The sequence below is a fragment of the Enterovibrio sp. FF113 genome, assembly GCF_041439165.1.
Taxonomy (GTDB): Bacteria; Pseudomonadota; Gammaproteobacteria; order Enterobacterales; family Vibrionaceae; genus Enterovibrio; species Enterovibrio norvegicus_A.
This window is the reverse complement of record NZ_JBGONO010000029.1, coordinates 1-57,671: the sequence shown is the minus strand read 5'-3', so window position 1 is coordinate 57,671 and position 57,671 is coordinate 1. Positions and strand designations below refer to the sequence as shown.

At 46.0% G+C, this 57,671-nt stretch carries 51 protein-coding genes (1 of these 51 running past the window's edge); 42 read left to right on the top strand and 9 right to left on the bottom strand.

Annotated features, from left to right (window positions below; translation table 11 throughout):
- Positions 1-709, bottom strand: partial view of a TrkH family potassium uptake protein gene (locus tag ACED36_RS19510; RefSeq protein WP_016961772.1) — the 5' portion only. The gene continues 749 nt to the left of window position 1, outside the view; the window shows 709 of its 1,458 coding nt (coding positions 1-709); it begins with the start codon at positions 707-709; its stop codon lies off the left edge, out of view.
- Positions 710-752: 43 nt separating this feature from the next.
- On the bottom strand, positions 753-1,379 hold the full coding sequence (locus ACED36_RS19505) for a YigZ family protein (RefSeq protein ID WP_016961773.1): 627 nt from the start codon (positions 1,377-1,379) through the stop codon (positions 753-755).
- Between the two features lie 260 nt (positions 1,380-1,639).
- Here ACED36_RS19505 and fadB point away from each other — a divergent pair, with 260 nt between their 5' ends.
- The 17 genes from fadB (at position 1,640) to ACED36_RS19420 (ending at position 24,087) form a co-directional block, all read left to right on the top strand.
- On the top strand, positions 1,640-3,805 hold the full coding sequence (gene fadB / locus ACED36_RS19500; protein ID WP_371733721.1) for a fatty acid oxidation complex subunit alpha FadB: 2,166 nt from the start codon (positions 1,640-1,642) through the stop codon (positions 3,803-3,805).
- Between the two features lie 32 nt (positions 3,806-3,837).
- Positions 3,838-5,001 carry an acetyl-CoA C-acyltransferase FadA gene (gene fadA / locus ACED36_RS19495; protein WP_371733720.1) on the top strand — a complete coding sequence of 388 codons (1,164 nt, stop codon included), beginning with the start codon at positions 3,838-3,840 and terminating at the stop codon, positions 4,999-5,001.
- A gap of 196 nt (positions 5,002-5,197) precedes the next feature.
- Positions 5,198-6,178: an MDR family oxidoreductase gene (locus tag ACED36_RS19490; protein WP_016961776.1), complete on the top strand. Its 981-nt coding sequence runs from the start codon at positions 5,198-5,200 to the stop codon at positions 6,176-6,178.
- Between the two features lie 506 nt (positions 6,179-6,684).
- Positions 6,685-7,995 (top strand): nucleotide sugar dehydrogenase, encoded by a 1,311-nt coding sequence (locus ACED36_RS19485; RefSeq protein ID WP_371733719.1) that lies wholly within the window; start codon positions 6,685-6,687, stop codon positions 7,993-7,995.
- A gap of 8 nt (positions 7,996-8,003) precedes the next feature.
- The gene (locus ACED36_RS19480) at positions 8,004-9,476 is read left to right on the top strand and encodes a glycosyltransferase family 2 protein (protein WP_371733718.1); all 1,473 of its coding nucleotides are present in this window, start codon (positions 8,004-8,006) and stop codon (positions 9,474-9,476) included.
- 52 nt (positions 9,477-9,528) lie between these two features.
- Entirely contained in the window at positions 9,529-10,683 is a 1,155-nt protein-coding gene (locus ACED36_RS19475; protein WP_016961779.1) for an HlyD family efflux transporter periplasmic adaptor subunit, read from the top strand.
- 2 nt (positions 10,684-10,685) lie between these two features.
- Positions 10,686-12,020, top strand: coding sequence for a sel1 repeat family protein (locus tag ACED36_RS19470; RefSeq protein ID WP_016961780.1), 1,335 nt, complete (start codon positions 10,686-10,688; stop codon positions 12,018-12,020).
- Complete coding sequence (locus ACED36_RS19465) at positions 12,017-13,351, top strand: alginate export family protein (RefSeq protein WP_371733717.1); 1,335 nt, start codon at positions 12,017-12,019, stop codon at positions 13,349-13,351. The genes ACED36_RS19470 and ACED36_RS19465 overlap by 4 nt, the downstream gene beginning before the upstream one ends.
- Positions 13,352-13,359: 8 nt before the next feature.
- Positions 13,360-14,874 (top strand): right-handed parallel beta-helix repeat-containing protein, encoded by a 1,515-nt coding sequence (locus ACED36_RS19460; protein WP_016961782.1) that lies wholly within the window; start codon positions 13,360-13,362, stop codon positions 14,872-14,874.
- 264 nt (positions 14,875-15,138) lie between these two features.
- Entirely contained in the window at positions 15,139-16,296 is a 1,158-nt protein-coding gene (locus ACED36_RS19455; protein WP_241823359.1) for an MBOAT family protein, read from the top strand.
- 9 nt (positions 16,297-16,305) lie between these two features.
- Complete coding sequence (locus ACED36_RS19450) at positions 16,306-17,364, top strand: hypothetical protein (RefSeq protein ID WP_371733716.1); 1,059 nt, start codon at positions 16,306-16,308, stop codon at positions 17,362-17,364.
- On the top strand, positions 17,364-17,984 hold the full coding sequence (locus ACED36_RS19445; RefSeq protein WP_371733715.1) for an alginate O-acetyltransferase AlgF: 621 nt from the start codon (positions 17,364-17,366) through the stop codon (positions 17,982-17,984). The genes ACED36_RS19450 and ACED36_RS19445 overlap by 1 nt, the downstream gene beginning before the upstream one ends.
- A 2-nt stretch (positions 17,985-17,986) precedes the next feature.
- A complete protein-coding gene (locus tag ACED36_RS19440) occupies positions 17,987-19,342 on the top strand; it encodes an alginate biosynthesis protein AlgX (RefSeq protein WP_371733714.1) in 1,356 nt (451 codons plus the stop codon).
- A gap of 2 nt (positions 19,343-19,344) precedes the next feature.
- Positions 19,345-20,442 carry an alginate lyase family protein gene (locus ACED36_RS19435; protein WP_371733713.1) on the top strand — a complete coding sequence of 366 codons (1,098 nt, stop codon included), beginning with the start codon at positions 19,345-19,347 and terminating at the stop codon, positions 20,440-20,442.
- 10 nt (positions 20,443-20,452) lie between these two features.
- A complete protein-coding gene (locus ACED36_RS19430) occupies positions 20,453-21,925 on the top strand; it encodes a mannose-1-phosphate guanylyltransferase/mannose-6-phosphate isomerase (RefSeq protein ID WP_371733712.1) in 1,473 nt (490 codons plus the stop codon).
- Positions 21,926-21,950: 25 nt separating this feature from the next.
- Positions 21,951-23,318 carry a phosphomannomutase CpsG gene (locus ACED36_RS19425; RefSeq protein ID WP_371733711.1) on the top strand — a complete coding sequence of 456 codons (1,368 nt, stop codon included), beginning with the start codon at positions 21,951-21,953 and terminating at the stop codon, positions 23,316-23,318.
- A 127-nt stretch (positions 23,319-23,445) separates the two neighbouring features.
- Positions 23,446-24,087 carry a LuxR C-terminal-related transcriptional regulator gene (locus ACED36_RS19420; protein WP_371733710.1) on the top strand — a complete coding sequence of 214 codons (642 nt, stop codon included), beginning with the start codon at positions 23,446-23,448 and terminating at the stop codon, positions 24,085-24,087.
- Positions 24,088-24,096: 9 nt separating this feature from the next.
- On the opposite strand, the gene ACED36_RS19415 is transcribed toward ACED36_RS19420, so the two are convergent.
- Positions 24,097-25,038: a LysR family transcriptional regulator gene (locus ACED36_RS19415; protein ID WP_371733709.1), complete on the bottom strand. Its 942-nt coding sequence runs from the start codon at positions 25,036-25,038 to the stop codon at positions 24,097-24,099.
- 396 nt (positions 25,039-25,434) lie between these two features.
- Between ACED36_RS19415 and tusA the strand changes: the two genes are divergently transcribed.
- Entirely contained in the window at positions 25,435-25,680 is a 246-nt protein-coding gene (gene tusA, locus ACED36_RS19410) for a sulfurtransferase TusA (RefSeq protein ID WP_026024078.1), read from the top strand.
- 57 nt (positions 25,681-25,737) lie between these two features.
- Here tusA and ACED36_RS19405 read toward each other — a convergent pair whose 3' ends face one another.
- Positions 25,738-26,001 (bottom strand): hypothetical protein, encoded by a 264-nt coding sequence (locus ACED36_RS19405; protein WP_017005042.1) that lies wholly within the window; start codon positions 25,999-26,001, stop codon positions 25,738-25,740.
- 98 nt (positions 26,002-26,099) lie between these two features.
- Positions 26,100-26,657, bottom strand: coding sequence for a TMEM165/GDT1 family protein (locus tag ACED36_RS19400; RefSeq protein ID WP_371733708.1), 558 nt, complete (start codon positions 26,655-26,657; stop codon positions 26,100-26,102).
- A 364-nt stretch (positions 26,658-27,021) separates the two neighbouring features.
- On the opposite strand from ACED36_RS19400, the gene glyQ reads away from it, so the two are divergent.
- The 3 genes from glyQ (at position 27,022) to ACED36_RS19385 (ending at position 31,559) form a co-directional block, all read left to right on the top strand.
- Positions 27,022-27,939 carry a glycine--tRNA ligase subunit alpha gene (gene glyQ, locus ACED36_RS19395; protein ID WP_016961795.1) on the top strand — a complete coding sequence of 306 codons (918 nt, stop codon included), beginning with the start codon at positions 27,022-27,024 and terminating at the stop codon, positions 27,937-27,939.
- A 1-nt stretch (position 27,940) separates the two neighbouring features.
- Positions 27,941-30,022: a glycine--tRNA ligase subunit beta gene (gene glyS, locus ACED36_RS19390; RefSeq protein WP_371733707.1), complete on the top strand. Its 2,082-nt coding sequence runs from the start codon at positions 27,941-27,943 to the stop codon at positions 30,020-30,022.
- Between the two features lie 286 nt (positions 30,023-30,308).
- The gene (locus ACED36_RS19385; RefSeq protein WP_026024208.1) at positions 30,309-31,559 is read left to right on the top strand and encodes a valine--pyruvate transaminase; all 1,251 of its coding nucleotides are present in this window, start codon (positions 30,309-30,311) and stop codon (positions 31,557-31,559) included.
- Between the two features lie 381 nt (positions 31,560-31,940).
- Here the strand turns inward: ACED36_RS19385 and gyrB are convergent, their stop codons facing one another.
- Genes gyrB through dnaA form a run of 4 tightly spaced genes read right to left on the bottom strand, consistent with a single transcriptional unit; the run spans position 31,941 to position 37,952 of the window.
- On the bottom strand, positions 31,941-34,358 hold the full coding sequence (gyrB, locus tag ACED36_RS19380) for a DNA topoisomerase (ATP-hydrolyzing) subunit B (RefSeq protein WP_026024207.1): 2,418 nt from the start codon (positions 34,356-34,358) through the stop codon (positions 31,941-31,943).
- 19 nt (positions 34,359-34,377) lie between these two features.
- Positions 34,378-35,460 carry a DNA replication/repair protein RecF gene (gene recF / locus ACED36_RS19375; RefSeq protein ID WP_017006058.1) on the bottom strand — a complete coding sequence of 361 codons (1,083 nt, stop codon included), beginning with the start codon at positions 35,458-35,460 and terminating at the stop codon, positions 34,378-34,380.
- Position 35,461: 1 nt separating this feature from the next.
- Positions 35,462-36,562, bottom strand: coding sequence for a DNA polymerase III subunit beta (dnaN, locus tag ACED36_RS19370; RefSeq protein WP_371733706.1), 1,101 nt, complete (start codon positions 36,560-36,562; stop codon positions 35,462-35,464).
- 1 nt (position 36,563) lies between these two features.
- Positions 36,564-37,952 (bottom strand): chromosomal replication initiator protein DnaA, encoded by a 1,389-nt coding sequence (gene dnaA / locus ACED36_RS19365; RefSeq protein ID WP_016961801.1) that lies wholly within the window; start codon positions 37,950-37,952, stop codon positions 36,564-36,566.
- Positions 37,953-38,491: 539 nt separating this feature from the next.
- On the opposite strand from dnaA, the gene rpmH reads away from it, so the two are divergent.
- The 21 genes from rpmH (at position 38,492) to glmU (ending at position 57,493) form a co-directional block, all read left to right on the top strand.
- Positions 38,492-38,626, top strand: a complete 135-nt coding sequence (gene rpmH, locus ACED36_RS19360; RefSeq protein ID WP_002540783.1) for a 50S ribosomal protein L34 — start codon at positions 38,492-38,494, stop codon at positions 38,624-38,626.
- Positions 38,627-38,639: 13 nt separating this feature from the next.
- The gene (gene rnpA / locus ACED36_RS19355; RefSeq protein WP_026024076.1) at positions 38,640-38,999 is read left to right on the top strand and encodes a ribonuclease P protein component; all 360 of its coding nucleotides are present in this window, start codon (positions 38,640-38,642) and stop codon (positions 38,997-38,999) included.
- Entirely contained in the window at positions 38,963-39,223 is a 261-nt protein-coding gene (gene yidD / locus ACED36_RS19350; RefSeq protein ID WP_083248064.1) for a membrane protein insertion efficiency factor YidD, read from the top strand. The genes rnpA and yidD overlap by 37 nt, the downstream gene beginning before the upstream one ends.
- A gap of 2 nt (positions 39,224-39,225) precedes the next feature.
- The gene (gene yidC, locus ACED36_RS19345; protein WP_016961803.1) at positions 39,226-40,845 is read left to right on the top strand and encodes a membrane protein insertase YidC; all 1,620 of its coding nucleotides are present in this window, start codon (positions 39,226-39,228) and stop codon (positions 40,843-40,845) included.
- A 186-nt stretch (positions 40,846-41,031) separates the two neighbouring features.
- Positions 41,032-42,396, top strand: coding sequence for a tRNA uridine-5-carboxymethylaminomethyl(34) synthesis GTPase MnmE (gene mnmE / locus ACED36_RS19340; protein WP_016961804.1), 1,365 nt, complete (start codon positions 41,032-41,034; stop codon positions 42,394-42,396).
- A 101-nt stretch (positions 42,397-42,497) separates the two neighbouring features.
- The gene (locus ACED36_RS19335) at positions 42,498-43,625 is read left to right on the top strand and encodes a GGDEF domain-containing protein (protein WP_241823360.1); all 1,128 of its coding nucleotides are present in this window, start codon (positions 42,498-42,500) and stop codon (positions 43,623-43,625) included.
- A 67-nt stretch (positions 43,626-43,692) separates the two neighbouring features.
- Positions 43,693-44,139, top strand: coding sequence for an FMN-binding protein MioC (gene mioC, locus ACED36_RS19330; protein ID WP_016961806.1), 447 nt, complete (start codon positions 43,693-43,695; stop codon positions 44,137-44,139).
- Positions 44,140-44,557: 418 nt separating this feature from the next.
- Positions 44,558-46,447, top strand: coding sequence for a tRNA uridine-5-carboxymethylaminomethyl(34) synthesis enzyme MnmG (gene mnmG, locus ACED36_RS19325; protein WP_016961807.1), 1,890 nt, complete (start codon positions 44,558-44,560; stop codon positions 46,445-46,447).
- Positions 46,448-46,453: 6 nt separating this feature from the next.
- Positions 46,454-47,068, top strand: a complete 615-nt coding sequence (rsmG, locus tag ACED36_RS19320; protein WP_016961808.1) for a 16S rRNA (guanine(527)-N(7))-methyltransferase RsmG — start codon at positions 46,454-46,456, stop codon at positions 47,066-47,068.
- Positions 47,069-47,090: 22 nt separating this feature from the next.
- Positions 47,091-47,891: a ParA family protein gene (locus ACED36_RS19315; RefSeq protein WP_016961809.1), complete on the top strand. Its 801-nt coding sequence runs from the start codon at positions 47,091-47,093 to the stop codon at positions 47,889-47,891.
- A gap of 9 nt (positions 47,892-47,900) precedes the next feature.
- The gene (locus tag ACED36_RS19310) at positions 47,901-48,794 is read left to right on the top strand and encodes a ParB/RepB/Spo0J family partition protein (protein WP_016961810.1); all 894 of its coding nucleotides are present in this window, start codon (positions 47,901-47,903) and stop codon (positions 48,792-48,794) included.
- 179 nt (positions 48,795-48,973) lie between these two features.
- On the top strand, positions 48,974-49,363 hold the full coding sequence (locus tag ACED36_RS19305) for a F0F1 ATP synthase subunit I (protein WP_016961811.1): 390 nt from the start codon (positions 48,974-48,976) through the stop codon (positions 49,361-49,363).
- An 8-nt stretch (positions 49,364-49,371) separates the two neighbouring features.
- Positions 49,372-50,181, top strand: a complete 810-nt coding sequence (gene atpB / locus ACED36_RS19300) for a F0F1 ATP synthase subunit A (RefSeq protein WP_016961812.1) — start codon at positions 49,372-49,374, stop codon at positions 50,179-50,181.
- 68 nt (positions 50,182-50,249) lie between these two features.
- A complete protein-coding gene (gene atpE / locus ACED36_RS19295; RefSeq protein WP_005372317.1) occupies positions 50,250-50,507 on the top strand; it encodes a F0F1 ATP synthase subunit C in 258 nt (85 codons plus the stop codon).
- A 47-nt stretch (positions 50,508-50,554) separates the two neighbouring features.
- Positions 50,555-51,025 (top strand): F0F1 ATP synthase subunit B, encoded by a 471-nt coding sequence (gene atpF, locus ACED36_RS19290; protein ID WP_016961813.1) that lies wholly within the window; start codon positions 50,555-50,557, stop codon positions 51,023-51,025.
- 15 nt (positions 51,026-51,040) lie between these two features.
- Complete coding sequence (gene atpH / locus ACED36_RS19285) at positions 51,041-51,574, top strand: F0F1 ATP synthase subunit delta (protein ID WP_016961814.1); 534 nt, start codon at positions 51,041-51,043, stop codon at positions 51,572-51,574.
- A 16-nt stretch (positions 51,575-51,590) separates the two neighbouring features.
- Positions 51,591-53,132: a F0F1 ATP synthase subunit alpha gene (gene atpA / locus ACED36_RS19280; RefSeq protein WP_016961815.1), complete on the top strand. Its 1,542-nt coding sequence runs from the start codon at positions 51,591-51,593 to the stop codon at positions 53,130-53,132.
- A 46-nt stretch (positions 53,133-53,178) separates the two neighbouring features.
- Positions 53,179-54,045 carry a F0F1 ATP synthase subunit gamma gene (gene atpG, locus ACED36_RS19275; RefSeq protein WP_016961816.1) on the top strand — a complete coding sequence of 289 codons (867 nt, stop codon included), beginning with the start codon at positions 53,179-53,181 and terminating at the stop codon, positions 54,043-54,045.
- Positions 54,046-54,081: 36 nt separating this feature from the next.
- Positions 54,082-55,485 carry a F0F1 ATP synthase subunit beta gene (atpD, locus tag ACED36_RS19270; RefSeq protein ID WP_016961817.1) on the top strand — a complete coding sequence of 468 codons (1,404 nt, stop codon included), beginning with the start codon at positions 54,082-54,084 and terminating at the stop codon, positions 55,483-55,485.
- Between the two features lie 18 nt (positions 55,486-55,503).
- Positions 55,504-55,926, top strand: a complete 423-nt coding sequence (locus ACED36_RS19265) for a F0F1 ATP synthase subunit epsilon (protein ID WP_016961818.1) — start codon at positions 55,504-55,506, stop codon at positions 55,924-55,926.
- 205 nt (positions 55,927-56,131) lie between these two features.
- Entirely contained in the window at positions 56,132-57,493 is a 1,362-nt protein-coding gene (glmU, locus tag ACED36_RS19260) for a bifunctional UDP-N-acetylglucosamine diphosphorylase/glucosamine-1-phosphate N-acetyltransferase GlmU (RefSeq protein ID WP_016961819.1), read from the top strand.
- Positions 57,494-57,671 lie beyond the last annotated feature (178 nt).

Sequence of the window (57,671 nt, the reverse complement as noted above, 5' to 3'; positions counted from 1 at the left end):
CTGAGCTATTGAAGTAGCCCATACTCGCATCGTGTGTTGAGAAACCGCCAATAGCCACCGTCGAGAAACTATGACTAATGGCATCAAATACCGACATACCGGCCAACCAATAGGCCGCAGCACACGATATCGTGAGCGCCAGATAGATATACCAGAGCGCCTTTGCTGTTTCAGCGATACGCGGCGTCATTTTACTGTCTTTAACTGGCCCAGGAATTTCAGCCCGATAAAGCTGCATGCCACCAATACCCAGCACAGGCAAAATAGCCACTGCCAGCACAATGATACCCATACCACCAAACCATTGCAGAAGCTGACGATAAAAGAGTACAGCTTTTGGCAAATCATCAAGGCCGACAATGACCGTCGCCCCCGTGGTTGTCAGTCCTGAGAAGGATTCAAAGAAAGCATCGGTCACAGACATATTGGGCTGCTCAGAGAGCATAAAGGGAATGGAACCCGCACTACCGATAACTGTCCAGAATAGAACAACAATAAGAAAGCCATCTCGAGCTTTTAGTTCATGCCGATAGCCTCTGTTTGGAAACCACAGCGAACCACCACCAGCAAGAAGTAGGAAGAAAGTGAGAACAAAAGGAAAACCTTCGCCATCACGATAGATAAATGCCACCACTGCTGGCGCCAGCATGGTGATACTAAATAGTGCCAGGAGAAGCCCGACGATTCGGATAATTGAACGAAATTGCATAGCCTAAGAGGGCTCAATCCTTGTATTCAGGTGTAGACCTGAATCATGAGTTATTATTTAGCCCGGCCACACTTACCTGACCACGAGTACGATTTACAATCTCACTCGCCATCTGATCGGCACTCCGTGCATCCACTTCCACTGTCATCAACACATTATGGCTGAATTCAGTACTAACCTGAACCGCGTTATGGGATGCCAATATAGATTCAATCAAGGCAATGTGAGTGTATTCACAGCTTAGTGTGAACTGAACCGTAATTGCCTTTTCATTTGTTGTCAGTATTGCGAGGGCTTGTTGAACCCCTCCGCCGTACGCTTTAACCAGCCCACCAGTACCTAACCTGATCCCACCATAATAGCGCGTAACCACTGCGGTGATCTCGCCAACTCCACTTCCTGTGAGCTGTGCAAGGATAGGTTTCCCCGCCGTTCCAGAGGGTTCACCATCATCACTAAACCCCCAACACATCGAATCTTCAGGACGACTTGCGACAAACGCCCAGCAGTTATGACGCGCATCGCCATGTTTGGCTTTAATTTCTGCCACAAAGGATTTTGCACTTTCAATGCCCGAGGTATGTGCAAGATAAGTGATAAAGCGGCTTTTTTTTATTTCCTCTTCCGACACCACCGCACTCGCAGGGATCAGATAAGGGGTGATATTCATTTCAAAGACCTATCATTGAAAAGGCGCGGGATTTTAACACAGTAACGTCCTTTCATTGCTAACTGCTTTTGTAGGACACCATACCCTCTCACGCGAGATGAGATATAGATCAAACACAAAATTCAAACAATCGTTTAACATTTTATTTGCCTTTTCGATTGGTGCGGCTCAGACTAGTGAAAGCTGGTCTTACCAGATCGAATCCCTACTTAACGGTAAACCAAATACCAGACGCAGAGCTGGCAATACGGAGATAGAACATGATTTACCAAGGTGACACTCTGTCCGTACGCTATCTGGAAGATGGCATCGCGGAACTCAACCTCGACGCACCAGGTTCCGTCAATAAGTTTGATCGTGCGACGCTAAAAAGCCTAGCGGATGCACTAAGCGCACTCGAATCAGAAACAGATGTACGTGGTCTTTTGCTGACATCCGCCAAGTCGACCTTCGTTGTCGGTGCAGACATCACTGAGTTCTTGGACATGTTTTCAAGCCCTGACGAAGATCTAGCACAATGGATTGCTGATGCAAACAGTGTCTTCTCAAGAATCGAAGATCTTCCCTTCCCGACCGTTTCTGTTATCGCCGGTTTTGCACTTGGCGGCGGTTGTGAATGTATCTTGTCGACAGATTTCCGTATCGCCGATACCACGGCGTGTATTGGTCTGCCTGAAACCAAGCTAGGCATCATCCCAGGATTTGGTGGCACCGTTCGTATGCCACGCCTCGTTGGTGCCGATACCGCCATGGAACTCATCACGGCAGGTAAAGAAAGCAAAGCCCCTGCTGCTCTCAAACTAGGCTTGGTTGATGCAGTCACCGCACCTGATGATTTACGTGATGCAGCTATACGACTCATTACACAAGCCATTGACGGCAAGCTCGATTGGGAAAAACGCCGCGAACAGAAAAAAGCGCCGCTTCAGCTTAACAAAATGGAAGCAACCATGAGCTTCACCATGGCGAAAGGTATGGTGGCGCGAGTTGCAGGCGCGCATTATCCCGCCCCAATGGCCGCCGTCCTTGCGATAGAAGAAGCATCCCGCGCAAATCGCGACGAAGCGCTACTGATTGAAAGCAAACACTTCGTCAAACTCGTAAAAGGTCCTGTAACCCAAGCTTTGGTTGGCCTGTTCCTTAACGACCAATTCCTAAAGTCTAAAGCCAAAAAAGCGGCGAAAGAAGGGAAAGAGACTCATCACGCCGCCGTATTGGGCGCGGGCATCATGGGTGGCGGCATTGCTTACCAATCCGCAAGTCGTGGCGTTCCGGTATTGATGAAAGACATTAGTCAATCATCGCTGGAGATGGGCATGAAGGAAGCCTCAAAACTACTCAACAAACAGCTAGAGCGTGGCCGTATTAATGGTTCAAAAATGGCAGACGTTCTTGCTTCTATTACGCCTAGCCTGCATTACGCGGGTATTGAGCAAGCTGACGTCATCGTAGAAGCTGTGGTCGAAAACCCGACAATCAAAGCCGCCGTCTTAAGTGAAGTTGAAAGCTTGATCAGCGAAGATGCCGTACTCACGTCGAACACCTCTACCATTCCTATCGATTTGCTCGCCAAATCGTTAAAGCGTCCAGAGAACTTCTGCGGTATGCACTTCTTCAACCCCGTTCACCGCATGCCGTTGGTCGAAGTGATTCGCGGGAAAGACACGTCAGACGAAACCGTTTCTCGCGTTGTTGCTTACGCTGCCAAAATGGGCAAGAGCCCAGTCGTTGTTAACGATTGTCCGGGCTTCTTCGTCAACCGTGTACTGTTTCCGTACTTTGCCGGTTTTAGCTTATTGCTTCGTGATGGCGCTGACTTCACCAAGATAGATAAAGTGATGGAGAAGAAATTCGGTTGGCCAATGGGACCGGCATACCTGTTGGATGTGGTAGGCATTGATACCGCTCACCATGCCCAAGCGGTAATGGCAGAGGGTTTCCCAACGCGTATGGCGAAAGATTATCGCGACGGCGTTGACGTCATGTTCGAGCAACAACGTTTTGGGCAGAAAAACGGATTGGGTTTCTATCAATACTCGATAGATCGAAAAGGTAAACCAAAGAAAGACGTGGACGCGGAAGTATCGCCGTTGCTGTCTACCGTGGTTGGCAAAAACACAGATTATAGCGATGAAGAAATCATCAATCGCATGATGGTGCCCATGATCAATGAAGTCGTTCGCTGCCTAGAAGAAGGTATCATTGCCACTCCACAAGAAGCAGATATGGCACTGGTCTATGGCTTAGGTTTCCCTCCATTCCGTGGTGGTGTTTTCCGCTATCTGGATACGATTGGATTGGCAAATTACGTCGCAATGGCAGACAAACTGGCAGACCTTGGTCCGGCCTATGAAATACCACAAGGCCTTCGCGATAAAGCGACCCAAGGCGAAGGGTATTACGATGCCCAACGACAGTCAGCCTAACCCATACGGATCAAGATTAAGAGGGAAACACCATGAAAAACGTCGTGATTGTCGATTGTATTCGAACCCCAATGGGTCGCTCAAAAGGCGGCGCATACCGTAATGTTCGTGCGGAAGATTTATCTGCGCACCTAATGCAATCTCTTCTAGCCCGAAACCCACAACTCGACCCCACCGAGATTGAAGACATCTATTGGGGTTGTGTGCAACAAACCCTAGAGCAAGGTTTCAACATTGCTCGAAATGCTGCGCTGCTGGCAGGCATTCCGCATTCGGTTGCCGCAACAACCGTCAATCGTCTTTGTGGTTCATCCATGCAAGCCCTGCATGATGCCACACGTGCCATCATGGTCGGTGATGCCAATGTTTGCTTGATTGGTGGTGTTGAACATATGGGTCATGTCCCAATGACCCACGGTGTTGATTTCCATCCAGGGATGTCAAAGTCCGTTGCCAAAGCCGCAGGCATGATGGGTTTGACTGCAGAAATGCTTGGCCGCATTCATGGCATTAGCCGCGAGCAGCAAGATGCGTTCGCCGCACGTTCACATCGACGTGCTTATGCAGCCACACTCGAAGGCCGCTTTAAAAATGAAATCATGCCGACCGAAGGCCATGATGACAAAGGCGGTTTGATTCTGATGGAAAACGACGAAGTTATCCGCCCTGAGACCACGGTTGAAACCCTTTCGGGTCTGCGCCCAGTGTTTGATCCGGTAAATGGTACCGTCACAGCAGGTACATCTTCGGCTCTATCAGACGGCGCTGCCGCCATGTTGGTGATGAGCGAAGAGAGAGCCAAGGCACTCGGTTTGCCAATTCGTGCACGTATTCGCTCAATGGCAGTCGCTGGTTGCGATCCGTCTATCATGGGATACGGTCCTGTTCCTGCTAGCCACAAAGCATTAAAGCGTGCTGGTGTAACCATTGACGATATCGGCATGGTTGAACTAAACGAAGCCTTTGCTGCGCAATCATTGCCATGTGCCAAAGATCTCGGCCTACTCGACAAGGTCGATGAGAAAGTGAACCTCAATGGCGGTGCCATTGCGCTCGGTCACCCGCTCGGCTGCTCTGGGGCGCGGATCTCGACTACGCTTATCAATCTAATGGAACACAATGATGTAGAAATGGGCCTTGCGACCATGTGCATCGGTTTGGGTCAAGGCATCGCGACTGTTTTCGAACGCGTCTAAACGCCACCCTCACCAAACACAAAAAGCCGGGGAAATTTCTCCGGCTTTTCTATTTCTCATTCGGTCTTTTTGTTATATATGCACTGAACGCATAAATAAGATGAGTTAGTTTCATTATTTTCATGGCCTATTTGGTTCTACACTGTAGGCATATTGATAACCTTCTATTTTTCTTCCCCTTTCCGGAGGACTCGCCATGTTTAAGGCACTTGTACTAGAGCAAGCAGACAAAGTTACCACCGCATCGATTCAACAACTTGATGTCAGTCAACTACCTGAAGGCGACGTGCTTATCGACGTCGACTATTCATCGCTGAACTACAAAGATGGCCTTGCGATCACAGGTAAAGGGCGAATCGTCCGCGATTTCCCTATGGTGCCAGGCGTTGATCTAACCGGCACTGTTGCCGAATCATCAGACACTCGCTATACCGTCGGTCAAAAAGTCGTTCTCACCGGATGGGGTGTAGGTGAAGGCCATTGGGGCGGAATGGCGCAGAAAGCGCGTTTAAATGCTGATTGGTTGGTGCCTCTTCCAGAAGCATTGTCTGGCGATCAAGCCATGAAAATTGGTACAGCAGGCCTTACTGCCATGTTGTGTGTTCAAGCCCTTCAAGATGCCGGTATTACACCTGAAAAAGGTGAGATATTGGTAACTGGCGCAAGTGGTGGCGTAGGCTCAGTTGCTGTTACTCTGCTTGGCGTACTTGGTTATCAAGTAGCGGCAGTAACAGGTCGTGCTAGTGAAAACGGTGAGTGGCTGAAATCACTAGGTGCATCACGCATTGCAGAACGCAGTGAGTTTGATGAACCAGCTCGTCCGCTGGAAAAACAACTATGGGCAGGTGCCATTGATACCGTCGGAAGCAAGATGCTGGCAAAAGTATTGGCGCAAACTCACTATGACGGCGCTGTTGCAGCTTGTGGTTTGGCAGGCGGCTTCGATCTCCCTACAACCGTGATGCCATTCATTCTACGTGGTGTAAAACTGTTGGGTGTGGACTCGGTTAACGCACCATATGAGCGTCGCCAAAAAGCATGGAAGCGCATCGCCGAATTGCTTCCAGCAAGTTATTACGACCAAGGCTGCCGCGAAATTTCACTCGAAGAAGTTGCAGAGGCAGCAGAAGCGATCACCCTCGGTCAGATCACCGGACGCGTCGTGATTAAGCTTTAAAGCTATATCACCATGATTTTAGAGCGAGCAAGTCTCGCTCTTTTAATACCTTTCAGATATTTGCCTAGTACTTCAGCACCCATTTTATTGACACTTTCATTTATAACCAACAACAACACTAGAACATCCGGCACTTTCTTAATGTAATATTATTCATACGTTCATATATATTCTCGGCACACCTCCAAGAAAACTCACCCACCATTCAAACACACTACAACTTTACTACGCCACACAAAATAAAAGGTTAATTTACCTGCAGCCTATTGAAGATAAGAATTTATAAATAAAAAAGCATAAAAATCAAACAGTAAGATATAAATAACAAGCATCACCTCCAAGAAACGCATCAATTCAAGTATCACCACGCCTCCCTTAAAACAAAAAAGTCATTACTTTGTCGTATTACGACAATTATTTGACTCATATAGAATCCTACGCCAACAAGAGCTCTTAATTATCATTATAAGAACTCGTATTTTTATTATTTTCAGGGATGAAAAAGAATGAACATTAGTATTTTTGGCATGGGCTATGTGGGAGCGGTTTGCTCTGCATGCTTAGCAAAACGTGGGAATAAAATTGTAGGTGTCGATATTTCGCAGCAAAAGGTATCAATGATTGCCAGTGGAAAATCACCAATCGTTGAGGAAGGTTTGAATGAACTTCTTTCAGATGGGGTTAAGAAAGGCTTCATTTCAGCAACAACGGATTACCGCGATGCCATAAAAAACACCGATATTTCCATGGTCTGTGTTCCAACGCCAAGCATGAAAAACGGTAACCTAAATACAGATTTTATTGCTGAAGTTTGCCAAGAAATTGGCTCAGCGATCAAAGATAAAGACACACGTCATACTGTGATTATTCGAAGTACTGTATTGCCGGGAACTGTTGCTGAGATTGTCATTCCAGCTCTTGAAAAATACTCAGGCAAAACCGCAGGTAAAGATTTCGGCGTTGGCGTAAACCCAGAGTTTCTTCGCGAAAGCACGGCAATCTTCGATTATGACAACCCTCCTATGACCGTTGTTGGTGTATACGATGAGACAACGGGACAAATCTTGGAAGAGCTTTACAGCGATCTCGACGCTCCGTTTATTTGTGAAGACATCTCTGTAGCAGAAATGATCAAATATAGCTGTAACGTTTGGCATGCTCTAAAAGTTAGTTTTGCAAACGAAATTGGCAGCATTGCCAAATCTGTCAACGTTGACGGTCGCCGCGTTATGAACGTGGTATGTGAAGATAAGAAACTTAATCTTTCGAGCTATTACATGAAGCCTGGCTTTGCTTTCGGTGGATCTTGCCTGCCAAAAGACGTCAGAGCACTTAGCTATCGCGCTAAACAACTTGATGTTGAAACGCCTGTTATTTCGTCCATTATGCAAAGTAATGACGCACATATTGAACGCGCTTTTAACTTAGTAGAAAACACGAAAGCCAAGAAAGTCGCCATGCTTGGGTTGAGCTTTAAAGCTGGTACAGATGATCTTCGTGAAAGCCCATTTGTTATCCTCGCCGAAAAACTAATTGGTAAAGGTTACGACCTCTCAATTTTAGATAGAAATGTAAAATATGCATCAGTTCATGGTTCTAACAAAGAATACATAAACAATCATATCCCGCATATTTCGTCACTTTTAGAAGATGCTCCGGTAGCAGCTATCACAGAAGCCGAGCTAGTGTTGCTATGTAACGGAGATGAAGCCCACAAAAGCATCCTCAGCGATCTATCACCTTCAACCAAGGTTATAGACCTTCACGGCTTTATGGCCGAAGCCTCTGACGAGCAACATCAAGGGATCTGTTGGTAATATCTCAGATGAAGATAATCAAAGATCTTACAGGCTGGCTATTTCTATTTTCATTTATATTGGGGCTAGCCAGCCTCATGCCTTCTTCTATTTTTGATACTGAGCATCAAGACTTCTTGCTCTTTATTGGAGCAATAGGCATTTGGCGCTATAGCATTGGTTTTATCCATTTCATTCGTGGGTGGATATTTCTATATCTCGTTTTTCCTATTCAGCGTCGCAAGGCAAAAAAGTCTCTATCGAACAGCCCTCCTTCACATATTTATTTGATGGTGACAAGCTTTCGAATTGACGCACTAACGACAGCAAAAGTATATCGGTCGATCATCGAAGAAGCGATTGCATCTAAACACCCCACAACCATTGTTGCCTCAATTGTCGAACAATCTGATGAGCAAATAATGACGGCGCTCTGGGAAGATCTTTCCCCGCCCAAAGATCGTGTTTCTCTAAGAATGGTCAGAATACCTGGAACAGGAAAGCGTGATGGTTTGGCGCATGGGTTCAGAGCGATCTCTCGTGATATTCCAGACGAAACAGCGCTAGTCGCAGTCGTTGATGGAGATACCATTTTACAACCAGGTTGTGTAAAGAAATCAATTGGTTACTTTACCCTCTACCCCAATGTCGGCGCTTTAACAACCAACGAAGTTTGCGAAGTCGAAGGCTCCTATTGGATGAGTCAGTGGCATAAACTTCGCTTTGCGCAACGTCATATTTCTATGTGCTCTATGGCGTTATCTAAGCGTGTTCTGACTATGACTGGGCGAATGTCCATGTTCAGAGCAAGCGTAGTGACATCGCACCATTTTATTGATGATGTTGAAAATGATCACCTCAAACACTGGCGCCTAGGTACGTTCAAATTCCTGACAGGTGATGATAAATCAAGTTGGTTTAGCTTAATGAAACAAGGCTGGGACACCTACTACGTTCCAGACGCAATCATTGAGACGGTTGAGCACCCACCGAACAAGAGTTTCATCAAATCAGCAAAGCAGTTGATGTTTCGCTGGTACGGCAACAACTTGAGACAAAACACTCGGGCAACTTCATTAGGTGCAAAACGGTTGGGGCTATTCACCTACTACGTTGTTTTGGACCAGCGTATTTCAATGTGGACAAGTATTTTGGGATTAAGTGCATCAATTTATGCGGCGTTTAAATACCACATTGGCTACCTCTTTATCTACATCCTGTGGATCGCAATCACACGCACGTTTATCACGCTGCTATTGCTAACGTCAGGACACAAGATAGGACCAAGCTACCCCATGATGTTGTATTTCAACCAAATCTTCGGGTCAATAATCAAAATATACGTTGTTTTCAGACTACATCGCCAATCATGGACCCGACAAAATACAGCCATAAATCAAGGTGGCACCTCTTTTCAAGCCCGTTTTAACAAGTGGTCAACCCGAGTCGCAACATTCTCAGCTGTGAGCATTTTTGCCGCAGTCATTGTCACGCTCGTGTAACGCTTAAACGACAAAAAATCAATTATTGAATAACTTCTTTTAGGAAATAGACATGGCAGTTGATCAACCCGAACTGGTACACGAAACAGAAGTTCAGCGCAGACATGCACGAGTAAGAATTCCAGCTTCAATTATTCTGGACAATAGCAACGAAAAAACGTTCGAGTTGGACAATCTATCAGCAAGTGGTTTTGGTGTTGCTGATCAAGAGGCTAATTTTCTGCCCGACCAAATTTACTCAGGGCGTCTAAATTTCGACTTTCTCGATTTCAGTTTTAATGTTCCCGTTCGCTTCAGTGTGGTCAACGACATTGGTAATGGACGCATTGGTTGTGAATTCCAGGATCTAGGTAGACGTGAAATATCGACTATCCGCCTCATCATCACCAAATACTTATCTGGTGAAGTGATTCAGGCCGGCGATCTCCTATCCACGATTAATCGCGACAATTATGCAAAGCCGCGAAAAAGTACTGTTCAATCATCGCTATCGGGAGCCGATAAACTCAAAGGTATCTTTGGTACATTGCTGTTCTTCATGATTGGACTAACTGCATTCACTTACGTAGCCGTCAACCTATACAACGTTTATTTGGTTGATAACTCCACAGCCGCACAAGTAACACTGCCCTACGACCAAATATACATGCCGAGAGAGGGCCGTGTATTTAGTCAGGTTCAGCCTGGTCAAGAAGTTAAGGCAGGAGATGTAATAGCCACGATCGAGTCCCCACTTTACGACCTTATGGAACCTATGTTGCTCAGAAAAGACCTTTCTACTGAGCGACTCACTGAAGTGCTACAGCAAAAGATGTATGTAGACATTGAAAGTCCTTGTAATTGCCGCGTGTTTGAACGCCTCTTTACAGAAGGACAGTTTGTTAGCAAATCAAAACCCATGTTTAGCCTTTCTCCGAAAGACTCACAACCTCTGATTCAAGCAAGCTTCCCGTATGAAAGCATTGAAGCTGTAGATCTTGGTCAGCAACTTGATTTTACTCTGGCCGGCAGCGATTCAGTTCAACAAGGTTCAGTGACCAACATCGAAATGTTTATCAATGATACTGGCGCGGGTTTTGTGACAGTTGAACTCACCCCTGATAACCGCATTGAAGATAAGCGACTCAAACAGCCTGTTCTCGTCAGCACCCATCAGATCAACGTATCTGAGCTATTAACTAAGGCTTTTAGCTGGGCTGGAGAATAACTGTGCAACTGGGCCTGAAAGCAAGCATCGTTTTGTCACTACTCTTTCTCTCTGGATGTGTCATTGACGACGCAACCAGAGCAAATTACCAGTATGAGCAAGGGGAAACCGCCGAAGGAAAAAGCGTGCTAGAAAGGCTCGCTGACGACGGATACCACGATGCTAAATTGCACCTCGCTCGTATCTATTCAACTGAAATGAATACGGACGCCGCAGCGTACTGGTATCAAGCAGCCAGTGAAGCTTACCCATACGCTGCGCTTGAATATGCTCGATGGCAGGTCAATATCGCCGACGCAGAACAAGCAGCAATGCTATATGACCAGCTTTGGCACCGCCAACATACTCAAGGTGATGCGCTTGCACTACTGGTTGCCTTATATCGTAAGCATTACACCATGTTTGACTCAAAGGAATTAGTGCCTCTTATCGAGAAACTTATTGCTGAGAAAGAGACCTCTCTAGCCATTAAGTATTCTGTGGCCGTTTCAAATGTCAGCCCTTTATATTCGAAACTTATTCAATATTGTGACGAAAATAATTTTGACGATGACACGACATTTTCCTGCTTGAAGCTGAAATTGATCAACGCACATGCACTCAATGACTACGAAAAAATGAAGGTTATAAGGGCAGAATTGCTCGAAGCCTATCAATCGCAATACATGAGCGGAGAAAGTATCAATGAGATAGCAAATATTGCGAAAAACAGACGTTATGGAGTCTCCAATATCCCTCTGTATATTTCTCTTGCTGAAATCTCGGGTACTGATGATCCAGACGTTTGGTACGACGTTGCAAAGCGCAAAATCCAAGCACCAGACGGTGAAGATAATGATTTAGCCAAGTTGCTCGAGCAAGCAAATCAACTCACAGAGCATGGGCATCAATATCCACACCTTATTTTGGCCGAATCCTACTCTCGAGGGATAGCAACAACGCAAAGCTACTCAAAAGCGATTGAGCATTGGATAAAAGCCAGTGAAATCCCGAAAGCACAGCGTCTGCTTGGAGAAACCTATGTATCGGGTGCAATGGGTGAAACTCATCAGCAACTCGGTATCAATTGGCTACTAAGTGCTGCAAGAAATGGCGATGCGCAGGCCTATTTAAAACTTGCTGAAGTATTCAAAGAAGGCAATGGCATCCATCCCGATGCTTCAGCAGCGGGTGTTTTTGCCTCTCTGCATTTCGAGCTCACTCAGTCCCAAAAAAGTCAGCAAATGCTCGAAGAGCTAACACCTCATTTACCTATGGATATCTCAGATCGTATCGAAGCGGAAAAGCTCGCTAGCTATCAGAACATTTATGGTGTCAGCAAGGAAGTCTCGCCATGAAAAAAATAACATTCGCATTACTCGTCTGCGTAATGACCACGCCAGCCTACGCACAACTTGAACATCGATTAAAAACCAGTGCGGAGAATCGATCCACCAGCGGTAGCAACAGTACAAGAGAGACGGATGCATACCAGGCTGAATATACGGCCAGTTATCAGACCAACATCGATCCTGTTCATACCACTTTTGTTCAAGCAAGTGCCATTGTGACGAACAGTTCGGTGGCACTGAACTCGCTTGACGACGATATCGTCAATCAAACGCCCAAAGACGAAGATCACTTCATTCTGAGATTACGAGAAGCATGGTGGCAAATCGCTCAACAAAGCGGGCTCAGCAAGGATGTGATTACCCTTGGTCTCTATCGCGTGAGAATGTCTCCATACTGGATTGACGATGAAATTGAATCGATTTCTTGGCAAGTCAATACCACGAAAACAGCGTGGCAGATGGGACTAGGTGAACAGTTGAGTAGCTATAACACCTCAACAACACTTAACGATCAAGACAAAGGCAAGCTCGTTTTGTGGGGGCAAGCAGAGCATGACTGGGCACCGTACCACTCACTGCACATTAACTCCCTCTTTGTTACTCAACATACCAATGTCAACACTAATGACATTTCCAATGCCTACCTAGGACCATTGAATGGCGACTATTTGTGGCTTGGCATTGGCGGCAGTCACAATTGGCTAGCGCTGGACGATCCCACTAGTCGTACCGGGTATCACTTTGAAGTAACAGCATTACTCGGTGATGGCGATATATTCAACAACGAAAAAGACATGTGGCAAAACGAAAACACCAGTGCCATGTCAGTACTTGCAGGTCTTCGCTTTCAGCCTAGCGCTCACGATTGGTTCTTGGGCTCCACTATTGCCTATGCATCAGGAAGTGAAGATGGAAAAAGCACATTTTTTCAATCGGGATATGAATCGAATAAAGGGACATATCTAGGGACACGCGATCAAGCTTACCAATTCAACTATGCGCTCAATGCCAGTTTATCCAACTTAGTCACAGCATCGCTTTTTTCCGCTTATCAGATAGATGAAGCATGGAGCGTCAATGGTGCCGCTTCCTCATATGTTCGCGCCGATAATACCGCTCCCGCTTATCGAAGAAGTCGCGCGTTGGAAACAAACCAAGGTGACAAAGATATTGGCACGGGCCTTGATTTGGAAGCCACCTACCGAGCCAAACACTTTTTCAGCTTAAACAATAGAGTTAGAGCAAAGTTCAGGGCTTCGCGTTTCATCGTGGGTGATGCTCTAGAAAATTACGACGACGAAACACGTATACACCTTGAATTAATGATGGAGCTATAGCTGAAACCATGTCGAAATTAATTGCTTGCATTGCATCAGCCTTATGTTGTTTAGGCTTCATTACACCCACATACGCCAATTATGACGTTGAGGTGAAACCGTACAAACAGCGTGGTTACCCCGCACTTCCTGACGTTTCTCAGTACACAGAAGCTTTCTTCTACGATCATTTAGCGAAATGGACTCACAAAGCGGATGTCACTTTAGAGCGACTACCTGAGCAGCATCTGATTCGAAGATATCGCCTGGTTAACGATATGCAAGCACAAGCAAAAGCACAAGGCGGCATACCAGAAGTACTGGTTGTAAGCGATGGCATTGCGACATTACAAGATATTTCAAGTCGTTACCCTAACGCTCTCGTACATAAAAGCAAGGAAGGTAAAGACATTTACCTGGCTAAGTTCCCGATCTTAGTAAAAGGTAGCGCCGCCATTTTGGTGTCAAAAAACCAGGAGTTACGACTTTCAGAAGAAAGGCACACCTTTCTGGTTGGCGGCGGGGAATTCTTCGTACTGTCCGGTGCGGTTAAGTCTTGGCGAGAAAGCACACAAACCCCCTCTTATTGGACCGGAGACAAAGACGCTTATCGCGCGTTTTATACAGGCTGGAATGGGTCGAGAACGTATTTTTACGATTCTACATTTGAAAGTCTTGGCTATTGGAATGTCAAAGCCTATGGCGTAACACTCACTTCAACAAGCCTAAGCGTGAATGAACGCACGTCTATGCCTTGGATTAAGGACGACATTGCCACGGGTGTTTTGATGAAAAATAAATTCATCGATGTTTACTATGGTTTCTACTGCTACAAAGCCCAAGACGTCGTTATTTTAGAAAACGAATACATCAAAAACATCGTCTATGGCATTGACCCACATGACTACTCAGAGCGACTCATTATTGCCAGAAACCGAACGTGGGGAACATTGATAAAGCACGGCATTATTATTTCTCGAGAGGTCAATAACAGCTTCATTTTTGAAAATGTCAGTTATGACAACACCCGCTCGGGCATCATGCTTGATCGAACTTCACTGAACAATGTGATTGCTAAAAACACCGCATATAACAATGGTGGAGATGGGCTAACCGTTCAGGAAAGCAACTACAACCTTGTCTGGGATAATCTTTTTTATAATAACAAGCAACATGGCATCAATGTCCGAAACAGCCAGCATGTTCGACTCTATGACAATACCGTTTTTGCAAACGGAGGGGCAGGAATTTACGGGCATGTTAACAACTTAGCAGATCACACTCATCGTAAACTTTATCTCGATCCTTTCGAAACAAAGGTCTCCATTGATGTTCGAGGCGGTAAGCTGATAGCTAATGCAGGTGGTGCCATCAACGTCAGCGAATTTGAATACGCCAAAATAGCGGAGGTTGCGCTTGGAGACAATGGTGAAAAACCGGGCCAGCCATTTAAAGGAGATTTAACTCCATATAACCGCCAAATACTGAACAGCCATCGTGCTGGTCATTACTTAAAACTGAACAGCAAAAATGGAGTTAACTGATCGATGGTTTTTTCATCAGTTTTTTTCCTATTTTTCTTTCTGCCAATATTTCTGGCGATTTATTACATAACTCCAACTAAACACCGCTCTTGGATTATCTTATTAGGTAGCTATGCGTTTTATGCATGGTGGCGAGTTGATTTTTTGGCGCTTTTTATCGGCGTTACGCTTTGGAACTACCTTTTTGGAATACACATCGCCCGAGCAAAGTATTGTAGAAATGCCAAGCAAGCTCGAGCCAAAAAGCTATTGCTGATTGCTGTGATGGGTAATTTACTCACGCTTGGCTACTTCAAATATGCCGATTTTGGCATCAAAAACTTCAATCTAATGCTTGATCAACTTGGCGCTAGTCCGCTTCCCTTGGCTGATATCATCCTGCCAATAGGTATTTCATTTTATACCTTTCAAGCCATCAGCTACGTGGTTGACGTCTATCGAGGCGACTCGCCGCCAACACGTAAGTTGGTCGATTTTGCGGCTTTTATAGCACTGTTTCCGCAACTGATTGCCGGGCCAGTATTACGATACAAAGATATCGCAGATCAATTTGAGAGTCGTCAACACAACTTTCAAATATTCAGTGAAGGTGTGGTCTTGTTCATGATTGGCTTCGCCAAGAAAGTACTGATCGCTGACTCCGTGGCACCGATTGCCGATGCTGCATTTCAAGCCAGTAACGTTTCCTTTTTAGACGCTTGGTTGGGCGCCATTGCATATAGCATTCAGCTCTATTTCGATTTCTCGGGATACAGTGACATGGCTTGTGGACTAGGATTGATGATGGGCTTCCGTTTTATCAAAAACTTTGACCACCCTTATGTCAGTCTAAGTATCACTGAATTTTGGCGCCGATGGCACATTAGTCTATCGACGTGGTTGCGGGATTATCTCTACATACCACTAGGTGGTAACCGCAATGGCAAATTAGGCACCTACCGAAATCTCTTTTTGACCATGCTGCTAGGTGGTCTGTGGCACGGGGCAAACTGGACATTCGTCTTTTGGGGGGCGCTGCATGGCACAGCCCTAGCTATCGAGAAAATGCTCTCTGCCACCAATCCACTCTCCTTAAAGCTACCTCGTTACTTAATCACAATGTTTATCGTTGTTATTGGCTGGGTCGCTTTCAGGGCGGAAGATCTCTCTGTCGCCATTGTTTTCTATGAAAGTATGTTTGGTTTCGCGCAATACCATTCCGATGCGTCAGCCCTTAGCGATGTCTCTCTGCGCGCCTTTGCTTTCCTGCTTATAGCACTGGCAATCATTGTTGTTGAAAACATAAAACGACACCAATGGTCTGCAGCCAAACTGCCGGTTATGCACTTTGCACGACCACTTCTTCTGGTGCCTGTATTCGTATTGGCGGTGAGCAAACTGGTTGCTTCCAGTTACTCACCTTTCCTGTACTTTCAGTTTTAGGGGAAATATATGGACCGTTACATCCAAACAACAAGCGCACTCCTAGTGGCAGTATTTGTTGTTGTCATTACCTTTTGGAATGCTAAAGAGCTGAACTGGGATACCGAACAGCACCCAATTCTAAATGGTACCCAAGCAAGAGAGCTCGAATCACAGTTTGAGCAATCATTAGTAATATCTGATTGGGCCAAAGGGCTTTGGGCCGCAATTGATTATTCACTATTCAAAGAGGGCTACAGCGGCGTTGTTGTAGGGAGCGAGGGCTGGCTATTCAGTGCTGAAGAGTATTTTGTTCCTGAAAAAAAACACGCAAAATTGGAAAGCAACTTGTTGTTTGTAACAAACATCAGTAAACAATTTCAAGCGTCCGGTATTACACTAAAAGTGGCTTTAATTCCCGAAAAAGCAGAAATATATGCCGAATATGCGCCAATACAGCCCCTACGCAGACAAGGGCTTAGAGAAGAAATTTATGCGACTCTAAGACAGGGTAACCTTGACGTTATTGATTTATTCGAAACGTTAAAAGCCCTAAAACATGAGCAGCAACTCTTCCTAAAAACAGACACACACTGGACCCCATACGGAGCGAAAGCGGCTGCAAACATCATAGCGCAAACGCTTCCACAGTATGACGTCGTTGACTTTAATACTACCGCGTCCAAACCAACCTCCTTTCGAGGCGACCTGTTCAACTTTATTCCTGTCGCCCCTTATTTCAATAACTTTGGTCCAACACCCGACACTCTGGTGGCTTACTCAACAGAACCCTCTGCACTCGAAGATGAAGATCTTCTTTTTGCACCAATTGCAGAGCCAAGCATTGCCCTTATTGGCACCAGTTACAGCGCGAATACAAATTGGAATTTTCCCGGTTTCCTGCGTGATGCTGCCAAACAGGAGGTTCTCGATCTATCGACAGAAGGCCAAGGTCCATTCACGCCAATGGAAGATTTCATTTCGGACAGTGATTTCAATAATAACAATATTAAAACTGTCATCTGGGAAATACCGATTCGCTATTTTGAATCAAATAATTTTTATGCCAAAAGCCAAGGGAATGGTTAATGAAAAATTTTAAAGCAGGTTTAATAACTCTATTCGTATTCGTATTAGCCCCATATTCCAATGCCGATGATGGAGCGCTTTATGACAAAAAGCCATCCAAAGATTCGAGTTTCGTCAGACTAATTAATGTTGAAAATCATACTCGAACCGTAAAAGCTGACAGCCAAAAGATCGCAAGCGCGACACCTGGCGAAGTGACCAAATATGCACCAATAGATAAAGGGACTTATACCTTTGAAGTTGGTGAATTCAATGTAAAGGTTAACGTGCCTGAAAAAAGTAAACTGTCATTCTTCGTGAAGGATAACAAGCTTAACCACATCATCCAGCCAAGAAATAACAGCAAACGCGCTGCAACTATTTCGCTCTTCAATTTATCTGACGCGCTTGTATCCTTAGAAGCGGGTAAATCGAGGAAAGCAGTCTTAAAAGATATTGAGTTGAGCAGTGTTAAATCTCGCTCAGTTAACCCAATGAAACTTTCCTTTCACGTCAGTGATAATGCAAGCACCTCTTTGCAAACCCCCTCAGTTACCCTAAAAAGGGGTATCGACAGTGACATTGTCATCTATAACGGACTGATGAGCAAAGCGCTCGTATTAGCTGAAAGTGAGTGGTAACTATGAAACGTTCGATTATATTTCTCGTACTGGCCCTGATGAGTCTTGGCGTAAAAGCAGTACCCGAATATCCAATATCTATCGTTACATCAGTGTGCAGCGAAGCCACCATTAGAGCTAATTTTCCACAAGCGTTGGCAACAGCAGCCTTCCCACTTGTCCTAGATGATGATGGCTGGATGAGTGGCGGCTCTCGAGAGCTCAGTCATGGTTTTGTTGAATCTGATTTAAAAGATTTAGAGCGACTACTAAAAGCCATAAAAAGCCAAGGTACATCATATGTTTACTTTGCACTGGCTCCCCCTCGCACCTTGGAAAAAGGAAAGCTAATTCATGGAGAATACAGCAACCGCGAGACGCTGAAAAATGCTTATCTTTCTCTTTTGAGTCGGCTAAATGATGTTGGTTTTTTAACATCTGATTTATCAAAGGATATGAATACAGCAAGCCCTTCATTTTACTTCAAACGTGATACCCATTGGCGCCCAGAAGGAGCTAAGATTTCAGCAAAAAACATTTCTGATGCCTTATCAGAAAATAAAATATTAAATGACATTCCACTGCATTCAGTAGAATCATTTATAAATGGTTATAACATTCAATCATCTGATTTTTTCAATCAGGTCATGCAAGATATTTGTGGTTACAAGCTTCCTACAGAGCACGCACCTAATTACGAATCAACACCGGATGTCGATGCGGATATTTTTGGCGATTCGCTAACCCCTGACATTTCCCTAATAGGAACAAGCTACTCTGAAAATGAAAACTATCATTTTGCCAACTTCCTAAGAGGTTACCTTCAACGTGACATAGTTAATCATTCAATTTCAGGTGGCGGGGAGTATGGCGCTTGGTTTAATTTCTTTTCAAATAAATCAGAAGACTCTACTCCGCCTAAAATCATCATTTGGGAACTCCCTTCATACAGCCACCCTGCTCGATATAAGCACCTTCGTCAGATAATCCCACTGGTCAACAATGGCTGTCAGACTAGTGAATCCATTGCGGAAATAACTGACACTGTTACTGAAAAAGGAAAGAAAGAGTTCATTTTTGACCCCGCACTATTTGGCTTCAAAGCGTCTGAATTAGTGATGGATATCCAGTCTGATGATCCACAAGCTACTTCGTTATCATTCCGAGTGTGGTTTGATTCTGGGTTTTATTACGACTTCACGATCGATGTGATTGACGCTGATACTGCAGACGGCCGCTTTGTGTTCGAGCTAGCCAATAAGGAATGGGATTATCGAGGCAATATTCTTGCGATTGACCTGTTATCAGCGACTTACTCATCAACCTCAACACCCTTATCTCTCACTGGCAATGTCTGCCTGAATGCGTTTAGGGGCTAGTGATGAAAATAACCAACTATTTCATCTCTGCCATTGCTTGTTTGTTTATCTTACAAGGGTGCGCTTCTACCAAGAGTGAAGAGATCACTGCTCCGCCACAGTACACGATGACAGTATCACTGAAGATCGCCGAGAGAAATTGCCAGGCGATTCCCCCATATAAAAATGCGCTGGTGTTCAACAGCAAATATAACCCAAAAGAAAAGAGCAAAAGTACCGTTGTCGCGGGGCTTGAAAAGCAATATGAAGCGAGTACTGCATACATTAATCAATTTGCGTTTCGTATTGTTAAGCTGAGTGATTCATTGATCAAAAACCCGCGCTCTGGCGATCTGAACTGTTACCTGTCTTTGCTTTCTGATTGGGCACAGCACAGCTCACTTGCAAACAGTGAGTCCATTAACCATGTGGGTAAAGCTGTAAGGAAATGGACCCTAGCAGCCATTTCAAGCTCATACTTAAAGGTATCGTTAAGTCATCAATCGGCTATTCCCCCAGTAACTGACCAGCAAATTAAAGCTTGGATATCAGTGCTGGCCTATCAGGTTAAACAAGACTATTCGAACAGAAAACCAACCCAGATAAACAATCATGACTACTGGGCGGGTTGGTCTGTTATGGCTTCCGCTGCTGTTCTCAATGATCGCGTACTTTATCAATGGGCAGAAGATGTCTTTGTCTATGCAGCAAAGCAAATTGATCAACAAGGCTTGCTACCTAACGAGCTTAAACGAGAGAAACGAGCTGCGGCCTACCACAACTATGCCATGCAGCCACTAGCCATGCTTGGACTATTCGTGTCTGAAAACAACCCCCAACTATTTAATCAGCATCGCGACAGCATTGAACGGCTAACGAGCAATTTGTTTCGTCATGCGCTTGGGGATTCCGTATTCGAAATCAAATCAGGGTTTGTTCAAGTAGAGGACGAAATAACCATTAAAGGTCGCTCAGCTTGGCTCGCGCCTTATTTAACCTATTCACCATCGCAAGAAAGTGACATTAAAGCAGTAATGGCACTTTCATCGAATTTCCGCTCAACGAGACTTGGCGGCGATCTTGGATATCTATTTATCACATCAAACTCAAACCATAAGTAAGGGAATAACCATGGTTCCAGTAATTTTGTCAGGTGGCAGTGGCTCGAGGATGTGGCCGCTTTCGCGCAAAGATTTTCCAAAGCAGTTTTTAAGTTTGGTGAGTGATCACACCTTACTGCAAGACACCGTGTTGCGCCTTCCTCAAGGAGCCGCAGAATCGCCGATCTTTATCTGTAGCGAAGACCATCGCTTCATTGTCAAAGACCAGTTAGCCGATATTCATTGTAAAGCACGATCGGTATTGCTTGAGCCAATAGGCAGAAACACTGCGCCAGCCGTTGCCCTTGCCGCTCTAGAGCTTGAGAGTATGGGGCTTGGTGATGAGTTGATGCTGGTTCTTCCCGCTGACCATGTTATTCGGGATAAAAATAAATTCCACCGTGCACTAGAGGCCGCCGAACAACAAGCCAAAGCAGGAAAATTGGTGCTGTTTGGCATTGAGCCAACAGGACCCGAAACAGGATATGGCTATGTGAAGTCAGGTGAAGCGTTAAATCATGGTTCATTCGAAGTAGACAGGTTTGTCGAAAAGCCAGATGCACGCACAGCTATCGGGTATCTAAAGTCAGGTGGCTATTACTGGAATAGTGGCATGTTCCTGTTCAAAGTCAGCACTGTCCTTAAAGAACTTCAGACACACACACCCGATATTATTGAACACTGCCAAGAGGCGATTAATACCAAGTTCAAAGATCTCGATTTTTACAAAATCGATGAATATGTATTTAGTCGCTGCCCGGACATTTCTATCGACTATGCCGTTATGGAGAAAACCCAAGACGCCGTCATCGTGCCTCTCAACGCAGGTTGGAATGACGTGGGTAGCTGGTCAGCACTGTGGGAAGAACGCAATGATATTCGCGACGATGCTGGGAACGTTTATCAGGGAGATGTGATCGGCGAACACAACATCGATTGCTTAGTAAAATCGAGTCACCGACTCGTCAATGTCAACGGTTTGAAAGATACCATCGTCATCGAAACCAAAGACGCCGTTATGGTTTCTCATAGAGACTACGTCCAGGATATAAAGCAAGTCGTCGACCAGCTCAAGAATGAGTCTAGAAATGAAGGAAGTCGTCATACCAAGAGTTACAAACCTTGGGGGTCAAATGACAGCATCGATAATGGTAACCGCTACAAGGTAGAAAAACTCACCATTAACCCAGGGGAGAGCCTTTCTCTTCACCGTCATTATCATCGAGCAGAACACTGGATTGTCGTGAAAGGCAGCGCTGTCGTTACTGTAGATGCAAACTCATTTGTGATGACTGAAAACCAATCAACCTTTATTCCGCCGGCGACTTACCACCGATTAACCAACAACGGTCAAATCCCGTTGGAACTAATAGAAATCCAGACGGGATCATACCTTGGTGACAACGATATCGAACGGGTAGAAGATCACTATGGAAGAACCACGACTGAAATGCAGGAAGCGCGCTTGCTACAGCCAACTCAATTTTTCCAAGCTGTAAAGTAACTGAATTCATTAGGGATAGATGAATATGACCAAATTAACGTGCTTTAAAGCCTATGACATTAGAGGAAAATTGGGTGAATCACTCAATGAGGACGTAGCGTATAGAATTGGCAGAGCGTTCGCACAACAACTCGGTGCAAAGAAGGTTGTTGTTGGTGCTGACATTCGCGAATCAAGCAATGCACTAAAAGCAGCTCTTACAGAGGGCCTTACTGACGGTGGGGCTAATGTTGTTGATATTGGCTTGGCTGGCACGGAAGAAGTCTACTTTGCCACGCCCTTCTTTGATGCTTGTGGCGGTATTGAGATTACAGCATCCCACAACCCAATCGACTATAACGGGATGAAACTGGTAGGCCGAGATAGCAAACCTATCAGCGGGGACTCGGGTTTATTCGATATTAAACTACTCGCCGAAAACAATGATTTCGCCGTTGTTACCCATAAGGGCACCGTCGAATACAAAGATACAAAACCAGATTTTTCTAAGTTTCTGCTTCGTTTTCTGAATATTGATGCCATGACACCCAAACGCGTCGTAATCAACCCTGGAAATGGCACAGCTGGACCATTGCTCGATGTGTTGGAAGCATCATTAAAAGCACAAAATGTCCCGGTCGAATTCATTAAGGTCCATTTCGAACCTGATGGCACTTTCCCCAATGGCATCCCAAACCCCCTTCTAATGGAAAATCGTTCAGCAACCAGCGATGCCGTCATTGCGAATAATGCTGACTTTGGTATTGCATGGGACGGTGACTTTGACAGGTGCTTTCTTTTTGATGAACAAGGCAGTTTCATTGAGGGTTATTACATTGTCGGCTTGCTTGCTGAAGCATTCCTGTCATCCAACCCGAACAGCAAAATCATTCATGACCCAAGATTGACTTGGAACACCATTGATATTGTTCAGTCCAACGGTGGTATTCCTATCCAATCAAAAACCGGACATGCATTCATTAAGGAAAGAATGAGGCTGGAAGATGCCATTTACGGCGGTGAAATGAGCGCTCATCACTACTTTAGAGATTTCTATTACTGCGATAGTGGAATGATTCCATGGTTGCTGACACTAAACCTCCTTTGTAAAAGCAACACATCTCTATCTAACTTGGTCAGTGACCGCGTCAACGCATTTCCAGCATCTGGAGAAATCAACTTAACGTTGAATAACGCGTCTAAAAAACTTGCCGCTATCGCGGAGCACTTCGAAAGAGACGGTTTTCACATAGATAAAACAGATGGGATTAGTGTGGACTTGGGAGAGTGGCGTTTTAACCTAAGGACATCCAATACAGAACCCTTGGTTAGACTAAATGTTGAAAGTAAAAATGACATACCGCTGATGAAAAACATGACAGATTCATTAATTAAAATGATAAAAAACTCGTAAAAAAAACATATATATCAAATAATTGTGGAGTGTCTACAAAGGCAATGATATTCACTATATTTAAGTGCAATATCATTGCACTCCATATTTCACTAGATCGACGACATTATTTGGCATTACACGCTGTATGAGCATTCAAACGAGCAGGAAAGAGCAAAAAGTTGTAGTTTTTGGGCAAGTGTCCCTACAAAATGCAGCTTTGGCTCAAGTGATATGCAATAAACTCAATTTAACCATTGTTAGCTGCATTTCTGAACTAAACGATGAGAGTAAACCCACTCTTGTTCTTGTTGATTTTTCGACAGATAAAACCGCACTAAGCTGTTTGAAAGTCGAACTAGAGCAGTGTCCAGCCCTTTGTAAAGTGATACTACTTAACGTTGACAAAGACAGTGAATACAACGCATTTTTGTCTTGGCCATTTGTTGTAGGAACATTTAAGCCTTCAGACACCCTCGAGTTTTTGGTTGCTGGTATTGAAAAAATCATTATCGGTGAAATTTGGATATCAAGAGAACTTAGCACCCAGTTAATCCATCATTTTCGAGGATATCGAGAGAAAAAACGACTAGTTATTGGGGATCTTACTGTTCGGCAAAGACAAATTCTGAATATGATCGCCAACGGATATTCCAACAACCGCATTGCGGAAACGCTAGCGATAAGTCCTCAAACCGCAAAAACACATATATATAATCTCTATAAGAAGATTAGAGTAAAGAACCGAGCACAGGCCTCTGAATGGTCCAGAATGTACATTAACCCTTAGTGTTCTTCGTCACCCCAAGCCCATATCTTTTATCCGACGAGATATCAGCCTGCCGCACTCTTCTTTAATCAAATTCCGCAGCCAGATCTGTGAAGCCGAATGATCCGATCTTGGGTGCCAGATCAACGAATAATCAAAAGGTTTAAATTCAAACGGTAAAGGCTTGATCACCAGATCATGCTTATCCCCCACCAAATAGGCTAAATCAGCGGGCACCGTAATAATCAAAGGAAGGCTATCAAGCATAGCGATAGCCGCTTCAAGATGATAAGCGCGAAGTGCGAGTTTTGGTGCTGGATGACCACGCAATGCACTATCAATCAGAGCTTTTACACCATCACTGATGGCAATCACTGCATGTGGGTAGGATAAGTAGTCATCCAATGTCAGTGTTTTATCCGCCAATGGATGATGCTTTGCTACTAAGCAAAACACACTCACCAAGCCGAGGGTGTCAGATTGTAATGGGTCTACTCTGCCTGTTGGACGGCAGATAGCCATATCACAGCCATCGGTAGTCAATTGACGCACCAACTGTTCATGGTGAAGCGGTGCAAACTCTAGCGACAAACCCGGCGCTTCTTCGTAAATACGCGGCAAAGCAAATGGCAAGATAGTTTGCATTGCATAATCCGTCGTCGCAATTTTAAATTTTTGCGCGCATTTAGCCGGGTCAAATTCTTCAGGGGATAGCACGGTTCGCAGCGCATCTAATGGCACGGTCAACGATTGATTAAGCTCTAGCGCTTTCTGCGTGGGTATGAGCTGCTGACCGTGTCTTGTAAACAGCGGATCATTCGTTAAGTTTCTTAAGCGCCCCAGTACTCGACTCATCGCAGACTGACTCAAGCTCAAACGAATAGCCGCTTTGCTTACGCTTCCTTCTTCAAGCAGCACGCGAAGCGCGATAAGCAAGTTAAGGTCACGGCGATAGATATCTTCAAGTTCCATAGGCAGCCTAACAAATGGTATGTTTAGCGATTATACCTGACCAACGCGTTGATATCGGTAAATGTGGTGGTAAGCTTTGCCAGAAAACACCATGAAGCGCTGAGTGATACCGAGATTATTTATTGCCTATCGTTTGTGCACGATTGCTAAAGCAAGAGGCAAAAGTAACAGGTAAAAAAAATCCCGCATTAAAGCGGGGAAGCCCAAGAAAACTGGGTAGTGAGTGTAGTCGATGAGTGAGTTAGCCAAGCTGCTTCGCTTTGCTCAGTAATATCGAGCACCTTCGTTAACAACTTGTTAATTAATCTACACTGGTTTTTTACAATTCCAAGCCCTGTTGATTATTTGTTCTTCATAAGTATGATCAGGTCGATGTTTTTTGTGTGACGCGAGAAAATGAATTCAGAATTTGGAAGTCCGGATCACCTTTTAGACGCAGAAGGTCTGCGCTGTCCTGAACCTGTCATGATGGTCAGGAAGACAATCCGTAATATGTCTGACGGTGAAACGTTGCTGGTGACCGCAGATGACCCGTCTACCACTCGTGATATCCCAAGCTTTTGTCGCTTTATGGATCACACACTGATTGCACAAGAATCAGATACGCTCCCTTACCGATATCTGATCCGCAAAGGTTTGTAGCAAATAGTACGAAACGCCCATAAAAAAGGCAGCCATTGGCTGCCTTTTTTCTGTTTGTCAGTAGGGTGGCGTCTGTTGAACATCGCTGATTTTTTGCCTTAACAAGGCGTTCTCATGTTCGAGCTCTCGAATCGCCTTTTTCAAGGGAAACACATAGCGAACACGTATCATTGCATCAACCGATAAGTAAGTGGTTACTATGGCACCAACAACCATGGGTAGCCACATATCTGTTAAAACCATACCCAGGATATTCAAGACTAATGCAACGTGAAACAGCCATAATTGGCTTTTGGGGCTGATCACTTGAAACCTGTCCATAACATGCTCCTCAATCACCATTTAACCTGTTTCAAATTACCATTAAACATGCAATTTGATTGTCGAAAGACTCACATATTCCATTACTATTCTTGTGTCTATCCCATTGCATATGTGGTTATTGCAAGCACAGCAAACAGACCCGCCGCAACATACCGTACGACATTCAGTGGCAATGCATGGGCGGCTTTTTTACCCAGAAGCACGACTGGCACATTGGCCAGTAACATACCAATCGTTGTACCAATCACCACCATTGTGAGCGCATCGCTATTTTGTGCCCCTAACACTGTGGTCACCACCTGGGTTTTGTCACCAATTTCAGCAATAAAAAATGCAATAAAGCTGGCCACAAACGGACCCCTACTGGATGGGTTTTCATCATCATCCAGTTTATCCGGGATCAAAATCCAAAGTGCCATTACCGCAAAGCTCGCGATCAGCACCCAACGCAATACGTCCGGCGTTAAATAGTCTGCCACAACAACACCTAACCAAGCGGCTATGGCGTGGTTCAACAAGGTGGCAAACAAAATGGCAAGAATGATAGGTACAGGTTTACGGTAACGGCTTGCTAATAGCAGTGAAAGGAGTTGTGTTTTATCACCAATTTCCGCCAATGCGACGGTGGTGATAGAGATTGCTAGAACGCTCATACTGTCTTCCGGGGCAGGGTTTATTATCGATAACCATGACAGATCTCACGCCCCGCCCGGTTCGTGTGATGTGTCATTGGTCTCGTCAAACCTACGTTGTCGTATGTCGCCATTACCATGAAGATGGGCTTCAAATATGTTGATAATGGCCTCGCTGGCGCGAGAGACTACTCCCCAAGAGCGCGCGCATTCTATCGTCAAATCATTCAAAAACTCAATGCCCTAAATTTCTCCCTTTCGAGTTCCGTCGCTCCTATAACGTTAGACGGACAAAAAACCGCCATCAGCGCTACTTATCCCTCGTTTAGCGCGTTATAATCTCGTGTTATTTTCCATTCATTTACATAACCGCGCGAACCTGACGATGCATAAATTCGACGTTAAAACTTTTCAGGGCATGATCCTCGCGCTGCAGGATTACTGGGCCCAACAAGGTTGTACTATCGTACAACCTCTCGACATGGAGGTAGGTGCTGGCACCTCTCATCCAATGACTTGTCTGCGTGCTATCGGCCCCGAGCCAATTGCAGCAGCCTATGTTCAACCTTCACGTCGTCCAACTGATGGCCGTTACGGTGAAAACCCTAACCGTCTGCAACACTATTATCAGTTCCAAACCATCATGAAGCCGTCTCCTGACAATATTCAGGAGCTGTACTTGGGTTCGTTACGTGTTTTGGGCATTGATCCAGAAGTACATGATATCCGCTTCGTAGAAGACAACTGGGAAAACCCGACATTGGGTGCCTGGGGTCTTGGTTGGGAAGTGTGGCTGAACGGCATGGAAGTGACACAGTTTACTTACTTCCAACAAGTTGGCGGCCTAGAGTGTAAGCCTGTTACAGGTGAAATCACCTACGGCATAGAGCGTTTGGCGATGTACATTCAAGATGTAGATTCTGTCTACGATCTAATTTGGACAGATGGCCCATTTGGCAAAGTCACGTATGGCGACATCTTCCATCAAAATGAAGTTGAACAATCGACGTATAACTTTGAACACGCTGATGTGGACTTCCTGTTCATTTACTTCGACCAGTGCGAAAAAGAATGTAAAACCCTGCTTGAGCTTGAGAAGCCACTGCCGCTTCCTGCCTATGAGCGCATTCTAAAAGCGGGTCATGCATTCAACCTTCTCGACGCACGCAAGGCCATCTCGGTGACTGAGCGTCAGCGTTACATCCTACGAATTCGCAACCTGACTAAAGCTGTTGCTGAAGCGTATTACGCCTCTCGTGAAGCGCTAGGCTTCCCGATGCTGAAAAAGGATGAGGAGAAGTAAAATGGCAAAGAATTTCCTGATTGAGTTAGGTACTGAAGAGTTACCACCAACACAACTTCGTACACTGGCAGAAGCCTTTGCAGCGAATTTTGAGCAAGAGCTTAAAGACGCTGAACTGACGCACGAAGGCGTTACGTGGTTTGCCTCTCCTCGCCGTTTGGCGTTGAAAGTGGCAGCGCTGGCTGAGCAACAAGCTGACAAGCAAGTTGAAAAGCGTGGTCCTGCTATTTCTGCGGCATTCGATGCCGAAGGAAACGCGACCAAAGCCGCTCAAGGCTGGGCGCGTGGTTGTGGAATTGCCGCTGACCAAGCCGAACGTCTGAAAACAGACAAAGGCGAATGGCTGCTGTTCAAACAAGACGTGAAAGGCCAAAACACTAAATCTATCGTGGTAGCACTGGCTGATAAGGCACTGGCTAACCTGCCTATCGCCAAGCCAATGCGTTGGGGTGACAAAGACACCCAGTTCATCCGTCCGGTTAAAACCCTAACCATTCTGCTCGATGACGAATTGATCGATGGCAGCATTATGGGAGTGGCGTCGAGCCGCACTATCCGTGGTCACCGTTTTATGGGTGAAGCGGAGTTCTCCATCGACAATGCCGATCAGTACCCAGAGATTTTGGAGACGCGCGGTAAAGTCATGGCGGACTACGACAAACGTAAAGCCATCATCATTGCCGATGCAAAGAAAGCCGCAGAATTAGTGGGTGGTATCGCCGACCTTGAAGATGACTTGGTCGAAGAAGTCACCTCCTTGGTTGAGTGGCCAGTAGTGCTGACTGCAACCTTCGAAGAAGAATTTTTGAAGGTTCCAGCTGAAGCATTGGTTTACACCATGAAAGGCGATCAGAAGTACTTCCCTGTTTATAGCGAAGACAAGCAACTGCTGCCGAACTTTATCTTCGTCTCGAACATCGAGTCGAAAGAACCTCGTTATGTTATCGAAGGTAATGAGAAAGTCGTTCGCCCTCGCCTCGCTGACGCAGAATTCTTCTTTAATACTGACCGCAAACGCCCTTTGATTGATCGCCTGCCACAACTGGAAACCGCTATTTTCCAGAAGCAGCTTGGTACCATTAAAGACAAAACTGACCGCATCACTGAGCTTGCTGGCTACATCGCTGACAAGATTGGCGCCGATGTCGAAAAAGCGCAGCGCGCAGGCCTGCTGTCTAAGTGTGACTTGATGACCTCAATGGTCTTTGAGTTTACCGAGACACAAGGCGTGATGGGTATGCACTATGCGCGTCATGACGGTGAAGCTGAAGAAGTTGCTGTTGCGCTGAACGAGCAATACATGCCGCGTTTTGCTGGCGATGATCTGCCAAGCGATGGTGTGTCTGCCGCAGTATCTATGGCAGATAAGCTCGATACTCTTGTTGGTATTTTCGGTATTGGACAAGCGCCTAAAGGCTCTGACCCGTTTGCACTTCGCCGTGCTTCACTGGGTGTGCTTCGTATTATCGTTGAGTACGGTTACGATCTCGATCTGGTCGACCTTGTGGCGAAAGCAAAGTCTCTGTTTGAACAAGAAGACGGAAGCACCCGCCTGACTAACGACAATGTTGAGTCTGAGGTTATCGACTTCATGCTGGGTCGTTTCCGCGCCTGGTATCAAGATGAAGGTCATAGCGTTGATGTAATTCAAGCTGTTCTTGCTCGACGCCCAACGCAACCGGCTGACTTTGACCAGCGCGTTAAGGCCGTGACTCACTTCCGTTCACTGGAAGCTGCTGAGTCTTTGGCTGCTGCAAACAAGCGTGTTGGTAACATCCTCGCGAAATTTGACGGTGAGCTACCCGCGTCTATCAATGCAAACCTTCTAGTAGAAGATGCAGAGAAGGCATTGGCTGAAAAAGTCACTGCATTGGTTAACGACCTAGCGCCGATGTTTGCTGCTGGTGACTACCAAACGGCGCTGACACAATTGGCTGACCTTCGCGAGCCTGTCGATAACTTCTTTGATAACGTGATGGTAATGGCAGAAGATGAAGCGCTTAAAGCGAACCGTCTTGCTTTGCTAAGTACCTTACGTAGTCAATTTATGAATGTTGCTGACATCTCTTTACTGCAGAAATAGACGAAAAACAGATTAAGTCGCTGCACAAGTTAGTCGATTTAATACGCTAATCTAGCCCCGCTCTCGCGGGGCTTTTTTCTATCTATCGCACATCAACACTTTCGTTTCACATTCAATGTTCCACGTGAAACATTACCACCGAGAAGTCCACGGCCGAATGATACTGATCGCTTCATATCCTCGATAAAACTCAGCCAAATTTGCACGTTCATTTTGTGCACTGATTACTGTATGTTGACTGCTATAACACAAGGATTGAATAGATATAACGAAAGGTCTTACAGGTATGCAGTTTTCAACTTTCGGGACAAAATTTTCCCAACACTCAGGTATAACCCAGTTGATGGATGACCTGAACGACGGCCTAAGAAACCCTGATGCCATTATGCTAGGTGGCGGAAACCCAGCCGCTATTCCTGAGATGATTGAGCATTTCGAACAACTCAGCCAAAAAATGCTAGAAGATGGGTCGCTTGTCGCTGCCCTCTCTAATTATGATGGCCCGCAGGGAAAGACTGAGTTTATCGCAGCGCTGGCTGAGCTTCTCAATAAGACGTTTGGTTGGCAGATCAGCAGCAAAAATATCATGCTCACTAACGGCAGCCAGTGTGCATTTTTCTACTTGTTCAATCTGTTCGGTGGTAAATATGATGATGGTAGCTTTAAGAAGATACTTCTGCCTCTGACACCTGAATATATTGGCTATGCCGATGCTGGTTTAGACCCTGATATTTTTACGAGCCTAAAACCGACTATCGAGTACTTAGACAATCGCCAGTTTAAGTACCATGTCGATTTTTCAGCACTTGAGATCGATGATTCGATCAGTGCGATATGCGCCTCACGTCCTACGAATCCAACAGGAAACGTGCTCACAGACGAAGAAGTAGAAGAGCTTGATAAGCTTGCTCGTAAGCACAACATTCCGCTTATCATCGACAATGCTTATGGTGTTCCTTTCCCAAACATCATCTTTGAAGATGTTAAGCCGTTCTGGAATGACAACACCATATTATGCTCAAGCCTATCTAAGCTCGGACTGCCCGGTGTGCGTTGTGGCATCATCATCGCGAACGAAGAGACCATCACAGCATTAACCAACATCAATGGTATTGTGAGCCTATCTCCGTGTGGTGTTGGCCCAGCACTTGCTCTAGAAATGATCAAGTCTGGTGATCTACTGCGTCTGAGTAAGGATGTAATAAAGCCCTTCTATCATGCAAAAGCATTGAGAAGTATCGAACTACTTCAACAAGCAATACCCGATCCAAGGTTCAAAATTCATAAACCCGAAGGCGCGATTTTCCTATGGCTATGGTTTGAAGATTTACCAATCACAACCAAAGAATTGTATCGCCGATTAAAGGAACGTGGCTTACTTATTGTACCTGGGGAATACTTCTTTATCGGATCAGAAATGGATTGGAGCCATACTCACGAGTGCTTGCGAATGAACTATGTTCAGGATGATGAGAAGATACAGCGTGGGGTAGAAATCCTAAAAGAAGAGATTGAAAAAGCGTATAGCGAATCCTAACCCAAGGTGATGTTTCACGTGGAACAATTAATCTTCAATTGATACCATCAGATGTTCTGAATACATAGCCCGCCAATCGTGCGGGCATTTTATTGTTTCAAACCCTGTCTATCTTTGGCCCTCGCTCAATGAAACATCGATGAACACAGAACCCCCATCAAGTCTCATCAATCATTTAGCCAAAACACGATTAGAATATAAATGTCATGAAGTGATAGAAGATGCCTTTCTTACACAATTTCACTCGAATGTAGATGTCCAAACATTCAGAATGAAGTTATATCTATATTTTTCATGTACTTGCATCACCACATAACGCTACGCAAAAAAAACGCCGCATAAGCGGCGTTAGGTACTCAGATTTTACGTAGCTCGACGTGTCTACACGTCCAAATTGGCCACTTTAAGCGCATTGTTTTCAATAAATGCACGACGTGGTTCAACGTGGTCACCCATCAGGGTAGTGAACAATTCATCCGCGGCAACTGCATCTTGAATCGTTACACGCAACATACGGCGTGACTCTGGATCCATCGTGGTTTCCCAAAGCTGATCAGGGTTCATCTCACCCAAACCTTTATAGCGTTGACGAGAAAGACCTCGGTTCGATTCTTTAATAAGCCATGCAAGTGCGTCAGCAAAACTCTTAACCGGCTGCTTACGTTCGCCACGTTGAATGTACGCTGTGTCATCAAGCAGACCATCAAGCGCTTCTGCCAAATCAGCAATACGTCCGTACTCTTTTGAATTGAGTAGGTCATAACTGATCAGATACTCATGAACAACACCATGGGTACGAACGACCAGCTCTGGTTGGTAGGCGTTGCGCTCTTCGTCAAATTTTACCACTGAGCTGTATTGGCTTTCACCCGACGAATTCTTATTCAGTACTGCAGCGATTTTTTCAATCCATGCTTGTACCGCAGACTCGTCATGCAATGAATCAACAGGTAAACGAGGTTGGTAAACCAACTCATTCAACAAGGCTGATGGGTAACGACGTGACATACGTGCGATTAGCTTCATCACGCCATTGTATTGCTTGATCAGCGACTCAAGAGCGACACCGCCAAGTGCAGGCGCATCTTGGTTAACATACAAAGAGGCATTTTCAAGCGCCAGCGCAACTTGATATTGCTCCATCGCCTCATCATCTTTGATGTACTGCTCTTGCTTGCCCTTCTTCACTTTGTAAAGTGGCGGCTGAGCAATATAGATGTAACCACGCTCAATCAGCTCAGGCATTTGGCGATAGAAGAAGGTTAACAGTAGCGTACGGATGTGTGACCCATCGACATCGGCATCGGTCATGATGATGATGCTGTGATAACGCAGCTTATCTGGGTTGTACTCATCGCGACCAATACCACAGCCCATGGCCGTGATGAGTGTGGTCACTTCTTGAGAAGAAAGCATTTTGTCGAAACGTGCTTTCTCAACGTTCAAGATCTTACCTTTCAGAGGCAGGATAGCTTGGTTCTTACGGTTACGTCCCTGCTTGGCTGAACCGCCAGCAGAGTCCCCTTCCACAATATATAGTTCAGAAAGTGCAGGGTCTTTTTCTTGGCAATCAGCAAGCTTACCTGGCAAGCCACCCAGATCTAACGCGCCCTTACGGCGAGTCATTTCACGTGCTTTACGCGCGGCTTCACGAGCACGAGCTGCATCAATGATTTTGCTACAGACAATCTTGGCGTCTTGTGGGCTTTCAATTAGGAATTCACCCAATTTCTCGTTCATTGCCGACTCAACCGCTGACTTCACTTCAGAAGACACCAGTTTGTCTTTGGTCTGGCTAGAGAATTTAGGATCAGGCACTTTTACCGAAACAACCGCAGTCAAACCTTCACGCGCATCGTCTCCAGACGTCGCGGCGTTGGCTTTTTTCGAGTAGCCTTCTTTTTCCATGTAGCTATTAAGCGTACGGGTCAGCGCTGCTCGGAAACCGGCAAGGTGAGTACCACCATCACGCTGAGGAATATTATTCGTAAAGCAGTAGATATTCTCTTGGAAGCCATCGTTCCACTGCATTGAAACTTCAACCGTCACACCATCTTCACGCTCATGTTCGAAATGAAACACAGATGGGTGAATTGGCGTCTTGTTGCGGTTCAAGTGTTCGACGAATGCGCGAATACCACCTTCATAGGTAAAGTGATCATGCTTGTCTTCTTCACGCTCATCGTTCAAACGAATTGATACGCCAGAGTTCAAGAATGACAGTTCGCGTAAGCGTTTAGCCAGAATGTCATAATGGAAGAGAAGATCAGTAAAGGTTTGGTCACTTGGCCAGAAACGGATGCGAGTTCCCGTTTCGTCCGTATCACCAATCGGCGCTAATGGTGCTTGTGGCACACCATGAACGTAAATTTGCTGATAGATATGGCCATGACGCCAAATGGTCAATTCAAGCTTTTCAGACAGTGCATTAACCACTGACACGCCCACGCCGTGAAGGCCGCCTGATACCTTGTAAGAGTTGTCATCGAACTTACCACCCGCGTGAAGTACCGTCATGATAACTTCAGCCGCTGACACGCCTTCTTCTTCATGGATATCGACAGGAATACCGCGACCATCATCTTTAACGGATACTGAACCATCTTCATGGATAGTTACCGAAATATCGCTACAGTGACCAGCGAGAGCTTCATCGATAGAGTTATCGACGACCTCAAAGACCATGTGGTGCAAACCGGTACCGTCGTCAGTATCACCGATATACATCCCCGGACGCTTTCTTACCGCATCCAGACCCTTGAGTACCTTGATACTCGATGAATCGTAATTGTTGGACATTGAGTTACTCTCGCTTATTTTATTCTGCGGCTATTTTACCGTGTTCCACATGAAACATCTTACTATTTTCGTCGCACATTTCAGCGACCTGATCGGCACTAATGGCACTAACAAATACCTGAGCACCTGTGGCCTTTAACTGCGCGGCCAAGAGCGCCCGACGCTGACTATCCAGCTCCGACGCAAAGTCATCTATCAAATAAATACATTGCTTACCTTTGTCTTCGGTAAGCTGTTGCCCTTGCGCCAGACGCAAGGCGCATACCATCAGTTTTAGCTGCCCTCGAGAGAGCACATCTTCCACTGGCGTATTATTTATACGCAGGCGTAAATCAGACTTATGTGGACCACTGACGGTATAACCGAGTTGTTGATCGCGAAGGAAGTTATCTTTCAGCAATTCAGCATAATCGGTGTCTTTGTCCCAGCCTCGTGTATAACTCAGCTTAATTTCATATTCAGGCAAAAAAGCCTGACACAATGTCGATGCGCGTTCAGCCAACTTACTAATGTACTCGCATCGCCACTGATCAATTTGATTCGCTAGTGGTGCCAACTCGGCATCCCAATAACTCAGCTCGCGATAGCTTCTTGCTGTTTTTAATAGCGCATTGCGCTGCTTGGTCAACCGTTTAACACGAGACCAAACAGGGTAAAACTGAGGTTCCACATGGAACACGCCCCAATCGATAAACGACCGACGAAACTTAGGGCCACCTGTCAGCAACTCAAACCCTTCAGGGGTGATAAGTTGCATCGGTAGCACTTCAGCCAACTGAACCAGCTTTTGCCCTTTTTCTTCGCCGATTTTCACATCGGTAGAACCGTCACGATATTTTTGAAGCCCTACGGGCAACAAGGCATCGGTATCGGGATTGGTAACACGACCGTGCACGACCAATCTATCTTGCTGATATCGGATAACACGTCCCGTTAACGGACTGCGAAAAGAGCGACCATGACCAAGGTAATACACCGCCTCTAGTACACTGGTTTTTCCGCTGCCATTAGGACCAACAAGAAAATTGAAGCCTGATGACAGGCTAAGGTCACAGGCTTCAATATTTCTCAGATCATGAATAGATAATCTGGACAGTGCCATATTAAAGACGGATCGGCATCACCACGTACATGGCATCATCACGGCTAGCATCTTCAACCAGCGTACTCGCGGTTCCATCTGTCATTGAAAAACGCACTTGCTCGCACTTCAGCGTGTTGAGTACATCAATCACATAACTAACGTTAAATCCGATCTCGAGATCTTCGCCCTGGTAATTCACATCCACGAACTCTTCCGCTTCTTCCTGCTCAGGGTTATGCGCAGAAATGCGTAGTTGCCCTTTACTTAAATTAAGACGAACACCTCGAAATTTCTCATTCGACAAAATGGCGGCACGAGACAGCGCTTGACGTAGTTCGTCACAATCCGCTTCCATCGTTTTGTTTGATGATTGCGGCAACACGCGTCTGTAATCAGGGAAACGGCCATCAACCAACTTAGAGGTGAAGATAAACTGATTCACCTGAGCACGAATGTTTGCACTACCAATCTGGATGGTAACGGGCGCTTCCGGCTGATCAAGAAGACGCATCAACTCTGTCACCCCTTTACGAGGGACAATAACTTGCTGATTTTCCAGCTCGCTTTCCAGTGCTGTGATACCGACAGCCATACGGTGACCATCTGTCGCGACTGAGCGCAATGTTGTGCCATCCGTTTCCAATAACATGCCATTTAGGAAGTAACGTACATCCTGATTAGCCATGGAAAACGAGGTGCTTTCAATCAACTGACGCAACTTGCCTTGCTCAACAGTGAATTCGACACTGCTCTGCCAATCTTCAATGTTAGGGAAATCAGAGGCAGGTAGGGTTGATAAAGTAAAACGACTGCGCCCTGAACGGATAACAGCCCGGTCACCTTCCACCAAGAAGTTAATCGGCGCGCTATCTGGTAAGCCGCGACAGATATCAAGGAACTTACGGGAAGGGACTGTCACTGCACCATCTTCTGATTCGCCATCTAGCGAAATCGCAGCAATCAACTCTACTTCCAAATCAGTACAAGTCATCGACAACTGACCGGACTGTACTTTCAATAGAATGTTGCCAAGGATCGGCAGCGTTGGTCGTCCCCCTAGCGCACCAGAGACCTGTTGCAAGGGTTTCAAAAATTGGTCACGAGTAATAATAAATTTCATATTAAGACGACAGAGTCCGGATCAAGTTTGAGTAATCTTCTTTTATATCGTGGCTTTCTTCGCGCAGCTGTTCAATCTTTCGGCACGCATGAAGTACCGTAGTATGATCTCGGCCACCAAATGCATCACCAATTTCAGGAAGACTGTGGTTTGTCAGCTCTTTCGACAAGGCCATCGCGACCTGACGAGGACGTGCAACAGAGCGACTGCGACGTTTGGATAATAAATCCGCCATCTTGATTTTATAATACTCAGCGACTGTCTTCTGAATATTATCGATGGTAACGAGCTTTTCTTGCAAAGCCAGCAAATCACGTAGGGCTTCACGAACAAAATCAATGGTGATGGCACGACCGGTGAAGTTAGCATTCGCTATCACGCGGTTAAGCGCACCTTCGAGCTCACGAACATTAGACCGCAGACGTTTGGCAATAAAGAACGCCACTTCATCAGGCAGACGAATGTTATGCCCTTCCGCTTTCTTCATCAAAATCGCCACACGTGTTTCTAATTCTGGCGGCTCAATCGCAACGGTCAAACCCCAACCAAAGCGGGACTTTAACCTGTCTTCTACCCCATTGATCTCTTTAGGGTAACGATCAGACGTCAGAATGATTTGCTGGTTGCCTTCGAGAAGCGCATTAAAGGTGTGGAAAAACTCTTCCTGAGAACGCTCTTTATTGGCAAAAAATTGGATGTCATCAATCAGCAACGCATCAACACTGCGGTAGTAGCGCTTAAATTCTTCAATCTGATTATTTTGTAGTGCTTTCACCATATCTTGAACAAAACGTTCTGAGTGCATGTAAACCACACGTGCATCTGCCTTGCGATCGCTAATGGCATTACCCACCGCGTGCAACAAGTGCGTTTTACCCAAGCCTGTACCGCCATATAGGAAAAGCGGGTTGTACGCAGCGCCAGGGTTATCAGCCACTTGGCGAGCTGCCGCCAGTGCTAATTGGTTAGATTTACCTTCAACAAAGTTGGTGAACTTGTGTTTAGGGTTAACATTTGAGCGATGGTTAGCGTCAGATTGAACCGGTGAAGGCGCAGGCTCCCAAGTACGGCCTACGCTAGGTCTTGCGACGGGTGCAGCTGGCACGGGGGCAACAGGCTGACTCGGTCGTGTCACGGATGCGACAGGTTTACTGCCGACTTCAAAGCGCAGCATGGGCACGTCATTACCGCAAAACTCATTCAATAACTGATTGATACTATTCAGGTATTTATCGCGAACCCAATCTAAAACGAAACGGTTTGGCGCGAACAAAGTCAAGGTATTGTCATTTAACTCCGCCTGAAGCGGTCGAACCCACATGCTGAATTCTGTTGCAGGGAGATCCTCTTGAAGGCGCTGAAGGCACTGCAACCAAAGCGAAGATGACACGTCTGACTCCACACTTGATAAAAGAAAAGGGAAGCAATTTTATACTTCTACGACGAGGATCGCTAGCGAGAAGATCCCTTTTGCAGTGAATAAGATCTAAGTTATACACACAGATCGCACATTTAACTCGCCGATCAACACAGTTGACCCCCTACTTACTCACAGAATTATGCAAAAGTGGAATAAATGGGCAAAGATCCTATCTTCTAAATAACGCCGTGTACCACTGTGAATCTCGGTTGATCTCTTCTATATAGATCACGCTAAAAAAGTTATGCCCGAGTTATACCTTTATTACCTCGCGAACATCACAGCTAACACACAGAATAAAGTGGATAAGATCGATAAAGGATCCTTGCGATTAACAGATGACCACGTATAATTGCGCGCCCGGAGTGTTGTAAAACCATTCGTGGTTTTACGATTGACTATAACTCAGTCAATGTTTACAATCCGCCCTCTTTGTTGAGAGGCGTCGGACTTTGTCCCACGTCGGGTTAACAAACCTAAAAACTGATCAGTAATTTAAGGTAGAAACCATGAAACGCACTTTTCAACCTTCAGTTCTAAAGCGTAAGCGCACTCACGGTTTCCGTGCGCGCATGGCAACTAAGAACGGTCGTAAGGTAATCGCCGCTCGCCGTGCGAAAGGCCGTAGCAAGCTTTCAAAATAATCTTTATTGATTAGTGAATAAGCTAGCTTTTTCTCGGGAGTTACGTCTGTTAACTCCCGAACATTTCAACTCTGTCTTCCAGCAACCTCATCGCGCTGGCTCGCCACACTTAACTATACTTGCCCGCAAAAACACTCTTGACCGTCCACGTTTAGGTCAGGCTGTGCCAAAAAAACAAATCAAACTTGCCGTTGACCGTAATCGCTTTAAGCGTCTCGTTCGCGAAAGTTTTCGTCTGCGTCAGCACTCGCTGCCAGCGAAGGATTTTGTTGTGATCGCAAAGAAAAGTGCTAACGAGCTCAGTAACGAAGAATTGAGAATGCTGCTCGATAAGTTATGGCAACGTTTATCTCAACCACCGCGAAAAAAATAGTCGTAGGGCTGTTTCGCGGGTACCAACTCCTCATTAGCCCACTGCTAGGGCCTCGCTGTCGGTTCACGCCGACATGCTCACAATATGCCATAGAAGCGGTCAACCATCACGGTGTTGCAAAAGGGTGTTGGTTAGCGAGCAAACGTTTATTAAAATGCCATCCTCTTAATCATGGTGGGTACGATCCTGTGCCCCCGCGTCATCCTAACAATCGAGACAATTAGCAATGGATTCTCAACGTAATATCCTGTTGATTGCCCTTATGTTTGTTTCATTCATGTTGTATCTCAACTGGAACGAAACTAACAACCCTCAACCACAGGGTCAGGGCGTAACACAGCAAGCACAACACAGTGGTGATGTACCTGCCGGCTCAGATGCGTCTCAGCCTCTGACGCAGGATTCCGTCTCTAACAAGCTTATCACCCTCCATAGTGACGTGCTGACGCTGACCGTTGACACACAAGGCGGTGACATTGTCCGTGCCGAGTTGAACAAGTATGACGCGGAATTTGATTCGAAAGACAAGTTCCTACTACTGAAAAATCAGCCTAATCATGTTTTCGTTGCTCAAAGTGGCCTAATTGGTCCTGACGGTATCGACACCCTTAAAGGTCGCGCTGAATTCACCACAAACGGCACTGATTTCTCTATGGCCAACGGCCAAGATGAATTGCGTGTACCGATGACAGTGGTGAAAGATGGCATTACTTACACCAAAACATTCATCCTGAAACGCGGCAACTACGCAGTTGATGTTGATTACACTATCGACAACAAAAGCGATAAAGCAGCCACGGTTCAAATGTATGCTCAGCTGAAACAAAATCTGATGGATGACGGTGGTAGTTTGACCATGCCGACATACACAGGTGGTGCATATTCAGCGGATGACACCAAATACAAAAAATACAGCTTCGATGATATGCAGGATAAGAACCTTAACCTGACTATCTCTAAAGACGGCTGGGCCGCCATGATGCAACACTACTTTGTTGCCGCTTGGATACCTCATGCTGACGGTGATGCAAACTTGTATACCCGTACCAGCGATGGTCAAGGCTTTATCGGTGTTCGCTATCCAACCACCACCATTGCACCAGGTACAACAACCACCATGGATGCAACATTGTGGGTAGGTCCGAAACTTCAGGACCAAATGGAAGCCACCGCGCCGAATCTTAATCTTACCGTTGATTATGGTTGGTTATGGTTCATTGCGAGCCCGCTGCATTGGTTACTCGCAACCATCTACGGCTTTGTTGGTAACTGGGGTGTTGCGATCATCATCCTGACGTTTATCGTCCGCGGTGCCATGTACCCGCTGACCAAAGCGCAGTACACCTCAATGGCAAAAATGCGTATGCTGCAGCCAAAATTGGCTGAGATGCGTGAGCGCATTGGTGATGACCGCCAACGCATGAGCCAAGAGATGATGGAGCTGTATAAGAAGGAAAAAGTTAACCCGTTGGGTGGCTGTCTTCCACTTATCCTGCAAATGCCAATCTTCATCGCGCTTTATTGGGCGTTAATGGAATCTGTAGAACTGCGTCATGCTCCGTTCATGCTGTGGATTCAAGATTTGTCGGCGCCAGATCCATACTATGTGCTGCCACTTCTAATGGGTGCATCTATGTTCCTGATTCAGAAGATGAGCCCTAGTACAGTAACGGATCCAATGCAGCAGAAGATAATGACGTTCATGCCTGTCATGTTCACCGTTTTCTTCCTGTGGTTCCCTGCAGGTCTTGTTCTGTACTGGCTGGTGTCGAACGTCGTGACACTTATCCAGCAAACGTTGATCTATCGTGCGCTCGAGAAGAAAGGCCTTCACAGCCGTAAGTAGTGGTAACGAATGATGACAAGGCGGCCATTGGCCGCCTTTCTTCGTTTATGTCCATAGGCCTTTTTTATCTCGATTGGATCTCCACATTTCATCAATGCACTATCAGCGAGATTGATGCTGAAACCTGCATATTGGAGAAGTTTGGGGTTACACTAGCAACATTTTTCATCAGCAGGTTTAGCTACCATGAGTTATACAGACACTATCGTCGCACAAGCTACCCCGCCAGGACGCGGCGGTGTGGGTATCGTTCGCGTTTCAGGACCAAAAGCGAAACAGGTCGCCATGGCCGTGACAGGTCGAGAGCTTCCTGTTCGTCGTGCTGAATATCTGCCGTTCAAAGATGAAGAAGGCACCGCTCTTGATCAAGGCATTGCACTGTACTTCCAATCACCAAACTCATTTACAGGCGAAGATGTGCTAGAACTACAAGGCCATGGAGGCCCTGTGATTATGGACATGCTGATCAAACGAATCGTAACCATTGACGGTGTGCGTACCGCACGCCCTGGTGAGTTCTCTGAACGCGCTTTTTTAAATGACAAGCTCGACCTTGCTCAAGCAGAAGCCATTGCTGATTTGATTGATGCCAGCTCTGAGCAAGCCGCAAAAAGCGCTCTACAAAGTCTACAGGGTGCATTTTCTAACAAAGTTAATCAGTTGGTGGAAGCGCTGATCCACTTGCGTATCTATGTAGAAGCGGCCATCGACTTCCCCGACGAAGAGATCGACTTTCTATCAGACGGCAAAGTCGCTAACGATCTCAATGGCATTATCAACACGCTAAGTGATGTGCGCAAAGAAGCCAACCAAGGCGCTATCATTCGTGAAGGGATGAAAGTCGTGATTGCAGGGCGACCAAATGCAGGTAAGTCCAGTCTTCTTAATGCCTTATCCGGGAAAGAAAGTGCGATTGTCACTGACATCGCTGGCACCACCCGTGACGTCTTGCGTGAGCATATCCACATCGATGGCATGCCATTGCACATTATCGATACAGCAGGCTTACGTGACGCGTCAGATGAAGTAGAGCGTATCGGTATTCAGCGCGCTTGGGATGAAATAGCACAAGCTGATCGCGTGCTATTTATGGTTGATGGCACCACCACAGATGCCACATCACCTGAAGAAATTTGGCCAGAATTTATTGACCGCTTACCGGCTAATATCGGCATGACAGTTATCCGCAACAAAGCGGACATGACTGGCGAAACACTGGGTATTTGTCACGCCAGTCAGCCTACCCTTATCCGCTTGAGTGCCAAAACAGGCACTGGTGTAGATTCGCTTCGCGATCACCTCAAAGCTTGTATGGGCTTCTCAGGAGCCACCGAAGGAGGCTTTATGGCACGCCGTCGTCATTTGGAAGCGCTCGATGCAGCCGCACGCCACCTTGATATAGGAAAAGAGCAGCTTGAAGGCTATATGGCTGGTGAAATTCTGGCTGAAGAGCTGCGCATTGCACAGCAACACCTTGGCGAAATCACGGGTGAATTCAGCTCAGATGATCTTCTTGGACGGATATTCAGTTCATTCTGTATTGGTAAATAAAGACACTTAAAGCTGCCAATCGGCAGCTTTTTTCTCCCCCCCCACAATTCATCCCTCCTTTGCTACACTTATTGTCAACTACCCGTTATTCAAGCCATTAAATGATCAATAGCCTGAGCCCTATACTCAATTTAGGGATAGAACGTTGCGACAAATTGCAGGTTCACCATTTACGGATGGTGAACCTATTGGCAGGCTTATGTGCAGGCGGGACCTTACTTTTTTCAGCATTATTCTGGTTTGCTTTCGACAATGCATCAGCCGCATTACTCAACGGTCTCTATGCTTTCCTCTATTTTATTGCCTTTGTTTTAACGCGAGAAGGAATGCTATGGCTGGCTAAATACTGGGTGTTTTTCGTCTTCTTCATCCAGCAATTTACACTGCCTTTGTTTGTACTATCAGATAACTTTGAAACTGAACTTCTACTGCTGGTGGTGCCAACGGCGGTAGTATTGGTGTTTGATCCCAGTGAGCGTCTTCCTCGATATGGGTTATCATTGATCGCTATCATTTTGTTGTTTTTAGCAAAAACAATTCCATCATCAGATCCAATCCTTTCACTAACCGATGCTGATGCTCGTGCAGCGTATCTCTGTGTCATTCTTGTTTTAGTCATGGCTTCCGTGGCGCTCACCGATTTTTATCTTGTTGATTTGCATACCATTGATGAATCATCACGGAAGCTTGTCCATGAAGACCTTTTGACTGAAACTGCAAATAGCCAAAGCCTCTACACACAAGCTGACGAGCTATTTTTCCGCGCACAACGTAAGAAAAAACCGTTATCAATCATTGCGATAAATCTCGACGGTTTCCGACAAATAAATGAAATGCATGGTAGAAGTACTGGCGACCAAGTGCTCGTCCATGTCGCTAACCTATTGAAAGAAAACCTTTCCCCGATAACACCATTGGGCAGAATGCATGCTGATAACTTTGTTGTGCTGCTGAGTGAAACACCAGCAAACGATGCCATGCGTATCGCCGAACAGTTAAAAGCAGCCATCAGTCGTAGCGTCGTTTTGTTAGATAACACAGCCGTTAAACGCACAGCGAGTTTAGGCGTGACGACATCTAATGAAGGCTGTCTTGCGGGCTATCAGTTGATCGATACGGCGTTGGTTGCGATGACAAACGCCAAGAAACGTGGAAAAAATAAAATCCAATCTCTCTCCCCCAAAGGTATCAATCCCCTGTTTCGCGACGAATTTTGTCAACCCAGTTAACTTGACTTGCCCATAGCCTGACTTCAATACTAGCTACCCGTATTTACACTGGTTTAGAGAAGAGTCTATGAGTGAAATAACCCTGATCACCGGAAGCACACTGGGTGGTACCGAATACGTTGGCGACCATTTGGCCGCTCTACTGGAGCAAGAGGGATATACGGTTAAGGTCATTAATGAAGCAGAATTAGTTGATGTAACAAGCAGTAAATGTCTGTTACTGATCACCTCAACACATGGTGCGGGTGACTACCCTGATAATTTATTGCCACTAATGGAAGCCTTAAACACAGATAAACCGGATTTATCAGGCTTAGAATATGCCGTCATTGCGATAGGAGATTCGAGTTATGACACCTTTTGCGGTGCAGGAATCAATGCCGACAAACAGCTGAAAACACTTGGTGCAAAGCGTGTAATTGACCGACTTGATATCGATATATGCACGCATCCATTGCCAGAAGAACCAGCCGAATTGTGGTTATCACAGTACAAAAACCAACTCTGTGAATAAAATTGCCCGCTAAGAGGGTAAATTTTATTCTATTTTGTGACCTGTAAATTGTGGATAACTATGGATCTAAACGGTGATCAACCTATAGTTATCCCAATAACAACTTTGACACTTTTACCCCCCTGTTGATAAGTACCCATTTTGATCCCAGGTAGTACATAACTTGATCCAAGCTCACACACAGAAAACGATCCGCCTTAAATGAATGATCATATTGATCATTTACCAGTTATCCACAGAGATCGTCTTCCTTAATAATGATCAATACAAAGATCTATATAAAGATCTTTATATATATTTAAGAGCTTCCCGCTCGATCAAAGATCACACTTTTGGTTCTCACCCTTCTGGAAAAGCGGTAGAATGATCCTCTTTTTCGCAATACCCAAATCAACCATTTCCTTTTTGAGGTCACACCATGTTTTACCAGGATAACTTTGATGTCATCGTTGTTGGTGGTGGTCATGCAGGTACGGAAGCTGCACTAGCCGCTGCACGTATGGGTCAACAAACCCTTCTGCTAACGCACAACATCGATACATTGGGGCAAATGTCATGCAACCCGGCTATTGGCGGGATCGGAAAAGGACATCTGGTGAAAGAAGTCGATGCGCTCGGTGGCCTAATGGCCCGTGCAATCGACAAGGGTGGGATCCAATTCAGAACGCTGAACGCTTCAAAAGGTCCTGCAGTGCGCGCTACTCGTGCACAAGCTGACCGCGCGCTCTACAAAGCGGCCGTTCGAGAGACATTGGAAAACCAACCGAACTTAATGCTTTTCCAACAGGCCGTTATTGATCTCATTGTTGAACAAGATCAAGTCACCGGCGTTGTGACTGAAATGGGGCTTAAGTTTCGAGCAAAATCCGTTGTTTTGACGGTGGGTACTTTCCTTGGTGGAAAAATCCATATTGGGTTGGAAAACTACTCCGGTGGCCGAGCAGGCGATCCGCCATCTATCGCATTAGCTGATCGACTGCGTGAATTGCCTTTTCGCGTTGATCGCCTAAAAACCGGTACACCACCTCGCATTGACGCTCGTACTGTCGATTTCAGCGTGATGGATACTCAGCATGGTGACAATCCACGCCCAGTGTTTTCTTTCATGGGTAAGGCGGCAGATCATCCTCGTCAAGTGCCATGTTTCATCACGTATACCAATGAAAATACACATGAACTGATCCGCAATAACTTAGATCGCAGCCCAATGTATTCCGGGGTGATTGAAGGTATTGGCCCACGTTATTGCCCGTCCATTGAAGACAAAGTGATGCGCTTTGCCGACAAAGACAAACACCAAATTTTCGTTGAGCCAGAAGGGTTAACAACCCATGAGTTATACCCAAATGGGATCTCCACCAGCCTGCCATTTGATGTGCAGATGGGGATCATCCATACGATCAAGGGTTTTGAAAATGCTCGAGTGATCCGTCCGGGCTACGCGATCGAGTATGATTTCTTCGATCCACGCGATCTGAAACAAACCTTTGAAACTAAATTTATAAAAGGTTTGTTCTTTGCTGGCCAGATTAACGGTACTACTGGTTATGAAGAAGCGGCGGCACAAGGCTTGCTTGCAGGTGCAAATGCTGCGTTATTTGCACAAGACAAAGAGGGCTGGTGTCCTCGTCGTGATCAAGCCTACATGGGCGTATTGATTGACGACTTGTCGACCATGGGCACGAAAGAACCGTATCGCATGTTCACATCCCGTGCGGAATATCGCTTATTGCTTCGTGAAGATAATGCTGATCTGCGTTTGACCGAAACGGGCCGTCAACTTGGTCTCGTAGACGACGAGCGCTGGGCGCGTTTCAATCAAAAACTTGAAAACATGGAGCTGGAAGCACAGCGTCTTCGCAGTACTTGGATTCGCCCAACCTCTGAGGATGTTCAGGCTCTCAACATGATCCTCAAGGCTCCATTGTCTCGTGAGGTCAATGGTGAAGAGTTATTACGTCGTCCGGAAATGACATACGATCAACTGGTTTCAATCCCAGCATTTGGTCCTGCGAACGAGGATCAACAAGCACGTGAGCAAGTTGAAACTCAGATCAAATACGAAGGCTATATCAACCGTCAAAAAGACGAGATTGAAAAGTCAGTTCGCCATGAAAACACGTCTCTCCCTATTGCATTGGACTACAAACACATCAAAGGGTTGTCTAACGAAGTCGTCGCCAAATTGCAGGATGCACGTCCTGAAACTGTCGGCAAGGCATCACGTATTTCAGGGATCACGCCAGCAGCTATTTCGATTCTGCTGGTACACCTGAAAAAGCAAGGCATGCTCAAAAAGGGAGCCTGATTTTCTGTGAAACAAACACTAGCAAAATTAATTGAACAAGCAGGGATGGATATCCCTGCTTATCAACAAGACCAGCTCATTGGTTACGTTGAAATGCTCCACAAATGGAATAAAGCCTACAATTTGACGTCTGTGCGTGATCCTCAAGAGATGATCATTAAGCATATTATGGACAGTATTGTGGTTAGCCAACATCTGGAAGGATCAACCTTTATCGATGTGGGCACGGGTCCTGGCTTGCCGGGGGTTCCATTGGCGATAATTAATCCTGATAAATCGTTTACTTTGCTTGATAGCCTAGGAAAGCGTATTCGTTTTATTCGTCAGGTGATCCACGAGTTAAAAATTGACAATGTGACGCCGATTCAAAGCCGCGTTGAAGACTTCCAGCCAGATCTGGGTTTTGATGGCGTATTGAGTCGTGCATTTGCCTCTATGAGTGACATGGTTAACTGGTGCCATCACTTGCCATCAGAGCACGGACACTTCCTTGCGCTGAAAGGACAAGTTGATCAGGTCGAGATTGATGAGCTTCCGGCTGATTGTTCTGTGACCGGTATCAAACCTTTGAGTGTTCCCGGATTGGAAGGACAACGTCATCTAGTAATCTTGGCTAGATAGGATCACTCGGCGAGGTCTACTTGTGGGAAAAGTCATAGCAATAGCAAACCAAAAAGGGGGCGTTGGTAAAACAACGACCTGTATTAATTTGGCTGCGTCGTTAGCCGCGACACAGCGTAAGGTGCTAGTTATAGACCTTGATCCTCAAGGCAATGCAACCATGGCTAGTGGTGTGGACAAATACGACGTGCATGCCACCGCCTATGAGTTGCTGGTTGAAGAAACGCCGTTTAACGATGTCGTCGTAACAGAAACAACCGGTGGTTATCACTTGATTGCTGCCAATGGTGACGTGACGGCGGCTGAAATCAAACTCATGGAAGTGTTTGCTCGTGAAGTCAGGTTGCGAAATGCCCTTGCAGACGTTCGTGAAAACTATGATTTCATCTTCATTGATTGTCCCCCTTCTCTTAACCTTCTTACAATCAACGCCATGACGGCGGCAAACTCTGTGTTGGTTCCCATGCAGTGTGAATATTTCGCATTGGAAGGTCTGACTGCGCTGATGGACACCATTAGTAAGCTTGCCAGCGTAGTAAACGCCGACTTGCATGTAGAAGGATTGCTAAGAACCATGTACGATCCGCGGAATCGTCTGGCCACTGAAGTGTCTGATCAAATTAAGAAACACTTTGGTGACAAGGTTTATCGCACCGTGATTCCACGTAATGTTCGTCTTGCAGAATCACCAAGTCATGGTAAACCCGCCATGTACTACGACAAGTATTCCAGTGGCGCCAAATCGTATTTGGCTTTAGCTGGTGAAATACTGCGCCGTGAAGAGCAGGCCAGACAAGCTGCAGATATTGCTAATGCGTCTTAAGGATATTTAATGAACGCGACCAAACGTGGATTGGGCAAAGGGTTAGATGCGCTTCTTGCAACCAGTGCAAAAGCACAGGCACGCGTAGACCTGAATGCTGATACCCGTGAAGCTATTAGTAACAGCGAGTTACAGCATCTACCGCTGACTGCGTTGCGTCCAGGGGTTTATCAACCTCGTCAGGACATGGCGTCAGAAGCGCTAGAAGAGCTGGCTGAATCTATTAAAGCACAAGGTGTTATCCAACCACTGGTCGTGCGTCAAGTTGGCAACCAGCAGTATGAAATCATTGCTGGTGAGCGTCGTTTTCGCGCTTCTAAATTAGCGGGCCTCACCCATGTGCCTTGCTTGGTGCGTGAGTTAAACGATAGAGCCGCCAGTGCCATTGCTCTCATTGAGAATATTCAACGTGAAGATCTCAATGCGATGGAAGAAGCGGAAGCGCTTAACCGACTTATCCAAGATTTCTCCCTCACCCACCAACAGCTTGCCGAGGCACTCGGTAAATCCCGTACTACCATCAGTAATTTATTGCGATTGAATGGCCTGGAAGTTGGCGTGAAAAAATTGTTGTCGAGTAGACAACTTGAAATGGGCCATGCACGCGCATTGCTGGCTTTGGAAGGTGAATCGCAAATTGAAGCAGCACTTGCCTCCGTTAATAAAAAACTCACAGTAAGACAAACCGAAGCGCTGGTGAAAAAGTTACTATCGCCCGTGGTTGAAAAGATAACTGAGCCTCTGTCAGATCAAATTTTGGCTGTACAAGATAGGCTCATGAATAAGCTTGGTACCAAAGTTTCTTTGTCTCAGGGCAAAGGAGGCAGTGGTAAGCTTGTCATCAACTTTGACCAGAACGAAAAACTTATGCAAATTCTTGCAATTCTCGATGAGAAATTGTGACGCAACGCGTTGGGTTTTTGTTACAAATTTTTGCTTACTGTGATCAGGTTACCCTGTTGTAAAATTTAGCCTCTCTTTTTGATGTGATGAGATTGCATTCGAAAGGGTGACCCGTATAATTTTCGCAGTTTTCCCAGCACGACTAAGTGCTAAGAGGAAAGGAATCGAGGAACGAATACATGGTATCGACGCTCACGCGACCAGGTCGCAAGCTTGCGACAAGGTTGCTGCTGTTACAGTTGTGCGTCGTGTTAGCAACGGCAATCTTGATGGTGACCACCATCAATGTCGACTGGGGAATTTCCGCACTCATTGGCGGTGGCATCTTTGTGATAGCCAACGCAGCCTTTGCATTGTGTGCATTCCTGTTTAGTGGGGCGAGAGCCGCAAAACTTATCGTTGCATCTTTTTTCGGCGGTGAAGTGCTCAAAATCCTGTTAACGGTCGTTTTATTTTCCGTTGTTTACCTGTATGCCGAGGTGGAACTTGTTCCCCTCAAACTGGCCTATTTGCTGGTACTTGGAATTAATATCCTTGCACCAGTTTTATTCATTAACAACAACAAATAGGATGAGTTATGGCTGCGTCAGGTGAAGCGCTTACACCATCCAGTTATATCTCTCACCATCTAACCAATCTGTCTACGGACAAATTAGGTTTAGCGGGTGAAGGTAGTTTCTGGTCGGTGCACATTGATAGCCTGTTTTTCTCTGTCCTGATCGGCGTCGGCTTCCTATGGCTGTTCCGTTCTGTGGCAAAGAAAGCAACAACCGGAGTACCAGGCAAGCTTCAGTGTTTTGTGGAAATGTTGGTTGAGTTCGTTGATGAAAACGTTCGTGAAACCTTCCATGGAAAGAATCCACTGATTGCACCTCTGGCTCTGACCATTTTCGTCTGGATTTTCTTGATGAATACGATGGATTTAATTCCAATCGATTTTCTTCCTTATCCAGCGGAGCACTGGCTTGGTATTCCTTATCTAAAAGTGGTACCAACGGCAGATGTAAACATCACCTTAGCAATGGCGCTAGGCGTTTTCTTCTTGATGATTTATTACAGCATTAAGATCAAAGGCTTGGGCGGTTTTGCGAAAGAACTGGCATTTCACCCGTTCAATCACTGGAGTATGATTCCTTTCAACCTACTTCTCGAAGTGGTATCGCTATTGGCGAAACCGATTTCATTGGGTATGCGTTTGTTCGGTAACATGTTCGCCGGTGAGGTGGTATTTATCCTTATTGCGGCACTTCTGCCGTGGTGGGCGCAATGGTTGGGTTCATTACCGTGGGCAATATTCCACATTTTGGTTATTACCATCCAAGCGTTCGTCTTTATGATGTTGACTATCGTGTACCTGTCTCAGGCGCATGAAGATTCAGATCATTAATAGTTTTAGTAAGCAACTTTGTTAGACCTTCCGGCATATAAGCCGACAACAAGAAACTGGAGATAGTGATGGAAACTTTATTGAGCTTTTCTGCAATTGCCGTTGGCATCATTGTAGGTCTTGCTTCCCTGGGTACCGCGATTGGTTTCGCACTGCTTGGCGGTAAATTCCTTGAAGGTGCAGCGCGTCAACCAGAAATGGCTCCAATGCTGCAAGTTAAGATGTTCATCATTGCAGGTCTGCTAGATGCTGTACCAATGATCGGTATCGTTATTGCGTTGCTGTTCACTTTCGCAAACCCATTTGTAGGTCAACTGGCTGGCTAATTTAGCTGAACGGATCCTGTATAGCTAACTAGTGAGGAGTCGCTGTTGTGAATATAAACGCAACTCTGTTTGGTCAGGCAATCGCGTTTTCGATGTTTGTTTGGTTCTGCATGAAATATGTATGGCCACCAATCATGCAAGCGATTGAAGAGCGTCAGAAGAAAATTGCTGACGGTTTAGCGGCCGCTGAACGTGCCGCAAAAGACCTGAACTTGGCCCAGGCTAATGCTTCCGATCAATTGAAAGAAGCAAAGCGCTCTGCAAGTGAGATCATCGAACAGGCAAACAAGCGTAAAGCACAAATAATCGACCAAGCCCGTGAGGAAGCGAATTCTGAGCGCGAAAATATCCTTCACCAAGGACAGGCTGAACTCGAAGCTGAACGCAACCGTGCCCGTGATGAACTTCGCAAGCAAGTTGCAACTCTGGCCGTGATCGGTGCTGAGAAAATTCTGGAGCGCTCTATTGATGAGTCTGCTCATAAAGATATTCTCGATAAAATCACTGCAGAACTTTAAGAAGGAGGGGCCGCAATGTCTGAACTGACAACTATCGCACGCCCCTACGCTAAAGCAGCCTTCGATCTGGCGGTAGAAAAAAGCGAATTTGACCAATGGTCTGAAATGCTGACATTTGCTGCCGAAGTTGCCCGCAATGAAACCATCGTTGATTACATCGGTGGTATGCATTCAGCTGAAAAGTTGACTGAGATTTTTATCTCTGTGTGTGGCGAACAGCTCAATGAACTTGGCCAAAACCTGATTAAGGTAATGGCTGAAAACGGACGCCTCACAGCGTTGCCGGAAGTATGTATCCAGTTCTTGGCACTGCGCCAAGACTACGAAAAGCAGATTGACGTTGATGTCTTCTCTGCTATCGCGCTTGATCAAGCGCAATTGGATGCTATTACCAGCAAACTTGAAGCCCGTCTTGAGCGCAAAGTGAAGCTGAACTGTAGTGTAGACGAGACCCTGGTTGCCGGGGTTGTGATTCGAGCTGGAGACTTGGTCATCGATAACTCAGTAAGCGGTCGTATCCGCAGACTGAGCGATGCATTGCAGTCTTGATTTGGGGAATTGGAGCATGCAACTTAATTCCACGGAAATAAGCGATCTGATCAAACAACGTATTGAAAAATTCAACGTTGTTAGTGAAGCACGCAACGAAGGTACCATCGTGTCAGTCAGTGACGGTATCATTCGCATCCATGGCCTTGCTGATGCTATGCAAGGGGAAATGATTGAACTACCTGGCAACCGCTTTGCACTCGCGCTCAACCTTGAGCGTGATTCTGTAGGTGCGGTTGTCATGGGTCCTTATGCCGACCTTCAGGAAGGTATGAAAGTGACCGGCACTGGCCGCATTCTTGAAGTGCCAGTGGGTCCTGAGCTGTTGGGTCGTGTCGTGAATACACTTGGCGAACCAATCGACGGCAAAGGTCCAATCGACGCGAAATTGACTTCTCCTGTAGAAGTGATTGCACCGGGTGTAATCGCTCGTCAATCGGTCGATCAACCAGTACAAACTGGTTATAAAGCAGTCGATGCTATGATTCCAATCGGCCGTGGTCAGCGTGAGCTGGTTATCGGTGACCGTCAGACTGGTAAAACAGCACTGGCAATCGATGCGATCATCAACCAGAAAAACTCTGGCATCTTCTCTATCTATGTAGCTATCGGCCAGAAAGCGTCAACCATCGCTAACGTGGTTCGCAAACTGGAAGAGCACGATGCACTGAAAAACACCATCGTTGTTGTGGCATCAGCGTCTGAAGCTGCTGCACTGCAATACCTGGCACCTTATGCAGGTTGTGCGATGGGTGAATACTTCCGTGATCGCGGTGAAGATGCACTGATCGTATATGATGATCTGTCTAAGCAAGCTGTTGCTTACCGCCAGATTTCGTTGCTGCTGCGTCGTCCACCAGGTCGTGAAGCTTACCCAGGTGATGTTTTCTATCTCCACTCTCGTTTGCTAGAGCGTGCAGCACGTGTAAGTGCTGACTACGTTGAAAAATTCACCAACGGTGAAGTGACAGGTAAAACAGGCTCTTTGACTGCGCTACCTATCATTGAAACCCAAGCGGGTGACGTATCTGCATTCGTACCTACCAACGTTATCTCGATCACTGATGGTCAGATCTTCCTGCAGTCTGAACTGTTCAACTCCGGTATTCGTCCGGCGGTTGATCCAGGTATTTCAGTATCGCGTGTAGGTGGTGCTGCTCAGACGAAGATCATTAAGAAACTGTCTGGTGGTATCCGTACGGCATTGGCACAGTACCGTGAATTGGCGGCATTCGCACAATTCTCGTCTGACCTTGATGAAGCAACGAAGAAACAGCTAGATCATGGTCAGAAAGTGACTGAGTTGATGAAGCAGAAGCAATACGCACCAATGTCTGTTTTTGAACAAGGCATGGTGATTTTTGCAGCTGAAAAAGGCTATTTGACAGACGTTGCTCTGGATAAACTGGCTGATTTCGAAGCTGCTCTGCTTGCATATGCTAAGGCACAGTATGCCGAGCTGGTAGCCCTGATCGAAGAGAAGGGTGACTACAACAGCGATATTGAAGCTCAATTGACCAAATTGGTTGAAAACTTCAAGGCAACTCAAACCTGGTAATGCGTAGAAGGCCGCCTTTGCGGCCTTCTAACAACGGAGAGTAACGATGGCCGGCGCAAAAGAAATTCGTAACAAGATCGGAAGTGTTAAAAGCACACAGAAGATCACCAAAGCGATGGAAATGGTTGCCGCTTCTAAAATGCGTCGTTCGCAAGACGCCATGGAAGCCTCCCGTCCATACGCGACTACTATGCGCAAAGTGATCGGTCATGTCGCCCTTGGTAAATTAGAGTATCGTCATCCATATCTGGAAGAGCGAGAAGCCAAGCGCGTCGGTTACATCATCGTATCTTCAGATCGCGGTCTGTGTGGTGGCTTGAACATTAACCTGTTCAAACGTGCTATCAATGGGATGCAGGAGTGGACTCAAAAAGGCGCAGAAGTTGATACTGCCCTGATTGGCTCTAAAGCCTCGGCATTCTTTAACAACTACGGTACACCAGTATCAGCACAAGCTTCAGGTTTGGGCGATAACCCGTCACTTGAAGACTTGATTGGTACTGTCGGTGTCATGCTGAAAAAATATGATGAAGGCCAGCTGGATCGCTTGTATCTAGTTTACAACACGTTTGTAAATACGATGACGCAGGCACCAGTGATCGATCAATTGCTGCCTTTGCCTAAGTCAGAAGACGAAGAAATGAAACGCAGCCACTCTTGGGATTATATTTATGAGCCCGAGCCAAAACCTCTGCTGGATACCTTGTTAGTTCGCTATGTCGAATCTCAAGTTTATCAAGGCGTGGTTGAAAACCTTGCGTGTGAACAAGCTGCGCGAATGGTTGCGATGAAGGCTGCAACAGATAATGCAGGTGACATCATTGATGATCTGCAACTGGTGTATAACAAAGCCCGTCAGACTGCAATTACACAAGAGCTATCGGAGATTGTCTCCGGTGCAGCGGCGGTGTAAGGCAAGGGTCAACGAAATATTTTTAGAGGAATAACGATGGCTACAGGTAAGATCGTTCAGATCATCGGTGCGGTAGTCGACGTAGAGTTTCCACAGGAGTCTGTACCTAAGGTATATGACGCCCTGGACGTGAAACGTGAAGGCGAGCGTCTGGTGCTGGAAGTTCAGCAGCAGCTGGGTGGTGGTATCGTCCGTACCATCGCGATGGGTTCGTCAGATGGTCTGCGTCGTGGACTGGAAGTAGAGAACACAGGCAAGCCAATTGAAGTACCAGTAGGTACAGCAACCTTAGGTCGTATCATGAACGTCCTAGGTGATTCAATCGATGAGCGTGGCGAGATTGGTGAAGAAGAGCGTTACTCTATTCACCGTGAAGCGCCAAGCTACGAAGACCAATCAAACGCGACTGAACTGCTGGAAACCGGCGTTAAAGTTATCGATTTGATGTGTCCGTTCGCTAAGGGCGGTAAAATCGGTCTGTTCGGTGGTGCGGGTGTAGGTAAGACCGTTAACATGATGGAACTTATCAATAACATCGCACTTCAGCATTCTGGTTTGTCAGTATTTGCAGGTGTTGGTGAGCGTACCCGTGAAGGTAACGACTTCTACTTTGAAATGCAGGAAGCAGGTGTTGTAAACATCGAAAATCCGGCTGAATCAAAAGTAGCCATGGTTTACGGTCAAATGAACGAGCCACCAGGTAACCGTCTACGCGTTGCTTTGACTGGCCTGACAATGGCTGAGAAGTTCCGTGACGAAGGTCGTGACGTACTGCTGTTCATTGATAACATCTATCGCTACACCTTGGCCGGTACTGAAGTATCAGCACTGCTAGGTCGTATGCCTTCTGCGGTAGGTTATCAACCTACACTGGCAGAAGAAATGGGTGTGCTTCAAGAGCGTATCACGTCTACCAAGAGTGGTTCTATCACATCTGTTCAGGCCGTTTACGTCCCTGCGGATGACTTGACTGACCCATCTCCTGCAACCACGTTTGCTCACTTGGATGCAACCGTTGTTCTTTCACGTAACATTGCATCTATGGGTATGTACCCTGCGATCGATCCTCTGGATTCAACATCTCGTATGTTGGACCCATTAGTGGTCGGCCAAGAGCACTATGATGTTGCGCGTGGCGTTCAGTCAATTCTTCAGCGTTACAAAGAACTAAAAGACATCATTGCTATCTTGGGTATGGATGAGCTATCAGAAGACGATAAGCTTGCTGTATCTCGTGCACGTAAGATTGAGCGCTTCCTGACTCAGCCTTACCACGTAGCAGAAGTCTTTACTGGTCAACCAGGTGTTTACGTTTCGCTAAAAGACACCATCAATGGCTTCAAAGGCATGATGAGTGGCGAGTATGACGATATCCCAGAACAGGCATTCCTGTACTGTGGTGCTATCGAAGAAGTCCTCGAAAAAGCGAAGAACCTGTAACGGTTGTTAGGAGGCGATATGGCAGCGATGACCTTCCATCTGGATGTAGTAAGCGCAGAAAAACAATTGTTTTCTGGTCGAGCCGAAGCTATTCAGGTAACTGGTAGCGAAGGTGAGCTGGGTATTTTCCCAAGCCACACCCCGCTGCTGACCGCCATTACGCCAGGCATGATCCGTATTACTAAACAGCACGGCCACGAAGAGGTTATTTATCTTTCTGGCGGCATGTTGGAAGTACAGCCAAGCACAGTCACTGTGTTGGCGGACACCGCAATTCGTGGTGCCGATCTGGATCAGGCGAAGGCAGAAGAAGCGAAGCGTCGTGCTGAGGATCGTATCCTCAATAAGCACGGAGACATGGACTTTGCTCAGGCGGCCAGTGATCTGGCCAAAGCGATTGCCCAGCTACGAGTTATCGAGCTGACCAAAAAGGCACGCTAAATAGCCAGGTAACACAGCAAGCTGAAAAGGCGACCGAATGGTCGCCTTTTTTCTATATTAATGGCGAGAATAAGCCTGATTTTTGCTACAAAGTGACGGGAAATTAAGATTTTATCGTTATCGAGCATGCCGTTTTACACCACGAGTCGTTACAATACGTGCCATTATTGTGATGTGACATTTTTATTCCAAGGATAAGTTTCCCATGAATTTCAGTGCTGTGATTCTTGCGGCGGGCAAGGGAACCCGCATGTATTCCAATTTGCCTAAAGTATTGCATACGCTTGCAGGTAAGCCGATGGTGAAGCACGTCATTGATACGTGTTGCTCGTTAGGCGCTCAAGATCTGCATCTTGTTTACGGGCATGGTGGTGATGCGATGAAAGCATCATTGTCTCAAGAGCCAGTTAACTGGGTACTTCAGGCTGAGCAGCTTGGCACGGGTCATGCGGTTAATCAGGCGGCATCGGAATTTAGGGATGATGAGCAGATACTTATTCTTTATGGAGACGTGCCATTAATCTCAGAGCAAACCATCGAAAACTTGCTAGAGGCACAACCCGACGGCGGTATTGCTCTTCTCACGGTGGTGCTTGATAACCCTTCAGGCTATGGACGTATTGTGCGTCGCAATGGGCCAGTGGTCGCGATTGTTGAAGACAAAGATGCGTCACAAGAGCAAAAGCTGATCAAAGAGATTAATACTGGTGTAATGGTCGCCACTGGCCGTGATCTGCGTCGTTGGCTGTCCCAGTTGAAAAATGAAAATGCTCAGGGTGAATACTACCTGACTGACGTTATCGCTATTGCTCATAATGAAGGGCGTGCTGTTGAAGCCGTGCACCCTGAAAGTGTCATTGAGGTGGAGGGCGTTAACAACCGTATTCAATTGGCGCGTCTTGAGCGTGCGTTTCAAGCTGCTCAGGCAGAGAAACTGTTGGAAAGTGGTGTGATGCTTCGTGATCCTTCGCGTTTTGACTTACGTGGTCAATTACAGTGCGGCATTGACGTTGAAATTGACGTGAACGTTGTGATTGAAGGTTTTGTTACCTTGGGTGATAACGTGGTTATCGGTGCTGGCTGTGTATTGAAAGATTGTGAAATTGACGATAACACAGAAGTACGCCCAATGAGTGTCATCGAAGGCGCCTCTGTTGGGGAAGAGTGTACTGTTGGTCCTTTTGCTCGTTTGCGTCCCGGGGCTGAGCTAGTGGGTGATTCCCATGTCGGTAATTTTGTTGAAGTGAAGAACGCACGCTTAGGCAAAGGCTCTAAAGCCAACCACCTGACTTATCTCGGTGATGCTGAAATTGGCGATCGTGTGAATATTGGTGCAGGTACGATCACCTGTAATTACGATGGTGCGAATAAGCACAAAACCATTATTGAAGATGATGTGTTTGTCGGTTCAGACAGTCAGTTGGTCGCGCCAGTTACCATCAAAAAAGGCGCAACGATTGGTGCGGGCACGACATTGACCAATAATGTGGAAGAAGGCCAGTTGGTAATTACGCGTACCAAAGCCCGTGCGATTGCTGATTGGCAGCGTCCGATCAAGCAAAAATAACTGACTATTTAGCCATAAGAACACCGCATTTGCGGTGTTTTTTTATTTGGTTGGTTAAAACATCAGCAAACGAAAAATAGGGGGTTGACGGCTTTCCTATTCCGCAATATTATACGCGCCTCAGTTGGGATATCGCCAAGCGGTAAGGCAGCGGCTTTTGATGCCGCCATTCCCTGGT

Coding starts and splice junctions, on each gene's coding strand:
- ACED36_RS19455 (WP_241823359.1), top strand. CDS start 15,139: ATGGGTAATTTACTCACGCTTGGCTACTTCAAATATGCCGATTTTGGC.
- yidC (WP_016961803.1), top strand. CDS start 39,226: ATGGATTCTCAACGTAATATCCTGTTGATTGCCCTTATGTTTGTTTCA.
- ACED36_RS19450 (WP_371733716.1), top strand. CDS start 16,306: ATGGACCGTTACATCCAAACAACAAGCGCACTCCTAGTGGCAGTATTT.
- ACED36_RS19430 (WP_371733712.1), top strand. CDS start 20,453: ATGGTTCCAGTAATTTTGTCAGGTGGCAGTGGCTCGAGGATGTGGCCG.
- ACED36_RS19445 (WP_371733715.1), top strand. CDS start 17,364: ATGAAAAATTTTAAAGCAGGTTTAATAACTCTATTCGTATTCGTATTA.
- recF (WP_017006058.1), bottom strand. CDS start 35,460: ATGGCACTGTCCAGATTATCTATTCATGATCTGAGAAATATTGAAGCC.
- glmU (WP_016961819.1), top strand. CDS start 56,132: ATGAATTTCAGTGCTGTGATTCTTGCGGCGGGCAAGGGAACCCGCATG.
- ACED36_RS19435 (WP_371733713.1), top strand. CDS start 19,345: ATGAAAATAACCAACTATTTCATCTCTGCCATTGCTTGTTTGTTTATC.
- dnaN (WP_371733706.1), bottom strand. CDS start 36,562: ATGAAATTTATTATTACTCGTGACCAATTTTTGAAACCCTTGCAACAG.
- ACED36_RS19305 (WP_016961811.1), top strand. CDS start 48,974: ATGGTATCGACGCTCACGCGACCAGGTCGCAAGCTTGCGACAAGGTTG.
- atpB (WP_016961812.1), top strand. CDS start 49,372: ATGGCTGCGTCAGGTGAAGCGCTTACACCATCCAGTTATATCTCTCAC.
- rpmH (WP_002540783.1), top strand. CDS start 38,492: ATGAAACGCACTTTTCAACCTTCAGTTCTAAAGCGTAAGCGCACTCAC.
- ACED36_RS19480 (WP_371733718.1), top strand. CDS start 8,004: ATGAAGATAATCAAAGATCTTACAGGCTGGCTATTTCTATTTTCATTT.
- ACED36_RS19310 (WP_016961810.1), top strand. CDS start 47,901: ATGAACGCGACCAAACGTGGATTGGGCAAAGGGTTAGATGCGCTTCTT.
- gyrB (WP_026024207.1), bottom strand. CDS start 34,358: ATGTCCAACAATTACGATTCATCGAGTATCAAGGTACTCAAGGGTCTG.
- fadB (WP_371733721.1), top strand. CDS start 1,640: ATGATTTACCAAGGTGACACTCTGTCCGTACGCTATCTGGAAGATGGC.
- ACED36_RS19400 (WP_371733708.1), bottom strand. CDS start 26,657: ATGAGCGTTCTAGCAATCTCTATCACCACCGTCGCATTGGCGGAAATT.
- ACED36_RS19265 (WP_016961818.1), top strand. CDS start 55,504: ATGGCAGCGATGACCTTCCATCTGGATGTAGTAAGCGCAGAAAAACAA.
- fadA (WP_371733720.1), top strand. CDS start 3,838: ATGAAAAACGTCGTGATTGTCGATTGTATTCGAACCCCAATGGGTCGC.
- ACED36_RS19335 (WP_241823360.1), top strand. CDS start 42,498: ATGATCAATAGCCTGAGCCCTATACTCAATTTAGGGATAGAACGTTGC.
- atpG (WP_016961816.1), top strand. CDS start 53,179: ATGGCCGGCGCAAAAGAAATTCGTAACAAGATCGGAAGTGTTAAAAGC.
- ACED36_RS19475 (WP_016961779.1), top strand. CDS start 9,529: ATGGCAGTTGATCAACCCGAACTGGTACACGAAACAGAAGTTCAGCGC.
- ACED36_RS19485 (WP_371733719.1), top strand. CDS start 6,685: ATGAACATTAGTATTTTTGGCATGGGCTATGTGGGAGCGGTTTGCTCT.
- ACED36_RS19440 (WP_371733714.1), top strand. CDS start 17,987: ATGAAACGTTCGATTATATTTCTCGTACTGGCCCTGATGAGTCTTGGC.
- mioC (WP_016961806.1), top strand. CDS start 43,693: ATGAGTGAAATAACCCTGATCACCGGAAGCACACTGGGTGGTACCGAA.
- ACED36_RS19425 (WP_371733711.1), top strand. CDS start 21,951: ATGACCAAATTAACGTGCTTTAAAGCCTATGACATTAGAGGAAAATTG.
- tusA (WP_026024078.1), top strand. CDS start 25,435: ATGAATTCAGAATTTGGAAGTCCGGATCACCTTTTAGACGCAGAAGGT.
- ACED36_RS19385 (WP_026024208.1), top strand. CDS start 30,309: ATGCAGTTTTCAACTTTCGGGACAAAATTTTCCCAACACTCAGGTATA.
- atpE (WP_005372317.1), top strand. CDS start 50,250: ATGGAAACTTTATTGAGCTTTTCTGCAATTGCCGTTGGCATCATTGTA.
- yidD (WP_083248064.1), top strand. CDS start 38,963: ATGGCAACGTTTATCTCAACCACCGCGAAAAAAATAGTCGTAGGGCTG.
- ACED36_RS19505 (WP_016961773.1), bottom strand. CDS start 1,379: ATGAATATCACCCCTTATCTGATCCCTGCGAGTGCGGTGGTGTCGGAA.
- glyS (WP_371733707.1), top strand. CDS start 27,941: ATGGCAAAGAATTTCCTGATTGAGTTAGGTACTGAAGAGTTACCACCA.
- ACED36_RS19420 (WP_371733710.1), top strand. CDS start 23,446: ATGAGCATTCAAACGAGCAGGAAAGAGCAAAAAGTTGTAGTTTTTGGG.
- ACED36_RS19490 (WP_016961776.1), top strand. CDS start 5,198: ATGTTTAAGGCACTTGTACTAGAGCAAGCAGACAAAGTTACCACCGCA.
- atpA (WP_016961815.1), top strand. CDS start 51,591: ATGCAACTTAATTCCACGGAAATAAGCGATCTGATCAAACAACGTATT.
- mnmG (WP_016961807.1), top strand. CDS start 44,558: ATGTTTTACCAGGATAACTTTGATGTCATCGTTGTTGGTGGTGGTCAT.
- atpD (WP_016961817.1), top strand. CDS start 54,082: ATGGCTACAGGTAAGATCGTTCAGATCATCGGTGCGGTAGTCGACGTA.
- ACED36_RS19465 (WP_371733717.1), top strand. CDS start 12,017: ATGAAAAAAATAACATTCGCATTACTCGTCTGCGTAATGACCACGCCA.
- ACED36_RS19415 (WP_371733709.1), bottom strand. CDS start 25,038: ATGGAACTTGAAGATATCTATCGCCGTGACCTTAACTTGCTTATCGCG.
- mnmE (WP_016961804.1), top strand. CDS start 41,032: ATGAGTTATACAGACACTATCGTCGCACAAGCTACCCCGCCAGGACGC.
- ACED36_RS19460 (WP_016961782.1), top strand. CDS start 13,360: ATGTCGAAATTAATTGCTTGCATTGCATCAGCCTTATGTTGTTTAGGC.
- ACED36_RS19405 (WP_017005042.1), bottom strand. CDS start 26,001: ATGGACAGGTTTCAAGTGATCAGCCCCAAAAGCCAATTATGGCTGTTT.
- atpH (WP_016961814.1), top strand. CDS start 51,041: ATGTCTGAACTGACAACTATCGCACGCCCCTACGCTAAAGCAGCCTTC.
- glyQ (WP_016961795.1), top strand. CDS start 27,022: ATGCATAAATTCGACGTTAAAACTTTTCAGGGCATGATCCTCGCGCTG.